The following is a 57671-nucleotide window of genomic DNA, read 5'->3' on the forward strand; positions in this document are numbered from 1 at the left end:
CTCTGGAACGGCAACGTCCTGTGGGGCGCCGACGGCCGTGCCCGGCTCATCGACCCGGCCGCGCACGGCGGTCACCGCGAGACCGACCTGGCGATGCTTGCGCTCTTCGGCTGCCCCCACCTGGGACACGTCCTGGACGGCTACCAGCGGGCGGCACCCCTCGCCGACGGCTGGCAGGACCGCGTCGGCCTCCACCAGCTCTTCCCCCTGCTGGTGCACACGGTGCTGTTCGGACGGGGCTACGCGGAACAGGCCCTGACGGTGGCGCGGGCGGCACTCGGGAAGTGAGTCACCGGTGGTCCGCCGCATCGTGCGGGCCGCACATACGCCACCGGGAGGCGCCGCACGGGCGCCTCCCGGTGGAAGCGGAGGGCGAGGAGAGCGAAGGAACTCGGTTTCATTTGGAGTGAATGAGAAGGAAGCCCCTTCATGGCCTCGCCACGGGCCACGCTAGCACTCAGCCCGGGATCAGGTCGCGCAGATTTTCGAGGGTGATGACCCGGGAGTCCGGGTGCAGCCCCTCGGGCCGTTCCAGACCGATGTACGTCACGGGCTCGTCCGGCGCCGACGAGCCGTCCCACAGGTCCATGACCGTGTCCTCACGGGTCATCAGGTCGATCAGGTACCCCACCGTCAGCTGCTCGCGCTCCACGACGGCACGCACCAGCGTCGACACCGACGCCTGGTTGTCCTCGACCCGGTTGGCGGACGAGATGCCCTTGAGATACAGGTGCAGCCACTTCGCGCGCCACCGGCCGTCCTCCCCGCGCCGGAACACCAGCGGCAGCGCCACCCGGCCGACCCCGCGCAGTTCCGACTTCATCCGCACCGTGCGCGGCTCGAACGGCCGGCCCTTCTGCTCGCGGTCGCGCACCATGAACCCGAAGAACGACTCCTCGACCTCCTCGAAGCCCTCGCCCGCGTAGATGTTGACCTGCGGGACGACGAACGTGCTGCGCACCCGGTCCAGGGCCAGCTCGATGAACTCCGAGGCCCCCTCGGGCGCCTCGGTGACATCGCCCGAGTGCCGGCCCCCGACGGAGGTGAGGGACGTGTACGACAGCCAGGAGTCGGTGCTGTAGTCGTCGTGCAGGAGCAGCGCCGACAGGTCGTAGTCGGTGCGGTGCTCGGCCTGCTTCCAGTACACGAAGAACCGCAGCCGCCCGCCGGTGACCGCAGAGACCGAACCGCGCGGCAGCACGCCGAGCCCGGCCGCCGTCGCCCGGCCGCTGAGCGGCAGCGCCACGTCCAGGACGTCGGGGTCGACCAGCAGCCGCCCGGGCACCGGGAGCCGACGCCGCAGTTCGGCGTCGAGCGCGGCGATCAGCCGGTCCCGGTCGGCGGCGGGAACGGGCGCCCGGTCGTCGGGGGAGACCCAGGCGCGGCCCCGGCGGTTGACGAAGACCCGGGGCGCGTCGCTCTCCCGCTCCCGGTTGTGGAGGTGCTCGCGGACCGACAGGACGACCCGGCCGGAGACCTCGGGCGCGACCTCCACAGCCGCGTCCAGGACCGCGTCGCGCTCCTCCTGGTCGGCGGCGACGCGCAGCAGGAGGTCCAGGGCGCGGAACAGCTTGCCAGGAGCGGACTTCAGCAGCGCCGCCGCCCCGGCGATGTCGAACTCGTCGAGCAGCTTCTCGACCCGGCTGTCGAAGGAGCGCGCCTCCTTCTCGCCCCGGGCGACGGCGAACACGTCGGCGGCGTGGGGCCAGCGGGGGTACTCGTGCGGGTGGAGGCGTTCGCCGAGCCGCTTGAACGGCTCCCGGTGCGTGTGCACATCGGCCAGCCTGGCCGGGTTCGCCGCGATCACGGCGTCGAGGCCAGCGAGCAGCGCCCGCCGCACCGGCCGCGAGAAGGACCGGAACCGGGTCGGCTCCTGGAGCGTCACGTCGCCGTCCGACAGCGCGCAGGCCAGCCGCAGCACATCGGTGACGGTGTCGAGCAGGAGGTCCGCGCCGACGGCGAGCCGTGCCTCGTTGACCACCGCCCGGTTCTCCCGCACCGGGATCCGCTCCGGCTGGGGGCCGAGCGCGCACCGCTCGGCGAGGAGTCCGAGGTCGCGCAGGTCGTCCTCGCCCAGCGGGGTCGTGCTGCCCGCCAGGGCCAGGTACAGGTCGGTGAGTTCGGCGTCCAGGTCCCGGCCGGGGTGCAGCACGGTGATCCGGTCACCGGCCGAGGCGATCAGCTCGTCCTGCGCCGCGAGCATCTCCGCGTAGGTGTGCTGGTACCGGCCGTACGTGGGGAGGCTGAGCAGGTCCAGCACCCCGTTGGCCAGCTGGGTCAGCACGCCCTCGCGCGCCTTCTCGTCGCCGAGGGCGTGCGCCACGCACCGCGTCCAGAACTCCTCGGTGCTCGGGACGTTCCTGGGGAAGTCGATGAAGTAGGAGTTGTGCCGGACGTGGTCGCCCACCATCTCGCGCACCGTGCGCAGGGTCTGCCGGGCGGTGTACAGGACCGCCGCCTCGGACAGCCCCGACAGCCTCTCCAGCAGCTCCGCCGAGAGCTTGAAGCCCACGTCCATCAACGCCGCGTCGAACTGCCGCGCGGCGGCGGTCCCGTCACCGGGGGACCCCTTGGGGGCGGGCAGGCGGTGGGTGTGCCGGACGACCAGCGATTCGAGACTCTGCGCCATTCCGGGATGATCGCAGAGGTGTACGAATCGGCGCACGGGAGTTTTCCCGGCGCGACCGCGCCCGGTACCCGTTCCGCCGCCTGTGTCTGCGCCGCGCCGGTACCTGTTCCACCGCCTGCGGGTGCGTCGTGCCCCGCGTCCGTCCCGCTACACCTGTGCGTGCGTCTCCAGCCTGCGCCGCGCGTGCGCGAGGAACCCGTCGAGGGCCAGCTCGAAGGCGGCGTCCGCGCGCCCCGCGCCCGCCGCGTCCAGCGCCCGGGCCAGGCGCGGGGTCGCCGACTCGTCGGTGATCTCCCACATGGCCAAGGGGGCGGCGAGGTCCATCGCCGAGCCGAGGACGACGTTCTCCAGGGCGACCAGCACCGGCATCACGTCCGGCAGCGGGAAGCCCGCGTCGAGCAGCAGGCCGACGGCCCGCTCGTACTGTTCGAGGGCGCGTGGGGCCCGCACCGGCGAGGTCATCAGCAGCGGGATCGCCCGCGGGTGCGCCGCGAAGGCGGCGCGGTAGGAGCGGGCCCACGCGGCGAGGGCCGTGTCCCACGGCCGCAGGTCGAGGGCGGAGACGTCGATGCCCTCCGCCACCCGCTCCCGCAGCAGCTCGACGATGCCGTCCCGGCCGTCCACATGGTGGTACACCGAGCCGGTCTGCACCCCGAGCCGCCGAGCGATCTGCGGAACGCTGAACTCGCCCTGCGCGTCGAGCAGTTCCAGCGCGGTGGTGGTGATGCGCTCCCTGTCGAGCAGGGGTGTGCGCGGCCGTCCCATGGTGTCCGTCCCCTCCGGGGTCTTCCCAGCAGTCCGAGGTGAAGGCTACATTGCGAAAACCGAAAGCCTTTAGGTTTATGGGTCAGGTCATCCCGCACGGCCCTGCTCTCCCCGTCCCGCCCGAAGTCAGAAGGGCTTTCCCCTCATGACCGTCACCCCCGACGCCACCGTCGCCGACCCGGCGGGCAACGCGGCCACCCCGGCCCCGTCCCTGCGCTCCGGCTCGCTCGGCACCACCGACATCGCCTTCTTCGTCGTCTCCGCCGCCGCCCCGCTCACCGTGATGGCCGGCGTCGCCCCGCTCGCCATCCTGATGGGCGGCATCGGCGCCCCCGTCGGCTATCTCCTCGCCGGACTCACGCTCGCCGTGTTCGCCGTCGGCTTCACCACCATGAGCCGCCACGTCCGCAGCGCCGGCGCCTTCTACGCGTACATCACCCGGGGCCTCGGCCGCCCCGTCGGCATCGGCGCCGCCCTGCTCGCACTGATCGGCTACAACGCCATGGAGATCGGCGTCTACGGCCTGCTCGGCTCCGCCACCCGGGACACCGCCCGTGCCCTGTTCGGCGCCGACATCCCCTGGCTGCCCGTCTCCCTCGTGGGCCTGCTGTTCATCGGCTGGGCGGGCTACCGCTCCATCGACTTCGGCGCCAAACTCCTGGGTGTCCTGCTGGTCGCCGAGACCGGCATCCTCGTCCTGCTCGCCGGGGGAGTCCTGGTCCAGGGCGGCGCCGACGGCCTCTCCCTGGCCTCCTTCGCCCCCGGCAACGTCATGGTCCCCGGCATGGTCGCCGTCCTGGCCTTCGCGTTCGCCGCGTTCACCGGATTCGAGTCGACCGTCATCTACCGCCGCGAGGCCCGCGACCCGGCGCGCACGGTGCCCCGCGCCACCTACCTCGCCATCTGCTTCCTCGGCCTGTTCTACGCGTTCATCGTATGGACCGTCATCCAGGCCTTCGGCGACGCCCGGGTCATCGCGACGGCCGGCGCCAACCCCGCCGACCTGTTCTTCACCGCCATCACCACCTACGTCGGCTCCTGGGCGGCCGACCTGATGCGGATCCTCATCGTCACCAGCGTCCTCGCCTCCCTCCTCGCCTTCCACAACGCCATCAACCGCTACGGCCTCGCCCTCGCCGAGGAGGGGATCCTGCCCAAGGCCCTGGCCCGCGTCCACCCGCGCCACCGCTCGCCGTACGTCGCGGGCATCGCCCAGACCGTCCTCGGCGCGATCGTCGTCCTCGCCTTCGCCGCGGCCGGCGCCGACCCGTACATGCAGCTCCTGCTGTGGGTGAACACCCCCGGAATGCTCGCCCTGATGCTGCTGCAACTGCTCGCCGCCCTCGCCGTGCCCTTCTACTTCCGGCGCGTCACCCACACCGAGGGAGCCCTGCGCACGGTCGTCGCCCCCATCGCGGCCGCGGCGCTCCTGACCGGCGCCATCGCCCTGGTCGTCACCCACCTCGACCAGTTCACGGGCGCCTCCAGCACCGTCAACACCGTCCTCGCGGTCCTCGTCCCGGCCGTCCTCGTCGTCGGTCTGGTCCTGGCCGGGTGGCTGCGCCGCGCCAGGCCGGAGGTCTACGCGCACTTCGCCGCCGAACCGCCGTCCGGCACCGGCGACTGACCACCGGCCCCGCATCCCACCGGCCCCGCACCGGCCGACCGCCGCCCCCACCCCACCACCGGAGGAGACCTCTCCATGCCCACAGCCGACCTCGTCGTCACCGGCGCCCGTGTCCGCACCCTCGACCCCGCCCGGCCCCGGGCCACGGCGGTCGCCGTACGCGACGGCCTGATCGCCGCCCTCGGTGAGGAAGCGGACGTACGGGACTGGCGCGGACCCGGCACGGACGTGGTGGACCTGGGCGGGGGCCGACTGGTGCCCGGCCTGGTGGACAGCCACAGCCACCCGGTGTGGGGCCTGGACATGGCCACCGGCATCGACCTGACGGCCGTGACGGACCTCGACGGCCTGCGGGGCGCGCTCGCCTCCGGCGAACGCGTCGACGGCTGGGTCATCGGCTACGGCCTCGACCACAACGTCTTCGCCGGCCGGACCGTCGACCGCGCCCTCGTCGAGGACGTCCTCGACGGCGCTCCCGCCTTCCTGCGCCTCTACGACGGCCACTCCGCGCTCGTCAGCGGGGCCACGCTCAAGGTCGCCGGCATCACCGGCCCGCGCGCTTTCGCACAGCGGTCGCACCTCGCCGTCGACGCCGACGGACGACTCACCGGACATCTCGTCGAGCACGCCGCGATGGCGCTGGTCGAGCCTTTCATGCCGAAGCCTTCCTACGCCGAACGCCGCGACCGGCTGCGCGAGTTGCTCCGTGCGATGGCGGCCACCGGTCTCACCGGCGCCCATGTCATGGACCTGGGCGACCTGGACCTGGTGGGTGCGCTCGCCGAGGAGTCGCCGCTGCCGCTGCGGCTGCGCTTCGCCCCCTGGTGCATGCCCGGCGCCGACACGGACGACCTCGCGGAACTCGTCGCCCTCCAGAACCGGGGCGGACGGCACTGGCGGGTCGGCGGGGTGAAGTTCTTCATGGACGGCACCGTCGAGGGCGGCACCGCATGGCTCGACCACCCCGACTGCCACGGCCAGGGCACCGACGCGTTCTGGCCCGACCCGGCGGCGTACAGCGCCGCCGTACGAGAGCTGCACCGCGCCGGGGTGCGTACGGCGACACACGCGATCGGGGACGCCGCCGTACGTCATGTCCTCGACACCGTCGCCTCGTTGGGCCCCGGCGGACGGCTCGCGCACCGGATCGAGCACATCGAGTCCGTGCCGGACGAGCTCGTCGGGCGGTTCGCCGAGGTGGGGGTCATCGCCTCGATGCAGCCGCCGCACACGGACTACACGCGGGCCGATCTGTCCGACGAGTGGTCGCTGCGGCTGGGGGAGGAGCGTGCCGCGCGGGCCTGGCGCCTGCGTGACCTGCGGGACGCGGGTGCGATCGTCGCGCTCGGGTCGGACTGGCCCATCGCCCACTACGACGCGCGGGCCGTGCTGGCGACGGCCAGGGCACCGAAGGGAGCGGCGTCGTCCGGGGCGGGGCTCACCGGGCTGCAGGCGCTGGAGGGGTGCACGCGTCACGCGGCGGTGGCCGCGGGCGAAGGCGATGTCGCCGGCCGGGTCGCCTCAGGGCTGCGGGCCGATCTGACGGCCTTGGGGGTCGACCCTGTGGAGGCACCCGCGGACGAGGTCGCCGACGCGCCCGTGCTCCTCACGGTGACCGGGGGGAATGTGGTGCACCGGGGGCTCTGAGGAAGCCGGCGGGGCGGGGCCTGCGGTCGTGTCCTGGCTGCGGGTCTTGCCCGACCGCTCGAATCGCGTCACACTGGTACCGAACGAATGGTCGGTTGGGAAGCTGGTATCGATGACGACGACAGACTCCGCGGGGGCGCCGTCCCGGGACGCCGAGGACGCCCTCCAGCAGCACTTCGACGCGACGATCGCGCGGGACCAGCGGATCGAGCCGCGTGACTGGATGCCGGAGGGGTATCGCCGGACCTTGGTGCGGCAGATCGCGCAGCACGCGCATTCGGAGATCATCGGCATGCAGCCGGAGGGGGAGTGGATCACGCGTGCGCCGTCGCTGCGCCGTAAGGCGATCCTCTTCGCCAAGGTGCAGGACGAGGCGGGGCACGGGCTGTATCTGTACTCGGCGGCGGAGACGCTGGGTGCGGACCGTGCGGATCTCACGCGGCGGCTGATCGAGGGGCGCCAGAAGTACTCGTCGATCTTCAATTACCCGACGGCGAGCTTCGCCGACGTGGGTGTGATCGGCTGGTTCGTGGACGGTGCGGCGATCTGTAATCAGGTGCCGTTGTGCCGGTCGTCGTACGGTCCGTATGCGCGGGCGATGGTGCGGATCTGCAAGGAGGAGTCGTTCCATCAGCGGCAGGGCTATGAGCTGTTGCTGACGATGATGCGCGGTACCGGCGAGCAGCGGGCGATGGTGCAGGACGCGGTGGACCGCTGGTGGTGGCCGTCGCTGATGATGTTCGGTCCGCCCGATGACGCCTCGCCGAACTCTGCGCAGTCGATGGCGTGGAAGATCAAGCGGCACTCCAACGACGAGTTGCGGCAGCGGTTCGTCGACATGACGGTCCCGCAGGCGGAGAAGCTCGGTGTCACCCTGCCCGACCCGGACCTGAAGTGGAACGAGGAGCGCGGCTGCCACGACTTCGGCACCCCCGACTGGGACGAGCTGATGCGGGTCATCAAGGGCGACGGCCCCTGCAACGACCGGCGGATGGAGCGGCGGCGGACCGCCCACGAGGAAGGCGCCTGGGTGCGTGAGGCGGCCACGGCCCACGCGGCCAAGCAGAGCGAGCGAGCCCGGAAGGGGACGGCGGCATGACCGGCACGAGCAAGGGTGACTGGCCGCTGTACGAGGTGTTCGTGCGGGGCAAGCGCGGTCTGAACCATGTCCATGTGGGCTCGTTGCACGCCGCCGACGACCAGATGGCGCTCACGCACGCCCGTGACCTGTACACCCGCCGTAACGAGGGTGTGTCGATCTGGGTCGTGCGCAGCGAGTACATCGCCGCCTCCACCCGGGACGAGAAGGACCCCTTCTTCGAGCCGAGCGCCGACAAGGTGTACCGCCATCCCACGTTCTACGACATCCCCGACGACGTCCCGCACATCTGAGGAGCAGGGTATGAGTGACGACCACGTCTATCTGACCCTGGCCGAGGGGCACGAGGACGACACCCGCTGGGCGTACGGCACCGGCTTCGAGGACCCCCTGCACGGTGTGGACACCGCGGTGCCCGACGGCGTCGACAGCGGCGAACTGGCCGCCGTCTGTGTCGCGTTGGCCGACGACGCCCTGGTCAGTGCCCAGCGGCTCGCCGAATGGACCACCCGCGCGCCCGAGCTGGAGGAGGAGGTGGCCCTGGCGAACATCGGGCTCGACCTGCTCGGCCAGGCCCGTCTGCTGTACTCCCGTGCCGGGCAGGTCGACGGCACCGGACGCGGCGAGGACGCCTACGCCTACTTCCGCGACCCCGACGACTTCCGCAACGTACGCCTCGCCGAACTCCCCTGCGGAGACTTCGCGTTCTCGATCGCCCGACTGCTGGTCCTGTCCACCTGGCGCCTCGCGCACTTCGAGCGGCTGGCCACGCACCCGGACCCGGTCCTCGCGGCGATCGCGGCCAAGGGCGTCAAGGAGCTGAGCTACCACCGGCAGTACGCCGCCGAATGGGCCGTACGGCTGGGCGACGGCACCGCCGAGTCGCACCGGCGGATCCGTAAGGCCATGGAGCAAGTGGCCCCGTACGTGGGTGAGTTGTTCACCGCGTGCGACGTACGGGACGAGGTCGTCGGCGTACTCCGCCAGGTCACGGAGGCGGCCGGACTGCCGATGCCGGTGTACCGGCCGCTGTCGGGCGCGGGCCGCGCCGGTGACCACACGGAACATCTGGCGCCGCTGCTCGCCGAGTTGCAGAGCGTGGCCCGTGCCCACCCGGGGGCGACATGGTGACCACCCTGACCGACGCCGCGCGGCGCGCCAGGCACATCGCCGAGCAGGTGCCGGACCCCGAGCTGCCGATGCTGACCCTGGCCGACCTGGGTGTCCTGCGCGAGGTGCGGCTGACGTCCGACGGCACGGTCGTCGCGAGCCTGACCCCGACGTACTCCGGCTGTCCGGCCATGGCCGAGATGCGCGCCGACGTGGCGGCGCGACTGCGCGCCGCCGGCTTCGAACGCGTCGAGATCCGCACGGTGTTGAACCCCCCGTGGACCACCGACTGGATCACCGACACCGGCCGCCGCAAGCTGACGGAACACGGCATCGCCCCGCCCGGCGCGGCACCCCGGGGCCCGGTCCACCTCCTGCTGTCCCCCACCCGGCGGTCCGTGGCCTGCCCCCGCTGCGGCTCGGCCGACACGGAGGAGACCTCCCGCTTCGCCGCCACGTCCTGCAAGTCCCTGTGGCGCTGCCACACCTGCCGCGAGCCGTTCGAGCACGTCAAGGAGATCTGATGAAAGGCCTCGAGAAGGAGCCGACGAGAGGCCTCCTGGACGCGCCGACCCTCCAGAACGGGGCGGGACGTCCCCGGGCCCGCCGACGGCCGGCCTTCCACGGTCTGCGGGTCGCCGCCGTGCAGCCGCTCTGCGAGGACGCCGTCGCCGTCGGGTTCGAGGTTCCGGCGGAGCTGGCGGAGGAGTTCGCGTTCGCGCCGGGACAGTCGCTGACGCTGCGGCGCGAGATCGACGGGCGCGACGAGCGGCGGTCGTACTCGATCTGTTCCCCGGCCGGGACGACACCGCGCATCGGGGTACGGGTCGTGCCGGGCGGACTGTTCTCGTCGTGGCTGGTCAACGACGTACGCCCCGGCGACACCGTCGAGGTCATGGCCCCCACCGGCTTCTTCACCCCGGACCTCACCACCCCCGGCCACCATGTGCTGATCGCGGCCGGCTCCGGCATCACCCCCATGGTCTCCATCGCCGAGTCCGTGCTCGCCGCCGACCCCCGCTCCACCGTAACCCTCTTCTACGGCAACCGCCGCACGGGCACGGTGATGTTCGCCGACGAACTGGCCGACCTCAAGGACCTGTACCCGGCGCGCTTCCAGCTCGCCCACGTCCTCTCCCGCGAACCGCGCGAGGCCGAGGTGCTCTCCGGCCGCCTGGACGCCGACCGGCTCTCGGCGCTGATCGACTCCCTGGTCGACGTCGACACGGCGGACCACTGGTGGCTGTGCGGACCGCACGGCATGGTCCGCGACGCCCAGCGGGTCCTGGACGGACTCGGCGTCCCCGCCGACCGCGTCCACCAGGAGCTGTTCTACGCCGACGACGAACCGGTCCGCGAGACGCGGCACGAGGAGGCCGCCGCCGAGGGGCCCGTCAGCGAGGTGACGGTCGTCCTCGACGGCCGCACGACGACGGCCGCGCTGCCCCGCGAACGCAGCGTGCTCGACGGCGCGCAACGCACCCGCCCCGACCTGCCGTTCGCCTGCAAGGGCGGGGTCTGCGGCACCTGCCGCGCGCTGGTCACGGACGGCCGGGCCGAGATGCGGCGCAACTTCGCTCTGGAACCGGCGGAGGTGGAGGCGGGGTATGTGCTGACCTGCCAGTCCTACGCGGTCACGGACAGATTGACGGTGGACTTCGACACGTGAGTGGGGGGACACGGGGGGCTGGTTGTCGGGTGCGGGTGCGTGGGGGCTTCTCGCGCAGTTCCCCGCGCCCCTTGAGGGCCTACGGCCCTTTCGGGCCGAAAAGCACGGGGCGCAGCCCCGCTTTTCAGGGGCGCGGGGAACTGCGCGACCAGCCCCCACGCACCCGCACCCGCCGACGCACCCGAACCCCCGAGCTCCCACGCGTCGCAGAGCCTCCTCACCCCTGATGCAACCGATCCACCAGCAGGTCGATCACCAACGGAGTACGCGGCCCGAAACCGAGCAGCACCCCGTCCTCCAGATCCACCACCCGGCGGTCCATCCCGGCCGGTGTCTCCCTGATCCCGGGAATGTCCACCAGTCCGTCGACCCCGCCGACCGACTCAAGTCCCTTGCTCATCATGAGGATCACGTCGGGCTGAGCCTTGACGAGGGCCTCGCTCGTGATCGGGGTGAACGGCTTGTCCAGTCCGGCCGCCACCCCCGCGTCCTCCGCCCCGGCCGCGTCGATGAGGGAGTCCGCTCCCGACCCCTTCCCGCCGATGAGATAGACGGCGGCCGACCCCCGCATGTACAGAAACGCGACCTTCGGCCGACTTCCCCCGGGCACGGTGGCCCGCGCGGCCTTCAACTCCTCGGCGAAGCGCTCGTTGAGGGCCTCGCCGGCGGCCGGGACCCCCAGCGCCTGCGCCACCCTGGTCGTCCGTGTGCTCACGTCGGAGAGGTCGTCGGCCGGGTCGAGGACCACCACGGGCACCCCGGCGTCACGGATCTGGTCGACGACCTCGCTCGGCCCGGTGTCGGTGTCGGCCAGGACCACGGTCGGCTTCAGCGAGAGTACGCTCTCCGCGCTCACGTCATGCGCCTTGGTGACCTGGGGGAGCCCCTTGGCCTCCTCGAAGGTCGCGGTGATGTCCCGGCCGACGACCTTGTCACCGAGGCCGAGCGTGAACACGATCTCCGCGATGCCTCCGTTGAGCGGCAGGATCCGTGACGCGTCCTCGACGGTGACCTTCCGGCCGTCCGACGAGTCGACGGTGACGGGCAACTTCGGTGTGGGCGCCCCGCCCTCCAGCGGGACGAGCGCGTTCGTCCTCAACTGCTTCTCGGCGGCCGCCGCTCGCTCGCTCGCGGACGACGCCGAGGGCTTCGCCCCCGTTGCTTCGCCTTCCCTGGCGCCGCCTGCGCATCCGGCCGCCAGCATCGCGAATGCAACGGCGAGTGCGGCAACTCCCCTTCGAATGCTGGTGAGTTGAGCTCCTCCGGACCTTCGCATCGAACCGCCTTCCATGTCTACCGTTCAATCCAGGTGTTCGCTACCTTAGGTTAGCCTTACCTGAGTTTCCTATGGTGGGAGTGCTGACACCGATGCACAGATGTGGCCTACGAGTCCTGCGCGCTGCCCCGGCGGCCGTCGCCGTCGCGAGCGCTCTGATCCTCTCCTCGGCTCCCTCGGCGATGGCCGCGGGCGGCTCCGCGACCGGTCCCGAGGGCCAGCAACTCACCGTCTCCAAATCCTCCGGGCTCGACCCGGACGGCGAGACGGTCACCGTGTCCGGCACCGGCTACAACACCGAGAAGGGCATCTACGTCGCCTTCTGCGTGGACAACGGAGCGGGCAGGACCCCCACGCCCTGCGTGGGCGGCGTCGACATGTCCGGCGACTCCGGCGCGTCGGTGTGGGTCTCCTCCAACCCGCCTTCGTACGGGGAGGGGTTGGCGAAGCCGTACTGGGGCAGCGGGCACAAGGGCACGTTCTCCGCGCAGCTCAAGGTGCGCGCCAAGGACGCCAACACCGACTGCGCCAAGTCCGGTGTGACCTGCGCCGTGATCACCCGCAACGACCACACCAGGGGCGGCGACCAGAGCCAGACGGTCCGTATCCCGGTGACCTTCGCCGCCGCGGCGGGCGACGCCGGCGACGCCCCGGGGAGCGGCAACTCCGCGACCCCGTCGGCCGGGACGGGTGCGACGGCCACCGGTGGCACGGGCGGCACGTCGAACCACACGGGCGCCTCGGACGACCCGCTGGCCGACACCGGCAGTGCCGCCGTGCCGCTCGGCATCACCGCCGCCGGACTGGTCGCGGCGGGCGGGACCGCCTGGCTCTGGGCACGCCGCCGCCGTACCGACGCCGGGCCCGAGGGCGCAAACTGACGACTTGTCACTCACTGACGACATGTCACTCACCGACGGCGTGTCGATGACGGCGTGTCGACGAGGGCCGTTCACAGATCGTTCGGCGCCCCCGGTGAGGGGCGTCCGGTCGGCCGCGCGGCCGACCTTCCAGGGAGGGCTTCGAGGTGATGAACAGACCTGGTGCCGCCGTGACGGCGGCGGGTGCGTTGCTCGCCCTGCTGTGTCAGGGCACGGCGGCGGCACGGGACGGGGCCGGGTCCCCGCGTGAGGTGTCCGGCGGCTACGCGAGCTGGGGCCCGGCGTTCGAGACGTCCGCCGGCGCCGACGCGATGGTGACGGCCGGGGCGCCCGCCGTGCGCGGCTCCGGGGGCCGGACCTGGTTCCCGGTCGACGGCGGCAGCGTGAACCCGGGCGCCGGGGACGCGGACGTCGCACTCGACGGCTCGATCCGGCTCGGCGGAGCCGGTACGGACACCCTGACCCTCGACGCACTGCGGCTGCGGCTCGACGACGGCACCGGCACGCTCCGGGTGCGGGCCCGACGGGCGGGGGAGGGCGGCGACCTGACGCTGGCCCGGGTCGGCCCGGGTGCCGGCGCGCCGAGCGTCCGCAGCGGCGGCGCGACCTGGTCCGGCCTGCGGGTGTCGCTGACCGCCGAGGGCGCCGCGCTGCTCACCCGGTGGAGCGGGCGGTCGTACACGGCGGGAGACGAACTCGCCCCGCTCGGCGTGACCGTGGGAACCGGAGCGTCCGGCGCCGCCGATCCGCAGGAAGGGGCGCCCGGCGCGTCCGACGGCCACGCCTCCCCGCCCCCGGAGGGCGGGAGCGGCTCATCGGCAGGCTCCGCCGGGACGGGGACGGAATCCGGGTCGGATGCCGACGCCGATGCCGAGCGGAAGGCGGGCGTGACCCCGTCCGCCGCCGTGAGCCTCGCGAACCCGGCGGCCGGGGACGGCCGTCGGGTCACCGGTGAGGGCTTCGTGCCCGGTGAGGTCGTACTGATCGCCATCGACGACGACACCCGCTACCAGGCCGTGGCCGACGAGTCGGGCCGGATCGCCCGTGACTTCCCGGTGTACGACACCGCGACCGAGGGCGCGCACACCGTACGGCTGTACTCCGTGACCGGTGGCCGCGAGGCCGTCGCGGAGTTCACCGTGCGCGCCGACGAAGCGACCTCCTGAGCCGCCCGGGCCCGTGTCAACACGGGGCGGACGCGGGCCCGTTGAGGGTTCTTTGCGTTCTGTTGACAAAGAGATCACAGGCAAGCTTAGGTAAGCCTTACCTAAGCTTGCCTCCTCGTTCCTGAGAAAGGTGCTCTCCGATGAGAGTCGTTCCCTCAGCTCGTGCCGCCGCCCGCGCCGGTCTCGCCGTCGCCGCCTCCGCCGCCCTGACCCTGGGCCTCGCCACCTCGGCCTCCGCCGCCACCGCGACCCGCACGATCGTCGACGGCGCCACCACCTACAACCTGTCCCTGACCGCGCCGAACACGGCCGCCGCGTCGGGCCAGGTCATCACCGTCTCCGGCTCCGGCTACAACACCGCCCAGGGCATCTACGTCGGCCTCTGCGTCGTCAACGGCGCGCAGGGCGCCGACAAGCCGACCCCCTGCCTCGGTGGCCAGGACGAGGCAGGCTCCACGGGCGCCTCGCACTGGATCAACAACACCTTCGGCGGCCTCTTCGCCAACAGCTCCAAGTTCGGCGCCGGCGGCACCTTCAGCGTGAACATCTACGTCCGGGCCACCCTCGAGGACGGCAGCGTCTGCGGTGAGGACGTCACCTGCGCCGTGGTCACCCGCGCCGACCACTTCGACACCAACGACCGCAAGTACGACGTCCACACCCCCCTCACCTTCCAGTAACCACCCACCAGGCCGGGCCCCTTCGCCACGGGGCCCGGCCCTCGGCGTCCCCCGGGTGCGGGGCGCACCCGACGAATGAGGTACCCATGAGAGACGACACGACGGGAAGGCGGCCGGGGCGCGCGGCCGGACCTCGCCTCGGGCGCCCCGCGGCGCTCCTCGGAGCGGTCGCCCTGGTGGCCGCCACGATCACCGCCGTCACGGTGGGCACCGCCGCCCAGGCCGCCGACACCCCGAAGACCGGCCTGGGCGCGAACGGCCAGAAACTGACCGTGTCCGCCTCGGCGAACCTCGATCCCGAGGGCGAGAAGCTGAGGGTCACCGGCTCCGGCTACGACACGGCCAAGGCCGTCTACGTCGCCCTGTGCAAGGACAACGGCGACGGCAGGATCCCCTCCCCGTGCATCGGGGGCGCCGACCAGACCGGCACCGGCAGCTCCTCCCACTGGATCGTCCCCGAGGGCGATCCGTACGAGGGCAGCCTCGCCATCGCCTGGGGCGAGGGCGGCACCTTCGACGTCGAGATCGACGTCGAGGCCGAGGACAACGGGGTCGACTGCACCGAGGTCGCCTGCTCCGTCGTCACCCGCGTCGACCACCGCAACTCCGGCGACCGCTCCCAGGACGTCCGTGTCCCCGTCCGGTTCGAGGGCCAGGACACCGGCGGCGGTGACGGCGGCGAGGGCGAGGACGTGCCCGCCGGCACGGTCGACTACGTCGAGTCCGCCGCGTTCCCGGCGGCCGGCAAGGTCAACGACCTCCTGCTGCACCCGGAGTCGGGGAAGCTGTACGCGGGATCGGACAACTTCGCCGCCTCCGGAGCGGTCGACGAGCGAGGACTGCACGCCCTCGACCCGGCGGACGGCAGGAGCCTCGGCCACACCCCCCAGTTCCCGGGCACCACCGGCACGCTCGGCCCGCGCGCCGTCGTACGGATCGCCGCCCCGCTCGCCGGCGACGGCGCCGTGTTCCAGTTCGCGCTGCGCGGCATCGGCACCGCCAAGGCCGGTGACCCGGCGGCCGCGGGCAAGTGGATCGCGGGCGCCAACATCACCGGGATCGGCCCCGGCACCAAGGACTCCACCGTCCTGGTCGCGCAGGGCGCCCAGCTCTCCGAGGTCGACATCGCCACCGCCGTCCCCCTGGAGAACCGCACCCTCACCCTGGAGGGCGGTTCCCTGCTCGGCGTCGACGAGGCCCGCGACACGGCCTGGTCCGTGGGCGCCGACGGCGGCACCCTGCGCCGGGTCGACACCCGCTCGTTCACCGTCACCGCCTCGGCCGAACTCAGCGCCACGAGCGTCGAGTTCGTCGAGACCGACCCGGCCACCGGCAACGTCTGGGTGGGCAGCGGCGACTCCGTCCTCGTCCACGACAAGGACGCCGAGCTCCTGAAGACGATCGAGGGCCCGGACGAGGCCGCCGACATCGCCTTCGACACCGCCACCGGCCGGGCCTTCGTCGTCTGGCAGGACGACGGCACCCTGAGCGGCGGCAGCGACGGCGTCAGCAGCCTGGCCGTGTACGACACCGCCACCTACGCGGAGACCGCCGTCCGCACGAAGCTGGACGGCAACGACTCCCAGAACGGCTCCGCATCCGTCGCCGTCGCCCCCGGCGGCACCACCGTCTACGTCGGCAGCCCCACCGAGGGCGAGATCACCAAGCTCGACCGCCGGATGTCCCCGAAGGTCACCCAGTCCCCGACCGACCGGACCGTGGCGCCGGGCGACGAGGTCTCGTTCGTCACGGCGGCCGACGGTACCCCCGCGCCCACCGTGACGTGGGAGGTCAGCACCGACGGCGCCCAGACCTGGTCCACCGTCGAGGGCGCGACGAAGAACACGTACACCTTCAAGGCGAAGGCGGCGCACGACGGTTACCAGTACCGCGCCGTGTTCAAGAACACCGTGGGCACCACCCGCACCGCCGCCTTCACCCTCACCGTCACGGAGGCCGACGACAGCACCGGCGGCGGAGACGGCGGCGGGAACGGCGGGGCCGCCGAGCCCTCCGGCACGAAGACGGTCACCGGCTCCGACGGCCAGCGGCTCACCGTCACCCCGGTCAACGACCTCGCCACCGAGAGCCAGACCCTGAAGGTCACCGGCTCCGGCTACGACGAGAAGAAGGGCATCTACGTCGCCCTCTGCGTCGACAACGGCGAAGGGGAACTGCCCTCCCCGTGCATCGGCGGCGTCGACATGACGGGCGAGTCGCACTCCTCCGCGTGGATCTCCTCCAACCCACCCGACTACGGCGAGGAGTTGGCCACCCCGTACGAGGAAGGCGGGGCGTTCGAGGTCGAGCTGACCGTCGACGCCGAGGACGAGTACACCGACTGCTTCAAGGTCCGGTGCGTCCTCGCCACCCGCGCCGACCACACCCTCTCCGGCGACCGCTCGCAGGACGTGAAGGTCCCGGTCGCCTTCGTCGGTCAGGACCCGGTGGACACCGACGACGGCGGTGACACCGACGGCGGCACCTCCACCACCGGTACCTCCGGCGGCGGTTCGGCCTCCGGAAGCACGGGCGCGACCGGCACGACCGGTGCCTCCGGCGGTACGGGAGGGACCACGACGACGGGCGGCGGCGGGAGCCTCGCCTCCACCGGCCTGACCGTCCTCGGCGCGGCCGCCTCGGCCGCCGCGCTCACCGTGACCGGCTGGATCCTGCACCGACGGGCCCGCAGGTCGGGCCACGGCACACCCGCCTGATCCGCACGGGACCGAGACCGGAGCCCGGGCCGCCGACACCCTCGGCGGCCCGGGCTCCGCCCGTTCGTCCAGCTGCCCGATCGCGCCGAATGCGCTGGCTGCCGGAACGCCTCGGATGTGGATTCGCCGCCGTGGTCCGGGTGAAAGACGGCCACTGCGGTGACCCGGCCGAAGATGATCCGCTCAGTCGCTTAGGCTGGTTTCCTTGTCGCCGATAAGGAGGCGCAGGCTGCGGCGGCGTGTGCTGGCCGTCCGTCCGAGGAAGGTGTGCGAGTGGCAGTCGCGGGGGGTCGGTCGAGGAAGCGGCTGCAACGGGGAACTCTTTCCCAGGGGCTGATCGCCGGGACCGCGCTGCGGATCCTCGACGAAGACGGGCCGGACGCGCTGACCTTCCAGCGACTCGGCAAGGAGCTGTCCGCCTCCGCAACCGCGGTGTACCGGCACTTCGCGAGTCGCGACCACATCATGATCGCCGTCGCGGAGGAGCTCGACAGGATCTCCCTGGAGGAGTACGAGCCGCAGGAGTCGTGGGCCGAGTCGCTGCGTGACCTGGCGATCCGTGCCTGGAACACCGCGCTGGACCACCCGGCGGCCGCCGCGCTCTGCATGGGGAGAGTCACCCGGGGCGTTCACGAGTTGCGCGCCGTGGACGCCGTCCTGGAAGCGTTCCACCGCGGCGGCTGGCGCGGCCGGGAGGCCGTCCTGCACTATCAGGCGTTCTCGAACTTCATCCTCGCCATGGCGAGCAACAACGCCTGGCGGCTCGTCAACCAGCGGTTCGGCGCCGAGGTGAACTGGGTGCAGGAATACCAGCCGGCGGATCCTGACGCGTACCCCTACGCCGAGGCGGCGAAGGAGCACCTGCGCAGCGTCGACATGACCGAAGTCTTCCACCGGCAGACGGACCTCCTGCTCGCGGCCCTTTCGGCGGAGGCTGCGACGCTCCCGCGCGACTGACACGCGTCACTCCTCGCGGTCACCGCCCAGCGCCGCCTCCGCGGCCGAAATCGGCGGCGGAGGCGGCGCGCGCAAAGATAGTTAACGCTATTGACTACGTCGTTCACTTGGCGGCATCCTCTCCACACCGAGTGCTCCACGGCTCGCTCCCGAGCGGCGTCCGCCGAGCTCCGCGCGCACCGCCTCCACCCCGAACTGCTCGCGCTCGTCCCGCCCGATCCCCCGTGACCTGCGCAGAGCGCGACATCCCTCTCCAGGAGCACCCATGCGCCAGACCCGTACCCGCGCGGTCCCTGTGACCGCAGCCGTCGCCATGACAGCCGTACTCGCCGGCTGTACCACCACGGGATCGACGTCCGGAGACTCGAGCGGCGGCGATGCCGCCACGGCGACGAGGATCCGGACGACGATCGACGTGCCCGCCGGCTTCGACCCGGCCAAGGCCCTGTCCCTGCCGGACTACCTGCTGGCCCGGAACAGTTACGACACCCTCGTGCGCAAGGACGACGGCGGGCTCGTCGGCGGGCTCGCCACCCAGTGGAAGAACACGCCGACCTCGGCCACGTTCACCCTGCGCACCGACGCGACCTGCGCCGACGGGACGCCGATCACACCGACGGTCGTCAAGGGCTCCCTCGACCGCTACATCGACCCGAAGACGGCGGCGCCCGATCTCCCCACGGTCTTCGGCCCCGGCAACACGGTGAAAGTGACCGCCGACGACGCGGCGAACACCGTGAAGATCACGCTCGCCAGGCCGTGGGGTGACATGGTCACCGGCCTGTCGGTGGCGAGCACGGGCATCGTCTGCCCGGCGGGACTCAAGGACCTCAAGGCCCTTGCCGCCGGTAAGGCCGAGGGCTCCCAGTCCGGCCCGTACCTCCTTGAGAAGTCCAAGTCCGGCGTCTCGTACTCCTACAAGCTTCGCCCGGAGTACAAGGCATGGCCGGACTGGCGTACGAAGATCCCCGGCAAGGTCGCCGCGACGATGGAGTACCTGGTCTCGCCCGACCCGACGGCGACCGGCAACCTCGTGACCAGCGGCCAGCTCGACATCGGCAAGATCGACGCCTCCGGCATCCCGCGCTTCGACGGTGTGGCCGGCCACAGCGTGAGCATCAGCCGGTTCTCCGACTTCTACCTGCTCTTCAACGAACGACCCGGCACGGTCTTCGCGGACGTCGCCACCCGCCGGGCGGTCGCCCAGGCCGTCGACCGCGCCGCCTTCACCAAGGTCGTCTCGAAGGAGACGGGTGAGCCGTCGACGATGTTCGTGCAGAAGGGCATCCCCTGCAACGACCCCGGCTCCTCCTTCCTCGTACCGAAGGACAAAACTGCGGCGGCCGCTTCGCTCAAGGGCAAGAAGATCCGCCTCGTGGGCCCCCAGGTCGTCGGTCCCGCCGGCGCCGGAAACCAGTACGTCCAGGAGGCGCTGCGGGCCGCGGGCGCGGACGTCACCCTCGCCAACGTCGACGTCGGGACCTGGGTCGGGACCGTGTTCGGCAAGCCCGACGCCTGGGACGTCACGGTCTTCGCCGACCTCAACTTCCTCGGCAGCCTCGCCAGCCCGCTCGCCAAGTTCGTGGGCCCGACCGTCCCCGAAGGCGGCGGCAACCTCGGCGCGGTGAAGAACCCCGTGGTGGACAAGGCCTTCGCCCAGGGCGCCGAGGCGACGACCGAAGAGGCCCGCTGCGCCGCCTACCAGAAGGCCGCCAAGGCCCTGATCTCACAGGTGGACGCGGTGCCGCTGGTCAACGACCCGTTCATCTACGCGCTGCGCAAGGGATTCAGCGCACAGATGCTCGGCGGCTCGCTCGACGACCCCATCCTGCGCGTCACCGGCTGACGGACAGGCCGCCCGCACGCGGCGGAGACCCACGCGTCCGGACCCGACCGTCCGGCACGGAGAATCCCCGCGCTGATCCGGCGCCCCGCACCGAGACCCTTGCATCTTCCGACAGGAGCTTCCTGGTGATCGACCCATTCAGCACCGCCCAGCAGATCGCCGACCTCGTGCGCACGAAAGAGGTCAGCCCGGTGGAGGTGGCCGAGACCTACCTCGACCGCATCGAACGGATCAACCCCGCCGTCAACGCCGTCGTCTGGCTCGACGCCGATGCCGTGCGCACGGCGGCCGTCCGGGCCGAGCGGGCGGTGCTGCGTGGCGATCCGCTCGGCCCGCTGCACGGCGTCCCAGTCCCCATCAAGGACCTCAGCTCCGTCGCGGGACAACCCAACACGATGTCCTCGCTGGCGATCCGCGACACCCCGCAGACGCTCACGGACCCCGACGTCCAACTCCTCCTCGACGCCGGGGCGATACCCCTCGGCCGGACGAACTCGCCGGAGTTCGGCGCTCTGACCGTCTCCGAGAACGCCCGGCACGGCAAGACGCGCAACCCCTGGAACCTGGCCCACACCTCCGGCGGGTCGAGCGGCGGCGCATCGGCGGCCGTAGCGGCCGGGCTCGCCCCGGTGGCACACGCCGGCGACGGCGGCGGATCGATCCGGGTCCCGGCGTCCGTCACCGGCCTCGTCGGCCTCAAGCCGAGCCGGGGACGCGTGCCCTCGTTCGTCCGGGCCTGGGAACACTCGACGACCGAAGGCGCGATCACCCGCACGGTGCGCGACACGGCCCTCATGCTCGACGTCATGGGCCGCGCCGACCGGCTCTCCTGGTACAGCGCGCCCGAACCGGCCCGCCCGTACATCGAGGAGGTCGGTGCCGATCCCGGGCGGCTGCGGATCGGCCTGCTCCTCGACGCGCCGACCGGGCTGCCGGTCGACGAGGAGTGCCGCAAGGCGGCGCTGACGGCCGCGCAGGCACTGCGCGACCTCGGGCACGACGTCGTCGAGGCCCGTCCGAAGATGTTCTCGTACGAAGCGATCATGGGCTTCACCTGGACGATCATCAGTGCTTCCACCTACGCCATCGACGTCGACGACCCCGACGCGGTGGACCCCTACATCCGGCGCCGCCGGGAAACCGCCCTGGAGGTCACCGCCGGCGACTACGCCCGTACGGCGGCACGCCTGCAGGCCGAGTCACGCGACGTGGTCGCCCAGTGGGGCAGGGACTTCGACGTCCTCCTCACGCCGACCACGGCGGTCGTGGCGCCACCGGTCGGCCCCGTGTACGACGAGGCGAACTCCGACCCGGACGGTCCGCGGGCCACCGAGACCCGGATGGTCTCGTTCACCGCGTTCGTCAACATCGCCGGGCTGCCCGCCATCTCGCTGCCCGTCCACACGACCGCGGACGGGCTGCCGGTCGGTGCCCAGCTCATCGGCGCACCCTACGACGAGGCGACACTGCTGCGCCTGTCGGCCCAGCTCGAACCGATGTTCCGCTGGCACGAGCGGCACCCGGACGACGCGGCACTCGCGGGGGCGCTGTGAGTGCCGAAACCGCGGTCCCGACCGGGCCGCTGCCCGCCGCTCCCGTCCGGCGCGTTCCCCGGCTGCGGCTGGGCGGTGGCTGGGCCGGGTTCGCCGTCCGCCGGGCGGGCGGCCTGCTGATGTCCATGCTGCTGCTCGTCCTCGTGACGTTCCTCATCGTGCCCCTGCTGCCAGGGGACCCGGCCCGCGCGATCGCCGGCACCAACTCCTCCCCGGCCACGCTCGCGGCGATACGCGAACGACTGGGCCTCGACGAGCCGATGGCGACGAGGTTCGTCCACTACCTCGGCGACATCGCGTCCGGACGGCTCGGCACCTCGTTCCGGTTCGACACCCCGGTCGCGGACATCGTCGCGACCCGGTTGCCGTACACCGTCCAGCTCGTCATCCCGGCCGTCCTGCTCTCCCTGGTCATCGCCGTCCCGCTGGGCATGGCCGTCGGTGTCCTCACCCGTGACGGACGCCGCCGCCGGCTCGGCGTCGGCTTCGGCACGGCCGCCGGGCTCCTCGCGTCGGCGCCGGTCTACGTCGTCGCGACCCTCCTCATCGTCCTGTTCTCGATCAGCCTCGGGCTGCTGCCGTCCGGCGGCGCCGAGACGCCGACCGCGCTCGTCCTGCCGATCGCCGCGCTCTGCATCGGCCCGGCCTTCGCCATCGCCCGGGTCGTCCGGCAGGAGACGGCCTCGGTACTCGCCCAGGACTACATGAGGACCGCGCGCGGCCACCGCCTGGGATCCGTGCGTCTCCACCTCCGCCACGCGCTGCCCAACCTCGTGACGAGTGTCCTCACCCTGAGCGGCCTCGTCCTCACGTCCCTGCTCGGCGGGACGATCATCCTCGAGAACGTCTTCACCTACCCGGGGCTCGGCACCGAGGTCGTCCAGGCGATCATCAACAAGGACTACCCGGTGATCCAGGGCATCATCCTCGTCGTCGGCATGCTCGCCCTCCTCGTCAACCTCCTCGTGGACGTCGTCCTCGGGATCGTCGACCCGCGCACGCTCGAGGGAGGTCGTCGTGGCCACTGACACGACCGTGCGCCGTCGGCGCCGCAACCCGTCGCTGCTGTCCGGCGCCGTGATCCTCGGAGTGCTTCTCGTCGTGGCCCTCCTGGCCCCGCCGCTGCTGAGCGGTTCCGCCGAGACCCTCACGGACGACACCCGGCTCGGGCCCGGTGCCGAGCATCTCCTCGGCACCGACGCCTTCGGCCGTGACGTCCTCGCCCGGGCGCTCGTCGCGACCCGGCTCACCCTGCTCATGGCCGCCGCCGCCACCGCCGCCTCGTTCGTCGTCGGCGTCGCGATCGGCGCGCTGGTCCACCTGGCGCCCGGGTGGCTGCGCGAGACCTGTCTGCGGCTCATCGACTCGGCGGTGGCCTTCCCCTCGCTCGTGCTCGCCCTCGTCATAGCGGCGGTGCTCGGTCCGGGCACGGTGTCCGCGATCGTCGCGATCGCCGTCGCCGGCGTCCCCGGCTTCGCACGGCTCACGGCGAATCTCGCCGCGACCGTCGCGGACAAGGACTACGTGCTCACCGCGCGCCTGCTCGGCGTCCCCGGCCTGCGCATCCTGGGCCGGCATGTCCTGCCGAACATCAGCGGGCCGCTGCTGGTGCTCCTCAGTTCGAGCTTCACCCTGTCCCTGCTCGACATCAGCAGTCTGTCGTTCGTCGGCCTCGGTGTGCAGAGCCCGCAGTACGACTGGGGACGGCTGCTCAACGAGGCGCTGCCGTCGATCTTCGCCCAGCCGTCGCTCGTCCTCGCTCCGTCGATCATGCTCATCGTCACCGGTGTCGGTGCCATGCTCCTCGGAGACGGCGTGGCCTCACTCGTCGACCCGCGAACCCGCGGCACGGCCCCCGCGCCGGCGAGGACGGCGGACGTGGCGGGACCGGCCGCCCCGGCACAGGACGGCCCGACGCGGGCGATCCGGGCATCGGGCGGTGCGGGGGCAGCGGCCGACACGGAGCCGGACGGCCTGCTGACCGTCGCCGGGCTGACCGTGCGGGCCGGAGACCGGACACTCGTCGACGACGTGTCGTTCACCATCGGGGCCGGCCAGATCGTCGGCCTCGTCGGGGAGTCGGGCTCGGGCAAGTCCACCATCGCCATGGCGGTCGCGGGCCTGCTCCCCGAGGGCGTACGGGCGAACGCGTCGCGCCTTGTCCTCGGCGACCTCGACCTGCTCGGAACACCACCGGAGCGCCGCCTCGCGACCGAGATCGGCATCGTCTACCAGGACCCGATCGGCACGTTCAACCCCGCGCTGAGGCTCGGCACCCAGCTCACCGAGGTGGCCAGGGTGCATCTGGGGACGCCCCGGCGTCAGGCCGCGCGGGACATGGTCCGCGCCCTGGCCGACATCCACGTCACCGAGCCGGACCGGCGGCTGCGCCAGCACCCGCACGAGCTGAGCGGCGGCATGCTCCAGCGCGCCTCGATCGCCTCCGCGATGACGACGAACCCGCGGCTGCTCATCGCCGACGAACCGACGACGGCCCTCGACGTCACCGTCCAGGCGGAGGTACTGCGCCAGTTCCGGCGCATCAACCGCGAGCACGGTACGGCGATGCTGTTCATCTCGCACGACATCGGCGTGGTCGGTGTGCTCTGTGACACCGTCCTGGTGCTCCACGGCGGCCGGGTCGTCGACCGGACGACGGGCGACGATCTGCGCCGGGGGACGGTCACCCACCCGTACACCCGCGCGTTGCTCGCGGCGACGCCCGCCGCGGTCGAGGCCGGCACAACCCTCAGCGCGGTCCGGTGGACGGCCGACGCGCACGCGGCGCAGCCGAGCGGGGCGCCGTCGGACGACCTTTTCGACAAAGCCGCGGACCGCCCTCCGGCCGCGGAAGGGAGCCGTTGATGTCCGCCACCGCCACCGCACCGGACCCGCAAACGGCCGATCCGCTGCTGCGCGTCGAGGATCTCACCGTCGAGCTCGGCCACGGCGTCGCGGCCCGCAGGGTGCTCAAGGGAATCTCGTTCGACATCCCCCGGGGCAGCACGCTCGCGCTCGTCGGTGAGTCAGGCTCGGGCAAGACGACGCTCGCGCGGACCCTCGTCGGCGTCCACAGGCCGTCGAGCGGCCGGATCCTCGTGGACGACGCCCCGCTGCGCACCTCGCGCGGACGGGCGGGAGCCGCGACGGTCCAGATGATCCCGCAGGACCCGTATTCCTCGTTCGACCCGCGACGCACCGTCGCGCAGTCGCTCGCCGAGGCACTCGATCCGATCCGGGCCCGGGTCAAACCGGTCCGGACCCGGATCGCCGAGCTGCTCAGCCAGGTGAGCCTCGACCCGGACACCATGGACCGCTACCCGCACGAGTTCTCCGGCGGCCAACGGCAGCGGCTGGCGATCGCGCGAGCCCTCGCACCGCGTCCCCGGTTCGTCATCGCCGACGAGATCACCTCGGCCCTCGACCTGACGACCCAGGCCGAGATCCTCAACCTGCTCGCGGATCTGCGCCGTCGCCTGTCGCTGACGATGCTCTTCATCTCACACGACCTGGCCGTCGTCCGGCACGTCAGCGACACGGTCGCGGTCCTGCTGCACGGGGACCTCGTCGAACTCGGCCCGACCGCAGCCACCTTCGCCAGGCCGAACCACCCGTACACCGCTCAACTCCTCGCGTCCGTCCCGGGCGACCCGAGGTTCCGCCTCGACGACGAGCCCGCCATGACGTGAACCGACCGGACGCGTATGCGGGCTCCACTGATCGGCCCGCCTGCGGCGTCCGAGGATTGGTGTGGCGTTCAAGTCAGGAGATCGCTGTTCCGATAGGTCTCTTCAGCTGTGGGAATCCCTCGTTTAGAGTGACGCTCTAACTTGAGCGAAAGTGAGGAGGTCCCGCGGCATGAGGCTGACTCCCACGGAGCGTGACCGGCTGCTGCTCTTCGGAGCCGCCGAGCTGGCCCGCGCCCGCCGTGCCCGCGGTCTGCGGCTCAACGTGCCGGAGGCGACCGCGCTGATAGCGGACACCGTGTGCGAGGCCGCCCGCGACGGTGCCCGGCTCGCGGAGGCCGTCGAGCGCGCCAGATCCGTGCTCGGCCCGGACGACGTACTGCCGGGTGTCGCGGACGTCGTGACCGAGGTGCAGGTCGAGGCGGTCTTCGACGACGGTTCGCGGCTCGCTGTCGTGAGGGACCCGATCGGCGGGAGTCCCGGCGGGCCGGCTCCGGGCGCGCTGCTGCCGGGTCCCGAGCACACCGAGCCCGAGGCGACCGTCGGGCTGACGGTCACCAACACCGCCGCCGTGCCGGTCTCCGTCACCTCCCACTTCCACTTCTTCGAGGCCAACCCCCGGCTCGACTTCGCACGGGAGAGGGCCTACGGGATGCGGCTCGCCGTACCCGCCGGGTCGTCCGTGCGGTTCGGGCCGGGGGAGAGCCTCCAGGTCGGACTGGTGCCCATCGGCGGCGACCGGATCGCCATCGGCTTCGCCGGTCTCGTCGACGGGGCACTGGACGCGCCGGGCGCCCGCGAGGAGGCACTGCGCCGCGCCGCCGCCTGCGGCTATCTCGGCGTACCGCGGACACCTGGACAGGAGGTCGAGCGATGAGCCGCCCAGGAGGCCACCCCGCCGAGGCCCGCCGCCTCAGCCCGTACGAGTACGCCGCCACCCACGGCCCGCGCGCGGGCGACCGGATCCGGCTGGGCGACTCCGGCCTGACGATCCGCGTCGAGTCCGACTCGCAGCGCTACGGTGACGAGTTCCTCGCCGGGTTCGGCAAGACCGCCCGGGACGGACTGCACCTCAAGGCGGCGGCCGTCCGGGACACCTGTGACGTGGTCATCAGCAACGTCGTCGTGATCGACGCGGTGCTGGGCATCCGCAAGGTCTCCATCGGCATCAGGGAAGGCCGCATCTGCTCGGTCGGGCGGGCCGGGAACCCCGACACCCTCGACGGGGTCGACGTCGTCGTGGGCACCGGGACCTCGATCGTGTCCGGCGAGGGGCTCATCGCGACCGCCGGAGCCGTCGACACCCACGTCCACCTGCTGTCGCCACGGATCATGGAAGCCTCGCTCGCCTCCGGTGTCACCACGATCATCGGGCAGGAGTTCGGCCCCGTGTGGGGCGTCGGGGTCAACTCGCCGTGGGCGCTGCGGCACGCGTTCAACGCATTCGACGCCTGGCCGGTCAACATCGGCTTCCTCGGGCGCGGTTCGTCGTCCTCGTCGGCACCCCTGGTGGAGGCGCTCGCCGAGGGCGGCGCGTCCGGCTTCAAGGTGCACGAGGACATGGGCGCCCACTCGCGAGCCCTGGACACCGCCTTGCGTGTCGCCGAGGAACACGACGTGCAAGTGGCCCTGCACAGCGACGGGTTGAACGAATGCCTGTCGGTCGAGGACACCCTGCGCGTGCTGGAGGGCCGGACCGTCCACGCCTTCCACATCGAGGGCTGCGGCGGCGGACACGTCCCGAACGTGCTGAAGATGGCCGGCGTCCCGAACGTCATCGGCTCCTCCACCAACCCCACCCTCCCCTTCGGCAGGGACGCCGTCGCCGAGCACTACGACATGATCGTCTCCGCCCACGGTCTCAAGACCGACCTGCCCGGCGACGCCGCCATGGCCCGCGACCGCATCCGTGCCGGGACCATGGGCGCCGAGGACGTGCTGCACGACCTGGGCGTGATCGGCATCACCTCGTCGGACGCGCAGGGGATGGGGCGGGCCGGTGAGACCGTCCGCCGGACGTTCGCGATGGCCGGGAAGATGAAGGCCGAGTTCGGGGCGCCCGACGACCACGACAACGCGCGCGTCCTGCGCTACCTGGCCAAGCTGACCATCAACCCGGCCGTCGCGCACGGCCTCGCCCACGAGATCGGGTCGATCGAGACCGGCAAGCTCGCCGACATCGTGCTCTGGCGGCCGCAGTACTTCGGCGCCAAGCCGCAGCTCGTGCTCAAGGCCGGCTTCCCGGCGTACGGCGTGGTCGGCGACCCGGGCGCGGCCACCGACGCCTGCGAACCCCTCGTCCTCGGCCCGCAGTTCGGGGCCCACGGCGCCACGCCCGCCGACATCTCGGTCGCCTTCGTCGCCCAGGCGGCCCTCGACCAGGGAGGCGACTCGATGCCGACCCGGCGCCGCAGGGTCGCCGTACGGGGCACGCGCGGCATCGGGCCGGCCGACCTGCGCCTCAACTCCCGTACCGGAGCGGTCGACGTGGACCAGCGCTCGGGGCTGGTCACGCTCGACGGAGAGCCGCTGCGCTCCGAACCGGCCGAGTCCATCTCCCTCAACCGCCTGTATTTCCTCTGAATGTCACCGTATGAATGTCACAGCCTGTGAGGATCACCATGTCTGCTGCCGCCGACGGCTTCCGCATGCCCGCCGAGTGGGCACCGCACGAGCGCACCTGGATGGCCTGGCCGGTCCCGAACCCGACGTTCGACGATCCCGAGGACCTCGCCGCCGCGCGCATCGCCTGGGCCTCGGTCGCCCGCGCGGTGCGCCGCTTCGAGCCGGTGACGGTGGTGTGCGGCCCCGGACAGTCGGCCGAGGCGCGAGCCCTGCTCGGGCCTGGCGTCGACACGGTCGAGCGGGACCTCGACGACGCCTGGATGCGCGACATCGGGCCCACGTTCCTCACCAACGATGCCGGTGAACTGGCCGCCGTCGACTGGACGTTCAACGGCTGGGGCGCCCAGGACTGGGCGCGCTGGGAGCACGACGCGAAGATCGCCGGGTACGTCTCCGACCTCGCGGGCTCGGCGAAGACGTACACCTCGGAGCTCGTCAACGAAGGCGGTGCCCTCCACGTGGACGGCGAGGGCACGGTCCTGCTGACGGAGACGGTCCAGCTCGGGCCGGAACGCAACCCGCACTGGACCCGCGAGCAGGTGGAGGCCGAGATCCACGCCCACCTCGGCACCCGCAAGGCGATCTGGCTGCCGCGCGGCCTCACCGGCGACTACCCCCCGCACGGCTTCGGCACCCTGGGCCATGTGGACATCGTCGCCGCGTTCGCGCGTCCCGGTGTGGTCGTGGCCCATGTCCAGTCGGATCCGGCCCACCCCGACCACGAGGTGACGCAGGAGGTCGTCGGCCTGCTGAGGGCGCAGACCGACGCGCGGGGCCGCCGCCTGGAGGTCGTCGAGGTGCCCGCTCCGACCGTCCTGGAGGCCGACGGCCGCTGGGCCGACTACTCCTACATCAACCACTATCTCTGCAACGGCGGCGTCGTCCTGTGCGGCTTCGACGACCCCCGGGACGAGACCGCGGCCGGTATCTTCCGCCGGCTGTTCCCGCAGCGGACGGTGACATTGGTGGACGCGCGGCCGGTCTTCGCGGGCGGCGGCGGCATCCACTGCATCACGCAGCAGCAGCCGAGGGCGACGGTCAGGTAGAACGTAGGGGTGAACGTAAAGCTGGTCTGCACGGCCTGCGGCCATCCCCTGACCGAACCGCTGCGCCGGCTGCCCGAGCTGCCGGAGCGCCCCGAGTACGACGGGCTGCCGGGCCCGGACGGCTCCCGGCACGCCCCGCCGACGGTGCCGCGCGGCACGTACGCGGTGGATCCGGAGCCGTCCGGGGCGCCTTTCGTACCGCATCCGGATCCTCAGTGGGCGGGGGCGGCGATCCCGGGGCTGTGCATGTCGGACCCCGACGGCGACGGGTGCCTGATGTCCGCCGGGCCGCGCGACACCCTGGTGACACACCCTCAGGACACCGCCGGGCGGCTGTCCCGCAACCCCGGGTCGTCGGAGGCCGGCTGCTGCGGGGCACCCGGCCAGGAGGGACCCAACCAGGTGTGCGGCAGCTGCGGCGCGTTGGTCGCGACCCTGTTCAGCGACTGCTATGTCCCGTACGAGATCCACTTCCTGCCTCACGCCGTACGGGTGAGCCCGGTATGACCACCCCGGGCACCCGCCGCCGCACCCCCGCCCCGCCTCGCGAGGACGTCCTCGCCGCCGCCATGGCGATGATCGCCGAGCGCGGTCTGGACAAGCTCACCATGGCGGCGCTCGGTCAGGAGGTCGGGATGAGCAGCGGCCATCTCCTCTACTACTTCCGCTCCAAGGACGAACTGTTGCTCCAGACCCTGGAATGGAGCGAGGGCCGGCTCGGCGCGGAGCGCGGCCGGCTGCTGACCCGCACCACCTCCGCACGTGAGCGGCTTGACGCGTACGTCGACCTGTACGTGCCCGACGGCCACCGGGACCCGCACTGGACGCTGTGGCTGGAGGTCTGGAACCGCTCGCAGAACGCCGACGACGCGGCCCGCGACCGCCAGGTCGCGATCGAGGGCGCCTGGCACCGCGACCTGGTGGCACTGCTGGCGGAGGGGGTGTCGAGGAGCGAGTTCCGGCGGGTCGACCCGGACCGGTTCGCCGCCCGGCTGCGGGCGCTGCTCGACGGGTTCTCCCTCCAGGTGGTGATCGGGCTGCGGGGCACGGACCGGGCGCAAGTCATCCGCCACGTAAGGGAGTTCCTGGACGACAGCCTGCTCGCGTCCTCCTGAGCCAACGTCCAGGTCGTACGCGCAGGTCGTACGCGGCACCGCGGATCCACCCTGTAGCGCTCACGGGACCCGCCTCCACGATTCGCTCGATTCCATTGTCCCCACACTTGAATCGAGCGCATCAATCGGCCATTGTGCTTGAAGCAAGCGCGATTCCTGCCGTTCACGCAGGAGCGGGAGGTGCTCCATGGACGACATCGACCGGGCCATCCTGCGGGAGTTGCAGGTCGACGGCCGGATCCCCTACGCCGATCTGGGGCCCAAGGTGGGACTGTCACCCTCGGCCGCGAGGCTCCGGCTGCAGCGGCTGATCGACAGCAAGGCGGTCCAGGTCGTCGGGGTGACCGACCCGATGACCATGGGCCGGCAGGCGATGGCACTCCTGGGCCTGTGCATCGACGGCGATCCCCGGGCGGTCGCCGACGAACTGTCCCAGCACGACGAAGTCGTGTACACGGTCCTGACATCTGGCGGCTTCGACCTGTTCGCCGAGGTGGTGTGCCCTGAGCCCCGGGATCTCCTGGACTTCATCAACGACGTCGTGCGGCCCGTCGAGGGTGTCGCATCCGTGGAGAACTTCCCCTACTTCGCGATTCACACGCACCGCTTCCTGTGGCACGTCGACTGAGGCATCCGAGAGTCCGAGCCCTGTTCGCCCGCAGTTCGCCCGCACCAGCCGAGGAACCCCGCATGCTGCCCGACGAGTACCGCACGATCGACTTCTTCGCCGAGGACGCCCTTCCCGCGCCCCGCACGACGCCGGCCGAGGCCGAACTCATCGCCGCCGAACACCTCGGCATCACCGCTCGCGCGCAGACGCTGGGCAGCCAGCAGGACGCCAACTTCCTGCTGCACGCCGACGACGGGACGCCCGCGGCGATCCTGAAGATCGCCAACCCCGCCTTCTCCACGGTGGAGATCGACGCCCAGGACGCGGCAGCCGACCTGATCGCCTCGGCCCGCCCGGAACTGCGCGTCGCCACGGTCCTGCGCCGCCCGGACGGCTCCCCGCTGCGCACCACGGTGGACACCGAGAACGGCCCGGCCGTCGCACGCCTGCTGCGCCACCTGCCCGGCGGCACGCTCTCGGGACCACGGCACCTCTCACCCGGCACCGTGGCGGGCATGGGCACGATCGTCGGAAAGGTCAGCACCGCCCTGCGCGACTTCCGGCACCCGGGCCTCGACCGGGTGCTCCAGTGGGATCCGCAGCACGCCGATCGCGTCGTCGCCAAGCTCGCCCGGCACATCGGCGAACCCGACCGGCGCGCCGCCGTGCAGACCGCGACCGCCGAGGCCTGGGCACACGTCCAGAAGCTCGCCGCCGCGCTGCCGTCGCAGGCCGTGCACCTGGACCTCACCGACGACAATCTGGTCCGCCGTCCCGACAGCCGTCCGACCGTGCCGGACGGGGTCATCGACTTCGGTGACGTGACCACGAGCTGGGCGGTCGGCGAACTCGCCATATCACTGTCCTCGATGCTCCACCACGACGGCATCGAGCCTCACCATGTGCTGCCGGCCGTCCGCGCCTTCCACGCCGTCCGGCCGCTCTCCGCCGAGGAAGCCGAAGCGGTGTGGCCGCTCGTGGTCCTGCGCGCCGCCGTCCTGGTGGTCAGCGGGCGGCACCAGGCCACCGTCGACGAGGACAACTCCTACGCCAAGGACGCGCTCGACCACGAATGGCGCATATTCGAGCAGGCCACCCGGCTTCCCCTGCCGGTGATGATCCACCTCGTCCGGGACGCGACAGGCATGGCCGACGTGCCTGCCCGGCCCGCGCAGGCCCACGTCCCGGCGCACCCACTCCTGCGGGACGTCGCCGCCGACGGCATCACCCTCCTCGACCTGTCCACCGACGCGGATTCCATGGACCACGGAGCCTGGACGGACGCCGGCACCGAGGCCCGGCTGGTGACCTCCGCGCTCGCGGACGGAGCGGACGCCGTCGCCACCCGGTACGCCCACACGCGACTCACCGGAACACCGGCGCTGTCGGCGGTGTCCCCCGCCACGGTGCCCACCGGGATCGACCTCTGGCTCGGCCGGGACGCCGTGGTCCAGGCGCCCGTCGCAGGGAAGGTCCTCGCCGCGGCGCCGGGCCACGTGGAACTCACCTCCGGCGCGCAGGTGCTGTCGCTGTCCTTCCCCCGCGCGGTCCAGCCCGTGGTCGCCACCGGTGCGACGGTGCGGGCGGGCGAGGACATCGCCCACCTCCGCTCCGGTGCCGCCGTCCACGTCGCGCTGCGCGACGCCGACGGCCCCGCCGCACCGCGCCTGGTCCGTCCCGAGTACGCCGCTGGCTGGCTCGCGCTCACCGCCGACCCCGCCCCGCTCCTCGGTCTCCCCGCCGAATCCGACCGTACGAGCGAGAGGGACCTGCTGGACCGGCGTGCCGCCGCGTTCGCCACCGTCCAGGGGCACTACTACGCCAACCCCCCGCGTATCGAACGGGGTTGGCGCCACCATCTGCTGTCCGCCGACGGCCGGTCCTACCTCGACATCGTCAACAACGTCACCCCGCTCGGCCACGCCCACCCCCGCGTCGAGCGGGCGGTCTCCCGGCAGTTGCGGCGGCTCAACACCAACTCGCGCTTCCACTACGCCTCCGTGGTGGAGTTCAGCGAGCGCCTCGCCTCGCTTCTCCCCGATCCTCTGGACACGGTGTTCCTCGTCAACTCCGGTTCGGAGGCGGTGGATCTGGGCCTTCGCCTGGCCATCGGGGCCTCCGGAAGGCCCGACGTCGTCGCGCTGCGCGAGGCGTACCACGGCTGGACGTACGCCTCCGACGCGGTCTCCACCTCGCTCCAGGACAACCCGAACGCCCTGGCCACCCGCCCGAGTTGGGTGCACACCGTGGACTCGCCCAACTCCTACCGCGGCCGCCACCGCGGACCGGACGCCGTGCGCTACGCACCCGAGGCCGTCGCGGTGATCGACGAACTGGCCGCCGCCGGCCGCCCGGCGGGAGCGTTCATCGGCGAGACCTTCTACGGCAACGCCGGAGGAGTCGCCCTGCCCGACGGCTATCTCGCCCAGGTGTACGCGGCGGTACGGCGTCACGGCGGGCTGGCCGTCGCCGACGAGGTCCAGGTCGGATACGGCCGCCTGGGACACTGGTTCTGGGGCTTCGAGCAGCAGCGGGTCGTCCCCGACATCGTCTGTGTCGCCAAGGCCATGGGTAACGGACACCCCCTCGGCGCCGTCATCACCTCCAGGGCGGTCGCGGACCGCTATCGCGACCAGGGTTACTTCTTCTCCTCCACGGGCGGCAGTCCCGTCTCCAGCATCGTGGGCCTCACCGTTCTGGACACCCTGCGCGACGAAGACCTCCAAGGAAACGCGGCGCGCGTCGGCGGCCATCTGAAGAGCCGTCTAGAGGCACTGGCCGACCGCCACGGCATCATCGGTGCCGTCCACGGCTCGGGCCTCTACCTCGGCCTCGAACTCGTCCGGGACCGCGTCGGCCTGGAACCGGCCACGGAGGAGACCGCCGAACTCTGCGACCGCATGCTCGACCTCGGCGTGATCGTCCAGCCCACCGGGGACCACCTCAACATCCTCAAGATCAAGCCACCGCTGTGCATCGACACCACCGCGGCCGACTACTTCGTCGACATGCTCGACCTGGCCCTCACCCGACTCTGACGAGGACCGTCCGGCGCTGGGGGACGCGGTTACCCAGTCCGTGGCGAGGGGAGCGCATTCTGCCCCGCCGCACCCCCTAATAAACGTTCATGCGAACGTTTGCGGGCGGTAGGCTGGCAGGTGAGGGGGCCCGACGGGCCCGTCCAACGGGGAGGCGAGCGTGCCACGAGGCAGATTCGCGGCGGAACAGGGCGACGCCAAGAAAGTCAGGCGTGCCGCGTCCGGGACCGAGGACCGACGGGACCAGATCCTGCGCGCCGCCGCCGACGTCATCTGCGAACGGGGCTTCGCCGACACCCGCATCGCGCAGATCGCCGACCGGGCGGGTGTCAGCGGCGCCACGATCATCTACCACTTCCGCACGCTCGACCACCTCCTGGTGGAGGCTCTCCAGCACGCTGAGGAACAGTTCTACGCCTCCGCAGAGCAGGTGGTCGCCGACGGCACCACCCCCGAGGAACGCCTGCGGCGCCTGGTCGAGTGGGTCTTCTCCGCCGAGCACGACAACCGTCGGCTCTGGGCTCTGTGGCTCGACACCTGGTCGCAGGCGACGCGCCATGAAGAGGTCGCGGCAACCCGTGCGGCACAGGACGAACGGTGGCGGGCCATGATCGCCGACATCGTCCGTGAGCTTCCGCTCGAACCGGGAGACGTCCAGCGCTTTTCCGTGGGGTTCGGCGCCTTCGTCGACGGGCTCACCATCCAAGTCGCCCTCGGCGACCCGAGCATGACACCCGGGTTCGCGTGCGAGCTGGCTCTGTCCTATGCGAAGGCCGCACTCGGACGGTGAGTCACGCGCGGCGCTCCCGCGCCCGTCAGGACGCGCCCGTACCGGGCCCGGGGGCACCGAGGAGGGCGACGACGTTGCCGAAGACATCCTCGCCACGCCCCATCGCCGCATGCGCCTCAGGGAGTTCGGTGAAGGCGATGGTACGTCCGAGGCAGGGATCGATCTTCCCATCGCGGACGAGGTCGTTGTAGGCGATGGCCTGGGCGTCGTTGGTGCCGTGTGAGCCCTGCAGGCGCTTCTGCCTGGTCCAGTGGTAGCGCAGGTCGACGACGGCGTCGTATCCGGTGGTTCCCGCGCAGATGACGACCATGCCGCCCGGCCGGCAGACGAGGACGCTGGTGGGGATGGTGGCCGCGCCCGGGTGTTCGAAGACGATCGCGGGATCCTTCCGCTCACCGACGATGTCCCAGAGCCGCTTGCCGAAACGCCGTGCCTCGGCGGTCCACTCCTTCTGCCCGGCCGTGTCGTCGACGAGGGGCGGGATGCCCCAGTGGGTGAATTCCGTGCGGTCGATCCAGCCGGCGGCGCCGTGGCGTTCGCTGTACTTGCCGCGTTCCTCGTCCGAGACGACGGCCACCGGCGTGGCCCCGGCGAGCCGGGCGAGCTGGGACGCCTGGGTTCCCAGACCGCCCGAGCCGCCCCACACGAGCACGACGTCGCCCTCCTGGACGGTGTTGCCGGCCCAGCCGTGCAGCATGCGGTAGGCGGTGGTGCCGACGAGTGTGGGTGCGGCGGCCTGTTCCCAGGTCAGATGGTCGGCCTTCGGGAGCACCTGGTGGGCCTGGACGCGGGCGAACTGGCCGAACGACCCGTAGTTCGTGTCGTAGCCCCAGATCCGGGCGCTGGGCGCGATCATCTGGTCGCCGCCCTCGGTGATCCAGGGGTCGTCCGCGTCCCACCATCCCGGGTGGATGACCACGTGGTCGCCGACGGTGATGCCGGTGACCTGGTCGCCGACCGCGTAGACGATGCCGGAGGCGTCGGAACCTCCGATGTGGAAGTCCTCGCTCTCGCCGCGCTTCTGGCGGGTGCCGATCTGGTCGACGGGGTAACCGCGGGCGGCCCAGACGTTGTTGTAGTTGACGCCGGCGGCCATGACGGCGACGAGTACCTCGTCCGGTCCGATGGCCGGGGTGGGCACGAGTTCGGGCCGGAACGCCCGGGCCGGGTCACCGTAGCGGTCGGGTCGTACGACCTGCGCGTGCATGTGCGTCGGGACCTGGCCCAAGGGGGGAAGGCTGCCGATGTCGACAGACGACAGGGCGGGAGTGCATACCGAACGCCGGTCGGCGTCTGTGCTGCTCATGTGTTGCCTCTCCGAGGGAAATGCCGGGGCGGTTTCAGGGGAGTTGGATGGCCTTGGTCTCGAGGAACTCCTCCAGGCCGTAGCGACCGAGTTCACGGCCGTTCCCGGACTGCTTGTAGCCGCCGAAGGGCGCCGCGATGTTGAACTCGGCGCCGTTGACGTCCACTTGTCCCGTGCGAAGCCGCCGAGCGATCGCCAGGCCGCGTTCCGTGGTCGCGGCCCAGACGCCGCCGTGCAGCCCGTAGGGGCTGTCGTTGGCGAGCGTGATCGCCTCGTCGAGGGTGTCGTAGGAGAGGACCACCAGCACCGGACCGAAGATCTCTTCCCGGGCGATGGTCATCTCCGGAGTCACGTCACCGAAGACGGTCACCTTGGCGTAGTTGCCGTTGGGCCGGTCGTCGGGATGCCCGAGTCCGCCGGTGATCAGTGTCGCTCCGGCTGCGAGCCCGGCCGCGATGTGGGACTGCACGCGGTCGTACTGGTCCCGCGACACCAGCGGGCCCAACTCGGGCTCGATCTCGGCGGCGACGCGGGCGGCGATCCGGGCGACGTCGTCCCTCGCGGACCGCGGGACGATGAGGCGGGTCCAGGCGTTGCAGCACTGCCCGGAGTTGGTCATGCAGTACCGCACGGTCGCGGTGACCGCCTGCTCCAGGTCCGCGTCGGGTGTGACCAGGCCGGCCGACTTGCCTCCGAGTTCGAGCGCGACCCGTTTGACGGTCGCGGCGGCGGCCTGGCCGACCAGGGCGCCCGCGCGGGTCGATCCGGTGAAGGAGACCATGTCGACGTCGGGATGACGGCTCATCGCGTCCCCCACGACGGGACCGGTGCCGAAGACCAGGTTGAACACGCCCGCGGGGAAGCCCGCTTCGTCGAGGAGTTCGGTGAAGCGGAAGGTCGCCAGGGGCGTCAGCTCGGCCGGCTTGGCCACGACCGTGCATCCCGCGGCCAGGGCCGGGACGATCTTGGCGACGAGCTGGTAGAGCGGGTAGTTCCAGGGCAGGATCGCGGCGACCACGCCGATCGGCTCCCGGATGATGAGCGAGTTCCCGATGCGTTCCTCGGCGGGTTCGTCGGCGAGCCCGGCCACGTAGTCGTCGATGATGGCGATGGGCGTGCCCACATGCTCGCTCAGCGCGAACGCCTGCGGTGCGCCCATCTCCGTCTCGACGAGCCGGGCCAGCTCCCCGGCATGTGAGCGGAGGAACTCGCCCAGCGCGCCGAGCAGCCGGGCCCGTTCGGCCCGTGGTGTGGTCGCCCAGCCGGGGAAGGCCGAACGGGCGGCGGCGACGGCCGCGTCGACGTCGGCGGCACCGCCGGCGGGCGCCGATCCCACGACGAGGTGGGTGGCCGGGTCGATGACGGGTGTCCGGTCCGTGGTCGTCGGCGGGCACCAACGGCCGTTGATGTAGTGGCACTTGATGTCGGTCATGGTGAGTCCTCGTCGGGGGAAGCGTCGGCCGTGAGCACGATCAGTGCGTCGACCGCTCGGGCCGCGCCGTCCGGAGCGCAGACGACGGGGTTGATGTCGATCTCGCCGATGCGTGGCGCGTCGCGCGCCAGGGCGTCCATGGCCAGCAGCGCTCCGGCCAACGGCGACTGCCATGTCTCGAGCCCGGCCCGGCTGATCATGAGCCGCACCAGCTCGGGGGTGAGAGGGCCGACGAAGGTGACCGGTGTGGTGCTCTCGACCTCGGTGCCGCCACGGCCCAGGGCGTAGACCGGCCCCCAGACCGGATCGCGCACCATGCCGCAGAACACCTCGAGGCCCGGGGCGACCTGTTCGGCCACGAGCACGCGGCCGGCCAGTCGCGTCGCGGCGTCGGACACCGCCTCGGGGCCGTTGAGGTCGAGCATGACGCCACCCGCGCGTGCCTTGTGGGCCGGGCCGTCCGTCTTGACGACCACCGGGAACCCGAGCGTCCTCGCCGCCTCGACGGCGTCGTCGGGCGACTCGGCGAGCAGGCGCCGGGCGAAGGCGACGCCGGTGCGTTCCAGCAGCGCCGAGGAGTCGAACTCGGAGAGCGGACCCGCGGGCAGCCCGGCCAGTGCGCCGGCGATGCCGGCCGTGCGCGGGGGCGGTACCGCCGCGTTCGGCAGGCCCGCTCCCGCGGACCAGGCGGCGGCTCGGGCGATGGCCGTCAGGCCTGATCCGATGCCCTTGAGCAGGCAGACGTCATGCTCGGCGGCATAGCGTGCGAGGGCTTCGGGAGGGTCGGTGTGATGCACCGTCGTCACCGCGGTGAAGGTGTGCGTACGACGGCCCGCGTCGGCCAGGGCGCGCACGACCGCGCCGCACCACGTCTGCTCGGTCTCGCCCCGGTGGCGCGACAGGTCGACCTGCCCGATCAGGAGGTCGTACGCACCGGCGTCGGCCAGCGCTTCGATCGCGGCCGAGAACGCGGCCACCGGTTCGGCGACCGCCCACGGGTCGAGCGGGTTGTCCGTCGGCAGCAGCGGGTGGTCGGCGCGCAGTCGCCGCCGGATCGACTCCGGGAGAGCGGGGAAGGTCAGCCCGTTGCGATCGGCGTGGTCACCCAGCAGAGCCGCTTCGGCTCCGGACTCGGTGACCGCGCCGACCCTTCCTCCGGTGGGCCGGCGTGCGGTGGAGAACACGCCGAGGAGTTCGATCATCTCCGGCAGGTCGTCCACCTTGAGGACACCGTGGGAGCGCAGCACGGCGGAGAAGGCCGCGTGCGAACCGACGATCGCGTCGGTGTGCGCGAGCGCGGCGCGGCGAGCCTGTTCGCTGCGCCCGATCTTCAGGCACACCACGGGCTTGCCCGCCTCGGCCGCGACGCGCAGGGCTCGGCGGAAGGCGTGGGGCCGCCGCACCGTCTCCAGGAACAGCCCGATCACCCTGGTCGCCGGATCGGCCGCGAAGTGGGCGACCCAGTCCGCGGCGTCACGGTTGAGTTCCGCGCCGCAGGAGACGACGCCGCTGAAGCCGTAGCGCGGGCCGAGCGCGAGGAACGCGTCGGCTATGGAGCCCGACTGGCTCACGATCGCGACCGACCCCGGCAGGAAGGACGCGGGGATGGTCCCGAGCCACGCCGAGGGCGCATCCGGGCTGGCGGCGCCCATGCAGTTGGGGCCGAGGACCGCGGCTGCGGAGTCCTCGGCGATCCGGTGCAACTCCCGTACGGCGGCCGGGCCGTCGGCTCCGGATTCGACACCGAGACCGGGGACCACGAACGACCGCACGCCGAGTGCGAGAGCGTCCCGCATGCTCGCCGCGATGGTCGCCGGGCCCACGGCGAGCACCGCGAGTTCGGGTGGTGCCGGCAACGCCGACAGGGACGGGACACACGGCAGTCCGGCCACTTCGGAGGTGCTCGGATGGATCCCCACGGCCTCGGCCGTGCCCCGTCGGACGTTGGCGACGAGTTCGAGGTTGCGTCGTGACGCGCCGACCAGCGCGACCGACCGCGGCGCGAGGATGGCGCGCAGGCCGCTGGTACGCAGCGCGTCGCGGGGTGCGTCGGTCGGTGGCTGGGTGCGGGGCGGCGTGGCGGGCCCTGCGGTGGACTGCGCACTGCTCATGGTTCTCCCGTCCGTTCCTCGTCGGGAAGTGGGTGACCGAAGGACACAGCGGGTCGGGCGGGGTCGGCTGGGATGCGACAGCGCCCTGAAGGGGCGCACCGAACCGCGCAGCGCAGCGCTCAGCGCGACACGGCCGCCACGAAGGTGCGGAAGTTCCGCGCGAACAGATCGATGTCCGCCTGGTCGTGCTGCGCCGACAGCAGCCACTGCTCGACCTTGCCCCACGGCGGCAGGAACGCCCCTCCGTTGTGCTGCACCAGCCAGTGCGCGTGGCTGTAGCGGTCGTCGACGCCGAGGAAGTCACGGAAGTCACGGACCCGCTCCGGCTTGAAGATGACGCACCCCTTCGCGCCGACACTGACGACGTTCCACCGCACACCCGCGTCCGCGATGGTCTGCTCCATCTGCTGTTGCAGAGAGGCGGAGAGGCGGTCGAGGCGGGCGTACGTCTCGTCGGTCAGCACCTCGGCGAGGGTGGCGCGGGCGGCGGCCATGGCCAGGGGGTTGCCGTTGAAGGTGCCGACCTGCTCGTAACGGCCGTCCACGATCGCGCCCATGACCTCGGCGGTCCCTCCGATCGCGGCGACCGAGATGCCGCCGCCCAGCGCCTTGGCCAGGCACACGATGTCCGGTACGACGCCGTAGCGGGCCGTCGCCCCACCGGGTCCGGTGGTGAATCCGGTCTTGACCTCGTCGAAGGTCAGCAGTGCGCCGTGCTGGTGGAGCAGGGTGCGCAGGCCGTCCAGGTAGCCCGGGTCGGGAGGGATGATGCCCGCGTTCATCATGACCGGCTCAAGGATCATGCCGGCGATCCGGCCGCGGTGCTCGACGAGTGCCCGCTCGATCGCGGCCAGGTCGTTGAAGGGGACGATCACGGCCAGATCGGTGATCGCCCGCGGGATGCCGCCGTTGGCGGTCACGCGGTTCGGGCGCTCACGGCTGCCGATCTGTTCGGCGGCGGGCATCACCGAGACCTGCACCGAGTCGTGGTGGCCGTGGTACCCGCCCTCAAGCTTCAGGTACAGGTCCCGGCCGGTCACGGCGCGCATCAGGTGGATCGCGTCCATGGTGGACTCGGTGCCGGAGTTGCCGAAGCGCCACAGCGGGAGGCCGAAGCGGCGCGACAGTTCCCGGCCGACCCAGATGGCGTCCTCGGTCGGCTGGGCGAAGTGGGTGCCTCGGCGGACCCGGTCGGAGACCGCCGCGACGATGGCCGGGTGCGCGTGGCCGGCGATCGACGCGCCGTAGCCGCCGTGCATGTCGACGTACTCGTTGCCGTCGACGTCGTACACCTTCGACCCGGCGCCGTGGCTCATCCAGACCGCCTGCGGCTTGGCGATCTGCCAGCTCGACGTCGCGCCTCCGGCGAGGTACCGGCTGGCTTCCTCGACCAGCTCCGCGCTGCGCGGCTGGCGCTTCAGAAAGATTTCCTGCTGCTCGGCGATCACCTCGTCGACGGTGTCGACGCAGGGTGAGTCCTGGGCTTGGGACATGGCTGTACCTGACCTTCCCGCGTATCTACTAAACGTTCATTTAGAAGTGTGGGAGCGGGTGAACGCGCATGTCAAGGACCAGTACGGACCCGCAGGCCAGGGCGGCGTCGCCGGGGCGCGGGTCGGCCGCACCATGGGCGCGGTCAGGCGATCCGGGCCGCCTCCACCCGGCCCGGCTTGGTGGCCGGCAGCCGACGGTGGCCCCGTTCGGCCCGAGGGCGCACCACCGCGTTGCTGCCGGTGACCACCTCCACGCGCGGCTCGGCGGCAGCGCGGGCGTCCGGCTGCGCTGGTCGGCAAGGGGATGAGGATCAGACGGCCGTCGGTGGCGCCCCGCCGGTCGGGAGCCGGACGACCGGTGACGGGTCGAGGGCGGGCCCGTCCGGGGCGTGCCACCCCGGCGGGATCACGTCGGGGCGGGGCGTGAGGGACCAGGATCCGGCGGCCGTCGCGGACGATCACCACGGCCTTGCTGCGGTGCTCGGCGAGCCGGTCCAGCGCTTCCCGGTAGGCCACGGGTAGTGCTCATGAACGGCAGGACGTCATCGATCAGTTCCGGGCCGACCGGCCCGCCGCCGAGCCGATCGACTCCACCAACGGCGACAGCCGGTACGGCACTCGCTCCCGCAACGCCACCTCCGTACGGGTGCGCACCACACCCGGCAGACTGATCAGCGCCTGGATGACGTCCTCCAGATGCGCGTTGTCCCGCGCCACCACCCGGGTCAGGAGATCACCGCCGCCCGTGATCGAGAACGCCTCGATGATCTCCGGTACGGCCGCCAGCGCGTCACCCACGTCGTCCAGGTGCCCCTGGGTGACCTCGATGTGCACGAAGGCCAGCACCGGGTGGCCGAGCGCGGCGGGGGAGAGCGAGGGGCCCGTGCCGGTGATCACGCCGTCCCGTTCCAGCCGGTCGAGGCGGGCCTGGAGCGTCCCCCGGGCGATGCCGAGGACACGGGCGTACTCCCGCACGCTGGTGCGCGGCTGCTCCAGCAGCAGCCGCAGGATGCGGGTGTCGAGTTCGTCCACGGCCATGGTCCACCGGCCTCCCTGTGCCATGCGTCATGCGGTGACCACGAGAACTGTACCGATGGCCCAGTGAACCGCACCTCGCCCCAGCCACCGCACCCGCAGGTCCACGGCTCGACGCGAGTGATCCGATGGCCCACCGACTGCAGACCGCAATCCTCCCGGGCTGTACCAATGGCTCAGCCCCGAGAGGCTCAGTTGAGCCATGGGGGCCAGGGGTGCTACCTCTGCCGTATCCACGTAACTCAGGGCGCCGTGCGGTGCCGGAGCGGCGACGAAGCCGGATCCGGAGCGCGGCGCCTTCGCCGTGCCCGCCGTCCGCCGGAGACCCCGGCCCTGCCGGGGGTGGGGCGAGCACCACGGCAAGGGGGCGGCACACGGTCATGAAGAGGATGTTCACGGCTCCCGATCCGGGGCTCCTTCGTCTGCGGAACGCGCTGCGCGCCGTCATCGGTGTCGGCGCCGCCGTCGCCGCGTCCGAACTGTGCGGTCTCCCGCTCCCCGCGTCGATCACCGGGGGCCTCGCGGCCCTGCTCGCCCTGTTCACCGTCACCGACGCGAGCGTCCCCGCCCAGCGGATCACCACCGCGCTCCTGCCGGCGGCCGGTTATCCCGTCCTCGCCCTGGCCGCCGTCCTGCACGACGTCACGGCCGCCCGGGACGCGGCGTTCGTGGCCACCGTCCTCTGCGGCGTCTACGCCCGCCGCTGGGGGCCGCGCGGCCAGGCGCTCGGGATCTTCGCGTTCATGAGCTACTTCGTGGCGCAGTTCCTGCACACCGTCCCCGCGGACCTGCCCGGACTGTACGCCGCCATGACTCTCGCGCTGCTCGTCGCGGGCGCGGTGCGCTTCGTGCTGTGGCCGGTCGAGCGTGCCCTCCCGCCCGTAGCGCTCCCCGCCGGGCCGCCCGGGACGGGGCTGGCGCGCCCGACCACCCGGCAGGCGTGCCAGGCCGCGGTCGCCTGCGGCATCGCCCTGCTCGTCGGACAGGCCCTCTCCGAGGACCGCTGGTACTGGGCCGTCGGTACCGCCTGGTGGATCTTCGTCAACACCGCCTCCCGCGGCGAGACCCTGGTCCGAGGCTTCCGCCGCGTCCTCGGCACCGTGATCGGCGTCGCCGTCGGTCTGCTCGTCGCCGTCCCGCTCGACGGGGCGCCCGTGCCGTCGGCCGTGCTCGTCGCGCTCTGCGTCTTCGGGATCTTCTACACGGCGGCGGTCTCGTACTCCTGGATGATGCTGGCCGTCACCGTCATGGTCAGCCTCCTCTACGGCCTGCTCGGTGTGCTGGACGCCGGTCTGCTCGCGCTGCGTCTCGTCGAGACGGGGGTGGGCGCGGTCTGCGCCATGTTGGCCGTGGTCCTCGTCCTGCCGGTCACCACGCACGCGACCAACGACGCCTGGATCCAGCGGGCCCTGCACTGTGTGCACGCCGCCGCGGTCGCCACCGCCGCACGGCTGGAGGGCGTCCCCGGGGCCGACCCGGCTCCCCACGCCGCCGAACTGGAGCTGCTGTTCGGTCGGGCGCGGATGGCGCTCGCTCCGTTGGTCCATCCCCTGAACCCCTTCCGCGCCCGCAAGGCTCGTGCCCGCGCGGCCCTCCGGCTCCTCGACGACTGTGTGGGCGAGGTGCGCGCCCTGGTCTCCGCCACCGCCGACCCGGCCGGTTCGCGCGAGGCCGACCTGATCGCCGCCTGCTGGCGGGTGAAGGCCGCCGTGGAGGCCCTCACCGCCCCCGGTGGACACCCGTCCGCCGACGGGGCGAAGGCGGCGGCCTCCCCCGCGGAGGCCGGGACGGCCCTGGTGCACCTGCACAACCTGGAGAGGGCACTGTCGGACCTGGCGATGCCGCTCGGAGCGCCCGCGACCTCACGCCCGGCCGCCTCCTGACCGATCGCCCTTCACTGACAACCCCCGCCGCCCCTGCAAAGGGGCGCGGGGAACTGCGCGAGAAGCCCGACCGGCACACGGACGAACTCGAAGCGAGCGGCGCCGAAGGGGCGCAGCCCCGAGGCCGTCACGGGCAGCGCACCCCCTGCGCGTCGTGGGCGTCGCGCGCAGCGGAGCCCTGGACGACTCCAGGGCGCACGTGGCTGTGCTCGCGCCACCCCGAGAGCTTTGGTCTAGACCTACTGCTAGGGTCGCCCCGCACACCGGACGAGCGGGAGGGGACGGCAGTGACGACGGAAGTGGGCACGGACGGGGGCTCGATGGACGCGGGCCCGGCGGACGGGTCGCGACGGCGGGCTTACATCGGGTCGTTCACATCGGCGGGCGGCCCCGGCGTCCTCGTGGCCGAGGTCGACGACAGCGGCGCGCTCACCGTCGTGGGCGGCGCGGACGACGTCCCGGACCCGAGCTATCTGGCCCTCGCACCGGACGGGCGCACGCTCTACGCGGTCAGCGAGCGCCGCGAGGGAGCGGTGGCCGCCTATCGAGTGACGGGCGACAAGCCCGAGTTGACCGGGCCCCCGGTGGCGGTCGGGGACGGCCCCACCCACCTCTCCCTGTTCGCCGGTCACGTCCTGACCGCCGACTACGGCTCCGGCAGTGTCACCGCCGTCCCGCTGCGCCCCGACGCCACCCTCGCGTCCCCCGCCTCCGGGACCCTCCGGCCCACCGGGGCCGGCACGGGCCCCCGCGGCCGACGGAAGCCGCGCGCCCACCAGGTGGTGCCCGAGCCGTCCGGCCGCCGGTTCCTCGCCGTCGACCTCGGCACGGACTCGGTACGGGTGTGCGCGCTGCGGGACGGCGTCCCCGTCGCGCACCACGAGACGGCGCTGCGGCCGGACTCGGGGCCGCGCCACCTCGCCCTCCACCCGGGCGGACCGGACGGATCGTACGTCTATGTGCTGAACGAACTGTCGCCCACGCTCACCGTGTGCCGCTGGAACGCCCCTGACGGCCCGCTGGAGCCGCTGGGGGAGACCCCGGTGCTCTCGCAGGCTCCGGAGGGCGACGCGTACCCCTCGGGCCTCGCCGTGTCCCCCGACGGCCGCTTCGTGTGGACAGCCACCCGCGGCACGGACGTGCTGTCCGTGCTCGCCGTCGAGGGCGACGGACTGCGCCTGGTCACGACCGTGGACTGCGGCGGCCACTGGCCCCGTGCCCTCACCTATGCGGCAGGCACGCTCTACGTCGCCAACGAGCGCTCCGGCGACGTCACCTGGTTCGCGGTCGACCCGCACACCGGCCTGCCGGTGCGGGCCGGCTCGATCGAGGTGCCCGCGGCCTCCTGCGTCGTCCTGGGCACCCTCTAGCCCGGCGAGATCACGCGGCCCACCGAGGCCGCACGCCGGGGACGTCGCACGCGATACGCGTACGGCCGAGGGCCCGCTCCTGCGAGAGGAGCGGGCCCTCGGCCGTACGGGTCGCGGTCCGGGCGTGCCGGACTCAGCGGACCGGCATGCCCTGCGGCTGCTGCGGCGCGATGCCGAGCGCGGTCGTGTACTTGCCGAGCGCCAGCTTGCCGATCGCCGGGTAGGGGCCGAGCGCCTCGGCGGCGGCGCACCCCGCCTCCTTCGCGGCCGCCTCGATCAGACCGGCGTCGATCTCCGGCCCTATCAGGTACGGGGCGAGCGCCAGCTGCTGCGAGCCCGAGGAACGCAGCTGCTCGGCCACGGAGGTGATGGAGCCCTCCTGGTCGAGCGCGGCGGCCATCACCGGCACGGCGAGCCGCGCGGCCAGCAGCATGCCCGTGATCCCGGCGGCCTGCACGGCCTCCTCGCCGCCCACGGTGGCGAGCACGATCCCGTCCGCGGCGGTGGCGACGGTGAACAGCCGGGCCCGGTCGGCACGTGCCAGTCCCGCCTCGGACAGGCGCACGTGCAGCGCCTCGGCGAGCAGCGGGTGCGGGCCGAGGACGTCGGTCAGCTCGGCCGCGATACGGCTCTCCATGACCGCCTGGCGGACCTGGCGGAGCGTGGCGCTGTCCGGGCCGGCCAGCAGGGGCACGACGACGGCGACGGGGCCGTCCGGCTCCTTGACGTCCAGGCCGGCGGCGCGGGCCTGCTCGTAGCGGGCGGTGCGCTCCTCGGCGGCGTGCGTGAGCACCGACTGCAGCGTGGGGAACTCGTCGGCGCCACCGTCGACGTAACCGATGCGGGCGTCGAGGCCGGGCAGCTCGGAGCGGGCGATGCTCACGACCTCCTCGGCGAGGCTGCGCGTGGCGGCGCTGGGCGTGCCCGGCACCGCGAGGACGAGCGCGGGCGCGCCCTCGGGAGCCGCCAGCGGCTCGGGACGGCGGTGCCGCCCGGGCTGGCGGGGTCGCGGCATTCGTACAGGCAGGCCGGACGCGGGCCCAGTGGGGGAGCTCATGGCGCCGCATGTTACTGGCTTCTTGGGCTCCCCTGTTCGGGGAGGGTGCAGGTGAGCGGAATCCGTCCTGATTTGTCTGATGAGTTACGTGCCGATCAGGACCGATCGATACCGCATTTGTCTGCTGAACGGTGCACTTGGGTGACCCCGACCATGCTGGTCCGACAGGCTGGATTGCTCCCTGTTTCAGATACTATTCCTCGGCCACCACGTACAACATCCGCTCGTCGTACGGCAACCCGGGCCCGCCGACCGCCAACGCCGACGCGATACGCACGGCACCGAGGAGCGGATCCCCCTCCGCCGGCACCAGCGGCGCGTGCGGCAGCCGCGCGGCCAACTCCGCCTCCAGCGGGACCAGGAGCGGGGCGCCCAGCTTGAACAGACCTCCGGTCAGGGCCACTCGGGGCCCGCCGGAGGCCGGGCAGACGGCCGCTGCGGCGTCGGCCATGTGCCGGGCCGCCTCGCTCAGGACGGCGGCGGCGACCGGGTCGTCCCCGGCGCAGGCGGCCACCTCGGGCGCGAACGACGCGAGGACCGCCGGACGGTCGGCCCTCGGGTAGATCCGGCCGGGAATACCGGCCGCCGGGCCGAACACCTCCTCCGCGCGCGCCAGCAGCCGGGCCGAACCGCCGTCCCGTCCGTCGTGCGCCCGCATCGCCGCCTCCAGCCCGGCCCGCCCGATCCACGCGCCGCCGCCGCAGTCCCCGAGGAGGTGGCCCCAGCCGTCCGCCCGACGCCACGCGGTCAGATCCGTACCGATCGCGATCAGTCCCGTACCGGCGGCGATCACCGCGCCCGGCCGTGCCCCGAGGGCGCCGGTGTAGGCGGTGACCGCGTCGGCCACCAGCGCGACCCGGCGCACCCCCCACTCGCGCCTCAGCGCGGACGGCAGCTCGGCGCGCAGCCGCTCGCCGAGCGACGCGAATCCGGTGGCTCCGACGGCCACCGCCGCCGGCCGCGCGCACCCGGCGTCGGCGAGCAACCGCTCCGCCATCGGCAGCAGCAGCTCCAGCAGATGACCGGCGTCGACACCACCCGCGCCGATCCGCACCGCCTCCCCGCGCACCGCCGGCTCCCCGAGCACCTCGGTGCCCCGGGCCAGCACCGCCCGCAGCCCGGAGCCGCCGGAGTCCACCGCGAGCACGACCGGTGCCTGGTCCTCCGGGGGCCGGGAGGGCGCGGGGCTGCCGGTCACGGCAGACGCCGGTCCACGGGAGCGCCGCCCCGGCGGACCAGGTGGTCGTTGGCGCGACTGAAGGGCCGGGAGCCGAAGAAGCCCGTGTATCCGTGAGGAGAGGTCGGCGAGGCGTCATGACCGTGACGGAGTGGGTTGAGCGCTGGTTGCAACGGGCTCCCCTCCTTCCCGGTGACCGGCTACGAGAGTCGCTGGACCGGCTCGACGACCTTGCTGAGGGGGAAGAGTAGCGGTGTACGCGGTGTCCGTGCGCGGTGGCCGCCGTGTGTGCGAGGCGTCGGTGTGTGCCACTAGGGTGACGCACTGTGGCACGACGACCGTTGCATGAACTGGTGGAAGCGGGCTGGGCCAAGGCTCTGGACCCCGTGGCTGAACGAATCGCTGTGATGGGGGACTTCCTGCGGGCCGAGATAGCGGCCGGCCGGACATACCTTCCGTCCGGGGCGAATGTCCTACGGGCGTTCCAGCAGCCCTTCGATGACGTGCGCGTCTTGATCGTGGGTCAGGATCCCTACCCCACGCCGGGGATGGCGATCGGCTTGAGTTTCGCTGTTTCGCCCGAGGTGCGGTCGCTGCCGGGCAGCCTGGAGAACATCTTCCGGGAGCTGCACTCCGACCTCGGGCTGCCCAGGCCGTCGAACGGCGATCTGACTCCGTGGACGCAGCAGGGGGTGCTGCTGCTCAACAGGGCGCTGACCACGGCCCCGCGCAAGCCGGCCGCGCATCGCGGCAAGGGCTGGGAGGAGGTCACCGAGCAGGCGATCCGAGCACTGGCCGCGCGTGGCAAGCCGCTGGTGTCGATTCTCTGGGGTCGTGACGCCCGCAATCTGCGGCCCTTGCTGGGCGACCTCCCGGCGATCGAGTCCGCGCACCCGTCGCCGATGTCGGCGGACCGGGGCTTCTTCGGCTCGCGTCCGTTCAGCCGGGCCAACGATCTGCTGCTGCGGCAGGGCGCGGAGCCGGTGGACTGGCGCCTCCCGTAGGGTCGGCTCGCTATAGGTGGGGTACCGGCAGTCACCGTTCTGTAGACGGATATTGGTGCCGAGGCCTTCGCTCCACAGCCTTCGCTCCACACGGTCACGGTGAGCCAGTCTCAGCCGACGATGCGCGGGACACACCGACCGTGTCTTTGGAGAGCGCTAGAACGGCAACGATCTGTGGTTCAGTGAGAAGCAGAAGGTACTTCGGCGGCAACGTGTAGTTCGTGTCAGCCCGCACGGCACCCCACCGTGGGTCTCCGAGGTTGAACCCGGATCGACGGCCGACATCACCGCGGCCCGGGATCCACGCCCTGCCTGCCCTCTACAGAGCGGCCGCCAGGGCCTGCCGATGTTGGCCGACAAGGGCTACATCAGGGCGGGCATCGGTATACGCATACCCGTCCGCCGCCCGAAGGGCCGCTGCCGAACAGGGCCGCCCGCAGGGCGACTTGACGGACGGCGGGGCCACTCGTGGCCGCCGCCGACGCCCCTTCCCGGCCGCTCAGCCGACGACCGCCGCGCGCACGCACAGCACGTCCGGCAGATGTGACGCCAACTGCCGCCAGCTGTCGCCGTCGTCGGCCGACGCGTACACCTCGCCGTTGCGGTTGCCGAAGTACACGCCCGCCGGGTCGGCGTCGTCCGTGCACATCGCGTCGCGCAGCACCGTGCCGTAGTGGTCCGCCGTCGGAAGTCCCGCCGCCAGCGGCTCCCAGCTCTTGCCCGCGTCCGCCGTGCGGAAGACCCGGCAGCGGTGGTCGGCCGGGACCCGGTCCGCGTCGGCGTTGATCGGGAAGACGTAGGCGGTGTCCCCACGGCGCGGATGGGCCACCGCGGCGAAACCGAAGGTGGAGGGCAGACCCGCGCCGATGTCCTCCCAGTGCCCTCCCGCGTCGTCACTGCGGTACACGCCCCAGTGGTTCTGGAGGTACAGCCGGTCGGGGGTCACCGCGTCCCGGGTCACCTTGTGCACGCACTGGCCGAACTCCGGGTCCGGGTCCGGCAGGAACACCGCCGAGACACCGGAGTTGGAGGGGGACCAGCTGGCCCCGCCGTCCTCGGTGCGGAACACCCCGGCGGCGGAGACGGCCACGGTCAGCGCGCGCGGATCGCGCCGGTCGGTGAGGATCGTGTGCAGTCCCTCGCCCCCGCCGCCCGGGGCCCACCTGTCGCGCGTCGGGTGCTCCCACAGCGGCCGTACCAGCTCGAAGGTCTCGCCCCGGTCCTCCGAGCGGTACAACGCGGCCGGTTCCGTGCCCGCGTACACCACGTCCGGTTCGGCGGCCGAGGGGTGCAGCTGCCAGACCCGCTCCAGCGAGGCGCCGGTGTCCTTGGGGAACTTGACCGCGGGCCGGGCGGGCTCGGTCCAGGTGCGGCCGAGATCGTCGGAGTGGAAGACGGAGGGTCCCCAGTGGGCGCTGTCGCCGCCGACCAGCAGCCGCGGGGTCTTTGAGCGGGTGTCGATGGCGACCGCGTAGATCGCCTGCGCGTTGAAGTACGGCGTCTCGTCGAACTCCCAGGCGGCCCCCCGCCGCCGTCCGATGAACAACCCCTTGCGTGTGCCCACGGTGAGCAGTACCTCGGCCATCCCGGCCACCTCCCGGACATCGTCGTCCCCAGTCACCGGCCAGTCTGCACCCCGCCACTGACAGTCACCCCTCGAAGCGGCTCCGCCGCAGGTCAGCGGGCGTGGGAGGCCCCGGACGGGCGGCCGGCGCCGACCGGGGTCGACGGGGGTGACCCACATCGCATGAGCGGGCCGGGAGCCGCCGCCGTATGGGAGAGCGGTCCGGCAGTCCTGCGTGTGCGAGGGAGGGTGCCCCCGATGGTGGCATTCCGTGGTCCGAAGGTGTGGCTGTGGCGATGGCGGCGCAACCCGCTCAGACGGCGCAGCGACCGGCTGGAGTCCTGGGTCGTGCTGATCGCCTGGGCACTGACACTGTTCGGCGGGATGGTCGCGGGCCTCCTGGCCGCCGACTCCGTGGAGTCCGGCCTCGCCCGGCAGCGCGCCGAGTGGCGCCCGGTCGGCGCGGTCCTCACGGAGGACGCGCCCGAGCCGTCCGGCCAGAGCGGTACGGCCCCGGAGAAGGTGTGGGCGAAGGTCCGCTGGACCGCGCCGGACGGTTCCGAGCACGAGGGCCAGGCCCGGGTCGACCCCGCAGGCCTGACGGGAGAGTCGGTCACCGTCTGGACGGACGCCGAGGGGCTGCTGGTCACCAAGCCCGCCAGCGAGTCCCAGGCCCGGATCCGTGCCGCGCTCGTGGGCGGTTTCGCGGGTCTGTTCGTGGCGGCCGTGCCCTACGTGGGCGGCCGGCTGGTGCGCGGCCGGATGGAACGGCGGCGGATGGACCAGTGGGACGTGGAGTGGGAGCGGATCGGTCCGCTCTGGGAGCGCAAGATCTGGTGAGCGCACGACCTGGTGAGCATGAGCATGAGCATGAGCGCGGGCGGGCGTGGACGTGACGGCGATCGTCCCGCGCGAGGCCGGCGGCCGGACGAGGCCCGTGGGGGGTGCTCCGTCCGGCCGCCGGGGGACTCACCGGTGGGTGACGAGCGCTGTCACCGGTAGGTGATGTCCGAGGTGGAGTACTTGCAGTTGGTGCTGTCGGGGCCGGTGCCGACAGCGGAGTTGTTGTTGTACTTCTGGCACGGGATGACCTTGCGGCCGCTGTCGTTGAGGATCGTGATGCCCCGCAGGGTCGCCACGTCGCCCCGGTTGACGTTGATGCCGACCAGCCGCGCCGTGGAGCCCGTCCCGGTCACCTCGATGTTGCTGAGGTTCACCTTGCGGGTGTACTGCGTCGAGCAGTCGCCGCAGGAGCGGTACAGCGTCTTGAACTCGCTGACCGCGAAGTTGGAGATGTTCAGGGTGCCGGGCCCGTTGTGCTGGAAGACCTTGTCGGCCGCCTTCTTGGCGCCGCCGCCGGTCACCGTGTAGGTGGAGCCGCCGCGGAAGGTCGCCGCGTCCTCGCCGACGTCCTCCCACCAGACGTTCTGCAGGGTGCAGTTGCCCTCGCAGTGGATGCCGTCGGCGCCGGGCGCGCCGATGATGACGTTCTTCAGCGTCGCGCCGGCCGCGAGCTTGAAGATCGGGTCCTGGCCCTCCTCCTGTCCGTCGCCGGCCAGTGCGCCGCTGCCGTAGTAGCGGACCATGCCGCCGTCGCGGGTACCCGACACCGAGATGGTGGAGGAGACCGGCTGACTGCCGTTGGCGGACGGCCAGGTGGCGGCGTTCGCCGGAGTGGCGCCGCTGGTCATGATCATGCCAAACGAGAGGCTGAACGCGGCGAACGTGCCGGTCAGCGCGCGTGTGCGGGCACGCGGACGTGCTGCAGAAGTCATGTCCCGATTCCTTCTGTGGTCCGAGCGGATGGGGGGTTGGCGGGTTCTCAGAGTTTCCCGGCGCCCGCACCCGAGGTCACCGAGGCGACGACGGAGGAGGCGGGCTCGGCGCTGTAGCCGTAGGGCGGGGTGGTGAAGCTCCCCACCCGGGAGATCTCGGTGGCGGCCCCACCGAGGTCGTTGCCGCGCAGATTCGCGTAGCCGTCCACGTCACTGCTGCGGTTCGTGGTGACCGCGACTCCCGTGTCGCGGAAGACGTTGTTCTCCACGAGCATCTGCGCGCCCATGCGCGAGTGGCAGGCGGTCTCGGCGCCGTTCACGTAGTTGTTGTAGAAGTGCCCGGTGCCGAAGCGCAGACTCGGGATGCGCGAGTACACGTTGCTGAAGTGGTTGTGGTGGTACGTCACCTTCAGGCGGCCGGTGTCCTCGGAGGCGTTGTTGTCGCTGTGCCCGACGAGCGAGCCCTTGAAGTGCTCCTTGAAGGTGTTCCACGACACCGTCACGTTGTCCGAGCCGTGGTTGATGTCCAGCAGGCCGTCGTAGTGGTCCTTGTCGTGACTGCGGTCCGCCGAGAAGGAGTTGTGGTCGATCCACACCTTCGTGGACTCCTGCACGGTGATCCCGTCGGCGGGCGCGACCGGCTTGCTGATGTTCAGGTTGCGGACGACGACATTGGTCCGCTCCTTGATCCGCAGGCCGCCACCGGTGAACCCGGACGACGAACCCACGCCCAGCACCGTCGTGTTGGAGCCGACGTCGACCTGACCGCTGAGCGAGATCAGGCCGTTCACGCGGACGACCTTGGCCGTGTTCCCGGTGACGGCGGTCCGGAAGGCGGCGAGCGTGGAGACCGTGACCGCGGAGGCGCTGCCGCCGCCGGTGGTCCCGGCGCCGTACCCGATCGGCGAGGTCTCCGCCGCGCCCGCCGAGTGCGGCACGGCGAGGGTGGCGCCTGTCAGCAGGGCGGCGGCGGCCACCACCAGGGCTGATCTTTGCGTCTGTGTACGTGGGGGGACGGTACGCATGCGGGTGCGTCCCTTCAGGGCGAGGGCTGGAGGGCCATGTACATGAATGATGTCCACTGTTCTGATCGTCGAGAGCGAGCATGGGGGCTTGCTGCTGACGATTGGTTCACATCGTTGAACGGAACGTAGGGGGCAAGCGCTTTCTAGTCAACGCTTTGCGCAAAAGACATTGGGTCGGGCCTGGTGAGGGCTGTCGTTCGTGCGGGACGAGCCGGTCCGGTGGCTTCGACGGGTCGGCGCGGGCGAATTCTTTCGACATGTGGGAGCGCTTCCATGCCTTCCATGTCCATGTCACGATGCCCTTCCCGCCGTCCTGACCCGGCGTCCTCTCCCGTCGCACCCGCCCCCGTCACAGGAAGGCACAACGACGTGACTTTCACCCCCCACGACCGCCCGCGCGGACCACGGCGTCCGGTGCTCGTCGCGCTGCTGGGAGCGCTCGTGGCGTTGCTCGCGGCCACGCTCCTCACCGCGCCCACGGCCGCCGCGGCGAACACCGGGGCCGAGGCCGCTCCCCGGGCGGCACTCACCGAGATCACCGGATTCGGCCCGAACCCGAGCAACCTGCGGATGTACGTGTACGTCCCGGACAGCGTCACCACGAAGCCGGCGATCGTGGTCGCCGTGCACTACTGCACCGGCTCGGGGCCGGCGATGTACAGCGGCACCGAGTACGCCTCGCTGGCCGACCGCTACGGGTTCATCGTCGTGTACCCGTCCGTCACCCGGAGCAGCAAGTGCTTCGACGTGGCCTCCCCGCAGGCGCTGACCCGGGGCGGCGGCAGTGACCCCGTGGGCATCAAGTCCATGGTCGACTGGACCGTCCGCACCTACGGCGCCGACACCGACCGGATCTTCGCCACCGGTATCTCCTCCGGCGCGATGATGACCAACGTCCTTCTCGGCGACTACCCCGATGTGTTCGCCGCCGGCGCCGCCTTCGCGGGCGTGCCCTTCGCCTGCTTCGCCACCACCAACGGCTCCGAGTGGAACAGCGACTGCGCGAACGGCACCGTCATCCGTACCCCGCAGGCGTGGGGCGATCTCGTCCGCCGTGCCTACCCCGGCTACACCGGGCCCCGGCCGCGTATGCAGGTCTGGCACGGCACCACCGACGACGTGCTGCGCTACCCCAACTTCGGCGAGGAGATCAAGCAGTGGACCAATGTGCACGGTGTCGGCCAGACACCGGCCGCCACCGACTCGCCGCAGTCCAACTGGACCCGCACCCGCTACGGCGGCACCGGTGACCGCGCCCCCGTCGAGGCCATCAGCCTCCAGGGCACCGGCCACAACGTCTACGCCTGGGGCATGGGCGAGCGCGTCCTCACCTTCTTCGGCCTGGGCGGCTCCGGCCCCACGCCCCAGCCTCCGGCCGGCCCCTGCAAGGTGACCGTCACCACCGACGCGTGGAGCACCGGGCTGACCGCCTCGGTGACCGTCACCAACACCGGTACGACGGCGGTCAACGGCTGGAAGCTGGGGTTCACCCTGCCCTCCGGACAGACCGTCACCAACGGCTGGGGCGCGACGTACAGCCCGGCGAGCGGGGCCGTGACGGCGACGAACGCCACGTACAACGCCGCGATCGCACCCGGAGCGAGCGTCAGCATCGGCTACCAGGCCACCCACACCGGCAACAGCGCGGCCCCCTCGGCGTACACGCTCAACGGGACGGCGTGCACGACGGGTTGACGCCCGACCGGGGCGGAGAGTTCGCCCCGGTCCCCGCCCGCTTCCGCCCCCTTCCGCAGAGAGGCACCGTCCTTGCACCCGATCGACAGCCCTCAGCCCGTCCGGCCGTCCGGCAGGGCGCCGTTCGCCGCCGTGCTCGGTGTCTGTGTCCTCGCCCTGGCCCTCGTGGTGGCCTCGTCCGCCGTGGTCGCCCTGGTCAGGAGCCCGCACCGGGCGGACCGGACCGGCGCCGGGGACACGGCGACGGCCGCCCGGCACTGGGTGAACACCTGGTCCGCGATGCCGCAGCTCACCGAGCCGCACAACATGCCGCCGGCGCCGTTCACCGGGGACCGGGCCGTGCTGGTCGACACCACCCTGCGGCAGACCGTGCGCGTCACCACCGGCGGCGACCGCCTCCGGCTGCGCTTCTCCAACGCCTTCGGGGGCAGCGCGCTGCCCCTGACCGCCGTACGGGTGGCCCTGCCGCTGGACGGGCGGGCGGGCGTCGGCGCCATCGAACCCGGCACCTCCCGGCCGGTGACATTCAGCGGGCGAAGGTCCACGACCGTGCCGGTCGGCGCCCAAGTGGTCTCGGACCCGCTGGGCTTCGCGCTGAGGCCCGGCACCAACCTCACCGTGACGGCGTACCTCGCCGAGGGGCAGGCATCCCTCGCCCTCACCTCGCACCCCGGCTCCCGCACCACCTCGTACCTGCTGCACGGCGACCACACCGAGGACGCGGACCTGCCCGGCGCGACCCCGACCAACCACTGGTACCTGCTCAGTGATGTCGAGGTGCTGTCCCGGCCCGCCACGACCGCCGTCGCCGTCCTCGGTGACTCGCTCACCGACGGCCGGGGCTCCACCACCAACGGCAACAACCGCTGGCCGGACCAGCTCTTCGACCGGCTGCAGCGGCAGCCCGGCACCCGGCACATCGCCGTGGTGAACCAGGCGGCGGGCGGCAACCGCGTGCTCGACGACGGGCTCGGGCCGGGCGCCCTCGCCCGCCTGGACCGCGACGTCCTGGCCCACAGCGCGGTCGGACAGCTCATCGTCTTCGAGGGCGTCAACGACCTGGGCACCGCCGACGCCACCCCCGCCGCCCAGCAGCGCGTCGCCGCCGACCTCATCGCCGGCTACGAGCAGATCATCGTCCGCGCCCACGCACAGGGCATCCGGGTGTACGGCGCCACCCTGCTGCCCTTCGGCGGCAACACCCTCTACGACGACGCCGCCGGGCACCGTGAGGCCGCGCGGCAGACCGTCAACGCCTGGATCCGCGGCAGCGGCCGCTTCGACGCCGTCCTCGACTTCGACCGCGCGGTCCGCGACCCCGCAGACCCGAGCCGTCTCCTGCCCGGCCTGCACGACGGCGACTGGCTGCACCTCGACCCGGAGGGCTACCGGATCCTGGCCGAGGCGGTCCCGCCCCGGCTGCTCCGGCGGGGCTGACCGGCACGCGAGACGCCCGTACCGGTGGCCCGGGCGCGCCCCCGTGCCGGTGCCCCGGGCCGGCCTAGACCGAGCGGTGGTACTGCTCGGGGACACGCACCTCGCCCCCGAGTTCACGGGCCGCCTGCCGGGCCCAGGAGGGGCTGCGGAGCAGTTCCCGGCCGAGCAGGACCGCGTCGGCCTCGCCGTTGGCGAGGATCTTCTCGGCCTGCTCGGCCTCCGTGATCAGGCCGACGGCGGCGACGGGCAGCGCGCTCTCGTTCCTGACCCGGGCGGCGAAGGGCACCTGGTAGCCGGGGCCGACGGGGATGTGGACCCCGGGGGCGTTGCCGCCCGAGGAGACGTCCAACAGATCCACGCCGTGCGCCTTCAGCTCGGCGGCCAGCCGGACCGTGTCGTCGGCGGTCCAGCCGCCCTCCTCCAGCCACTCGGTGGCGGAGACCCGGAAGAACAGCGGCTTCTCCGCCGGCCACACCTCCCGTACCGCGTCGACGACTTCGAGCGCGAGACGGATCCGGTTCTCCCACGAGCCGCCGTAGGAGTCGGTGCGCCGGTTGGAGTGCGGGGAGAGGAACTCGTTGATCAGATAGCCGTGTGCGCCGTGGATCTCGACCACCTCGAACCCGGCGGCCAAAGCCCTGCGGGCCGCCTCCGCGAACTGCCCGACGACGTCACTGATCTGATGAACCGTCAACTCATCCGGCACCGGATGCAGTTCGTCGAAGGCCAGCGCGCTGGGCGCGACCGGCTGCCAGCCGTGCGCGTCCGCGCCGACCGGAGCCCCGCCCCGCCACGGCTGATCGGTCGAGGCCTTGCGCCCCGCGTGCGCGAGCTGCACGGCCGGCACCGTCCCCTGCCCCTTCAGGAACCCGGTGATCCGGCGGAACGCCTCGACCTGGGTGTCGTTCCACAGGCCGAGGTCGTACGGCGAGATGCGGCCCTCGGGGGACACGGCGGTCGCCTCGACGATGATCAGACCCGTACCGCCGGTGGCGCGCGCCGCGTAGTGCGCGAAGTGCCAGTCGTTCGGGGCGCCCGCCGTGGGGCCCTCCGGTGCGGCCGAGTACTGGCACATCGGGGGCATCCACACCCGGTTCGGGATGGTCAGTTCACGCAGGCGGTAGGGCTCGAAGAGCGCGCTCACGGCGACTCCAATCGTCACAGGGCTGCCGTCACGGAGCGGACGGTGTACGACTCGTACGATAGTCATCGTAGTACGGCGGATGTCAAACTACGATAGGTCTCGTACAATGGGTTCTCCCTGAAGACCCGACGCAGTGGAGCCACCGTGACCTCGCCCGCCGTCAGCAGCCGCGACCTCCCGCACCCGACACGGGAGGAGATCCGGCTGGAGGCCGTGCTGCACGCGCTCTCCGACCCCATGCGGCTGCGCATCGTGCGCGAACTCGCCGCAGACAGCGACGAGCTCTCGTGCTCGTACTTCGACCTGCCCGTCACCAAGTCGACGACCACCCACCACTTCCGGGTGCTGCGCGAGAGCGGGGTGATCCGGCAGGTCTACCGGGGCACGGCCAAGATGAACGGTCTGCGCCGGGACGACCTCGACGGCCTCTTCCCGGGGCTCCTCGACACCCTCGTCGACGCCGCCGCCCGGGAGGCCGCCCGCCTCGCGGCCGACTGAACCCACGACGGACACAGACGGATCCCGACCCTACGGACCCCGACCGTGCCCGCCCCCGCCCCTCAGGGCACGACGCCACCGCGCGCGGCCGTCATCAGGGACTCCCAGTCGGGGATCTTCACCACGCCTCTGC

Annotated in this window: 48 protein-coding genes and 1 pseudogene (2 of these 49 only partly in view); 33 read left to right on the forward strand and 16 right to left on the reverse strand. The window is 72.1% G+C overall.

The annotated features are described in order from the left end of the window. Window positions 1–288 carry the final stretch of a fructosamine kinase family protein gene (locus ACZ9QC_RS38880; RefSeq protein ID WP_472917399.1) on the forward strand. It extends 576 nt beyond the left edge of the window, so only the last 288 of its 864 coding nucleotides appear in the window; its start codon lies beyond the left edge, outside the window; its stop codon occupies window positions 286–288. A gap of 169 nt (window positions 289–457) precedes the next feature. On the opposite strand, the gene ACZ9QC_RS38885 is transcribed toward ACZ9QC_RS38880, so the two are convergent. Continuing rightward, window positions 458–2629, reverse strand: a complete 2172-nt coding sequence (locus ACZ9QC_RS38885) for a TerD family protein (RefSeq protein ID WP_472917400.1) — start codon at window positions 2627–2629, stop codon at window positions 458–460. A gap of 147 nt (window positions 2630–2776) precedes the next feature. After that, entirely contained in the window at window positions 2777–3394 is a 618-nt protein-coding gene (locus tag ACZ9QC_RS38890) for a TetR/AcrR family transcriptional regulator (protein ID WP_472917401.1), read from the reverse strand. Window positions 3395–3539: 145 nt separating this feature from the next. Here ACZ9QC_RS38890 and ACZ9QC_RS38895 point away from each other — a divergent pair, with 145 nt between their 5' ends. From ACZ9QC_RS38895 to paaE, 7 genes are all read left to right on the forward strand, one after another. Next, window positions 3540–5021 carry an APC family permease gene (locus tag ACZ9QC_RS38895; protein WP_472917402.1) on the forward strand — a complete coding sequence of 494 codons (1482 nt, stop codon included), beginning with the start codon at window positions 3540–3542 and terminating at the stop codon, window positions 5019–5021. A gap of 75 nt (window positions 5022–5096) precedes the next feature. Further along, window positions 5097–6668, forward strand: coding sequence for an amidohydrolase (locus ACZ9QC_RS38900; RefSeq protein WP_472917403.1), 1572 nt, complete (start codon window positions 5097–5099; stop codon window positions 6666–6668). Between the two features lie 112 nt (window positions 6669–6780). Next, window positions 6781–7767 carry a 1,2-phenylacetyl-CoA epoxidase subunit PaaA gene (gene paaA / locus ACZ9QC_RS38905; RefSeq protein ID WP_472917404.1) on the forward strand — a complete coding sequence of 329 codons (987 nt, stop codon included), beginning with the start codon at window positions 6781–6783 and terminating at the stop codon, window positions 7765–7767. Next, window positions 7764–8060 (forward strand): 1,2-phenylacetyl-CoA epoxidase subunit PaaB, encoded by a 297-nt coding sequence (gene paaB, locus ACZ9QC_RS38910; RefSeq protein WP_472917405.1) that lies wholly within the window; start codon window positions 7764–7766, stop codon window positions 8058–8060. Before paaA ends, paaB begins: the two co-directional genes overlap by 4 nt. A gap of 10 nt (window positions 8061–8070) precedes the next feature. Next, window positions 8071–8898 (forward strand): 1,2-phenylacetyl-CoA epoxidase subunit PaaC, encoded by an 828-nt coding sequence (gene paaC, locus ACZ9QC_RS38915; RefSeq protein ID WP_472917406.1) that lies wholly within the window; start codon window positions 8071–8073, stop codon window positions 8896–8898. Next, complete coding sequence (paaD, locus tag ACZ9QC_RS38920; RefSeq protein WP_472917407.1) at window positions 8892–9401, forward strand: 1,2-phenylacetyl-CoA epoxidase subunit PaaD; 510 nt, start codon at window positions 8892–8894, stop codon at window positions 9399–9401. Before paaC ends, paaD begins: the two co-directional genes overlap by 7 nt. Then, entirely contained in the window at window positions 9401–10546 is a 1146-nt protein-coding gene (paaE, locus tag ACZ9QC_RS38925; protein ID WP_472917408.1) for a 1,2-phenylacetyl-CoA epoxidase subunit PaaE, read from the forward strand. Before paaD ends, paaE begins: the two co-directional genes overlap by 1 nt. A gap of 217 nt (window positions 10547–10763) precedes the next feature. On the opposite strand, the gene ACZ9QC_RS38930 is transcribed toward paaE, so the two are convergent. Further along, window positions 10764–11750 (reverse strand): heme/hemin ABC transporter substrate-binding protein, encoded by a 987-nt coding sequence (locus ACZ9QC_RS38930; RefSeq protein ID WP_472917409.1) that lies wholly within the window; start codon window positions 11748–11750, stop codon window positions 10764–10766. 164 nt (window positions 11751–11914) lie between these two features. On the opposite strand from ACZ9QC_RS38930, the gene ACZ9QC_RS38935 reads away from it, so the two are divergent. The 18 genes from ACZ9QC_RS38935 to ACZ9QC_RS39020 all read left to right on the forward strand — a co-directional run bounded on the left by ACZ9QC_RS38935 (window position 11915) and on the right by ACZ9QC_RS39020 (window position 34532). Further along, on the forward strand, window positions 11915–12703 hold the full coding sequence (locus ACZ9QC_RS38935) for a hypothetical protein (protein ID WP_472917410.1): 789 nt from the start codon (window positions 11915–11917) through the stop codon (window positions 12701–12703). A 149-nt stretch (window positions 12704–12852) separates the two neighbouring features. Further along, entirely contained in the window at window positions 12853–13869 is a 1017-nt protein-coding gene (locus tag ACZ9QC_RS38940; RefSeq protein ID WP_472917411.1) for an HtaA domain-containing protein, read from the forward strand. A gap of 140 nt (window positions 13870–14009) precedes the next feature. Continuing rightward, window positions 14010–14549, forward strand: coding sequence for a hypothetical protein (locus tag ACZ9QC_RS38945; protein ID WP_472917412.1), 540 nt, complete (start codon window positions 14010–14012; stop codon window positions 14547–14549). Window positions 14550–14635: 86 nt separating this feature from the next. Then, window positions 14636–17266, forward strand: a complete 2631-nt coding sequence (locus ACZ9QC_RS38950; RefSeq protein ID WP_472917413.1) for an immunoglobulin I-set domain protein — start codon at window positions 14636–14638, stop codon at window positions 17264–17266. Window positions 17267–17539: 273 nt separating this feature from the next. Then, window positions 17540–18223 (forward strand): TetR/AcrR family transcriptional regulator, encoded by a 684-nt coding sequence (locus ACZ9QC_RS38955; protein ID WP_472917414.1) that lies wholly within the window; start codon window positions 17540–17542, stop codon window positions 18221–18223. A gap of 265 nt (window positions 18224–18488) precedes the next feature. Further along, entirely contained in the window at window positions 18489–20069 is a 1581-nt protein-coding gene (locus ACZ9QC_RS38960) for an ABC transporter substrate-binding protein (protein WP_472917415.1), read from the forward strand. Window positions 20070–20194: 125 nt separating this feature from the next. After that, on the forward strand, window positions 20195–21622 hold the full coding sequence (locus ACZ9QC_RS38965; RefSeq protein WP_472917416.1) for an amidase: 1428 nt from the start codon (window positions 20195–20197) through the stop codon (window positions 21620–21622). Then, on the forward strand, window positions 21619–22650 hold the full coding sequence (locus ACZ9QC_RS38970) for an ABC transporter permease (RefSeq protein ID WP_472917417.1): 1032 nt from the start codon (window positions 21619–21621) through the stop codon (window positions 22648–22650). Before ACZ9QC_RS38965 ends, ACZ9QC_RS38970 begins: the two co-directional genes overlap by 4 nt. Beyond that, window positions 22640–24487, forward strand: a complete 1848-nt coding sequence (locus tag ACZ9QC_RS38975; protein ID WP_472917418.1) for a dipeptide/oligopeptide/nickel ABC transporter permease/ATP-binding protein — start codon at window positions 22640–22642, stop codon at window positions 24485–24487. Before ACZ9QC_RS38970 ends, ACZ9QC_RS38975 begins: the two co-directional genes overlap by 11 nt. Beyond that, window positions 24487–25311, forward strand: a complete 825-nt coding sequence (locus ACZ9QC_RS38980; RefSeq protein ID WP_472917419.1) for an ABC transporter ATP-binding protein — start codon at window positions 24487–24489, stop codon at window positions 25309–25311. The genes ACZ9QC_RS38975 and ACZ9QC_RS38980 overlap by 1 nt, the downstream gene beginning before the upstream one ends. 169 nt (window positions 25312–25480) lie before the next feature. Next, window positions 25481–26185, forward strand: coding sequence for an urease subunit gamma (gene ureA, locus ACZ9QC_RS38985; RefSeq protein WP_472917420.1), 705 nt, complete (start codon window positions 25481–25483; stop codon window positions 26183–26185). After that, window positions 26182–27891 (forward strand): urease subunit alpha, encoded by a 1710-nt coding sequence (locus tag ACZ9QC_RS38990; protein ID WP_472917421.1) that lies wholly within the window; start codon window positions 26182–26184, stop codon window positions 27889–27891. Before ureA ends, ACZ9QC_RS38990 begins: the two co-directional genes overlap by 4 nt. A gap of 38 nt (window positions 27892–27929) precedes the next feature. Next, window positions 27930–28979, forward strand: coding sequence for an agmatine deiminase family protein (locus tag ACZ9QC_RS38995; RefSeq protein WP_472917422.1), 1050 nt, complete (start codon window positions 27930–27932; stop codon window positions 28977–28979). A 9-nt stretch (window positions 28980–28988) separates the two neighbouring features. Further along, window positions 28989–29486 carry a hypothetical protein gene (locus ACZ9QC_RS39000; protein WP_472917423.1) on the forward strand — a complete coding sequence of 166 codons (498 nt, stop codon included), beginning with the start codon at window positions 28989–28991 and terminating at the stop codon, window positions 29484–29486. After that, complete coding sequence (locus tag ACZ9QC_RS39005; RefSeq protein WP_472917424.1) at window positions 29483–30094, forward strand: TetR/AcrR family transcriptional regulator; 612 nt, start codon at window positions 29483–29485, stop codon at window positions 30092–30094. Before ACZ9QC_RS39000 ends, ACZ9QC_RS39005 begins: the two co-directional genes overlap by 4 nt. A gap of 187 nt (window positions 30095–30281) precedes the next feature. Further along, complete coding sequence (locus ACZ9QC_RS39010; protein WP_472917425.1) at window positions 30282–30722, forward strand: Lrp/AsnC family transcriptional regulator; 441 nt, start codon at window positions 30282–30284, stop codon at window positions 30720–30722. 62 nt (window positions 30723–30784) lie between these two features. After that, window positions 30785–33742: an aminotransferase gene (locus tag ACZ9QC_RS39015; RefSeq protein WP_472917426.1), complete on the forward strand. Its 2958-nt coding sequence runs from the start codon at window positions 30785–30787 to the stop codon at window positions 33740–33742. 160 nt (window positions 33743–33902) lie between these two features. Next, window positions 33903–34532, forward strand: a complete 630-nt coding sequence (locus ACZ9QC_RS39020; protein ID WP_472917427.1) for a TetR/AcrR family transcriptional regulator — start codon at window positions 33903–33905, stop codon at window positions 34530–34532. 25 nt (window positions 34533–34557) lie between these two features. On the opposite strand, the gene ccrA is transcribed toward ACZ9QC_RS39020, so the two are convergent. The 5 genes from ccrA to ACZ9QC_RS39045 all read right to left on the reverse strand — a co-directional run bounded on the left by ccrA (window position 34558) and on the right by ACZ9QC_RS39045 (window position 41912). After that, on the reverse strand, window positions 34558–35838 hold the full coding sequence (ccrA, locus tag ACZ9QC_RS39025) for a crotonyl-CoA carboxylase/reductase (RefSeq protein ID WP_472917428.1): 1281 nt from the start codon (window positions 35836–35838) through the stop codon (window positions 34558–34560). Window positions 35839–35872: 34 nt separating this feature from the next. Then, the gene (locus tag ACZ9QC_RS39030; protein WP_472921931.1) at window positions 35873–37261 is read right to left on the reverse strand and encodes an aldehyde dehydrogenase family protein; all 1389 of its coding nucleotides are present in this window, start codon (window positions 37259–37261) and stop codon (window positions 35873–35875) included. Window positions 37262–37266: 5 nt separating this feature from the next. Next, window positions 37267–39381, reverse strand: a complete 2115-nt coding sequence (locus ACZ9QC_RS39035; RefSeq protein ID WP_472917429.1) for an acetate--CoA ligase family protein — start codon at window positions 39379–39381, stop codon at window positions 37267–37269. Window positions 39382–39500: 119 nt separating this feature from the next. Beyond that, complete coding sequence (locus tag ACZ9QC_RS39040) at window positions 39501–40874, reverse strand: aspartate aminotransferase family protein (RefSeq protein WP_472917430.1); 1374 nt, start codon at window positions 40872–40874, stop codon at window positions 39501–39503. A 549-nt stretch (window positions 40875–41423) separates the two neighbouring features. Beyond that, window positions 41424–41912 (reverse strand): Lrp/AsnC family transcriptional regulator, encoded by a 489-nt coding sequence (locus tag ACZ9QC_RS39045; protein WP_472921932.1) that lies wholly within the window; start codon window positions 41910–41912, stop codon window positions 41424–41426. A gap of 386 nt (window positions 41913–42298) precedes the next feature. On the opposite strand from ACZ9QC_RS39045, the gene ACZ9QC_RS39050 reads away from it, so the two are divergent. Both ACZ9QC_RS39050 and ACZ9QC_RS39055 read left to right on the forward strand, forming a co-directional pair. After that, complete coding sequence (locus ACZ9QC_RS39050; protein ID WP_472921933.1) at window positions 42299–43792, forward strand: FUSC family protein; 1494 nt, start codon at window positions 42299–42301, stop codon at window positions 43790–43792. 320 nt (window positions 43793–44112) lie between these two features. Continuing rightward, window positions 44113–45162, forward strand: a complete 1050-nt coding sequence (locus ACZ9QC_RS39055; protein ID WP_472921934.1) for a lactonase family protein — start codon at window positions 44113–44115, stop codon at window positions 45160–45162. A 133-nt stretch (window positions 45163–45295) separates the two neighbouring features. Here ACZ9QC_RS39055 and ACZ9QC_RS39060 read toward each other — a convergent pair whose 3' ends face one another. The 3 genes and pseudogenes from ACZ9QC_RS39060 to ACZ9QC_RS39070 form a co-directional block, all read right to left on the reverse strand. After that, window positions 45296–46219, reverse strand: coding sequence for a sirohydrochlorin chelatase (locus ACZ9QC_RS39060; RefSeq protein ID WP_472917431.1), 924 nt, complete (start codon window positions 46217–46219; stop codon window positions 45296–45298). A gap of 193 nt (window positions 46220–46412) precedes the next feature. After that, entirely contained in the window at window positions 46413–47417 is a 1005-nt protein-coding gene (locus tag ACZ9QC_RS39065; RefSeq protein ID WP_472917432.1) for an N-acetylglucosamine kinase, read from the reverse strand. Continuing rightward, window positions 47414–47503 (reverse strand): annotated as a pseudogene (locus tag ACZ9QC_RS39070) (uracil-DNA glycosylase); the annotation flags it as partial. The gene ACZ9QC_RS39065 and the pseudogene ACZ9QC_RS39070, both read right to left, overlap by 4 nt. A gap of 219 nt (window positions 47504–47722) precedes the next feature. On the opposite strand from ACZ9QC_RS39070, the gene ACZ9QC_RS39075 reads away from it, so the two are divergent. After that, window positions 47723–48400 (forward strand): uracil-DNA glycosylase, encoded by a 678-nt coding sequence (locus ACZ9QC_RS39075; RefSeq protein ID WP_472917433.1) that lies wholly within the window; start codon window positions 47723–47725, stop codon window positions 48398–48400. 499 nt (window positions 48401–48899) lie between these two features. On the opposite strand, the gene ACZ9QC_RS39080 is transcribed toward ACZ9QC_RS39075, so the two are convergent. Further along, complete coding sequence (locus ACZ9QC_RS39080) at window positions 48900–49985, reverse strand: WD40/YVTN/BNR-like repeat-containing protein (RefSeq protein WP_472917434.1); 1086 nt, start codon at window positions 49983–49985, stop codon at window positions 48900–48902. 237 nt (window positions 49986–50222) lie between these two features. On the opposite strand from ACZ9QC_RS39080, the gene ACZ9QC_RS39085 reads away from it, so the two are divergent. Beyond that, the gene (locus ACZ9QC_RS39085) at window positions 50223–50804 is read left to right on the forward strand and encodes an Rv1733c family protein (protein ID WP_472917435.1); all 582 of its coding nucleotides are present in this window, start codon (window positions 50223–50225) and stop codon (window positions 50802–50804) included. 152 nt (window positions 50805–50956) lie between these two features. On the opposite strand, the gene ACZ9QC_RS39090 is transcribed toward ACZ9QC_RS39085, so the two are convergent. Beyond that, on the reverse strand, window positions 50957–51739 hold the full coding sequence (locus ACZ9QC_RS39090; protein WP_472917436.1) for a pectate lyase: 783 nt from the start codon (window positions 51737–51739) through the stop codon (window positions 50957–50959). Window positions 51740–51786: 47 nt separating this feature from the next. Next, window positions 51787–52764 carry a pectate lyase family protein gene (locus ACZ9QC_RS39095; RefSeq protein WP_472917437.1) on the reverse strand — a complete coding sequence of 326 codons (978 nt, stop codon included), beginning with the start codon at window positions 52762–52764 and terminating at the stop codon, window positions 51787–51789. 369 nt (window positions 52765–53133) lie between these two features. Here ACZ9QC_RS39095 and ACZ9QC_RS39100 point away from each other — a divergent pair, with 369 nt between their 5' ends. Together ACZ9QC_RS39100 and ACZ9QC_RS39105 are read left to right on the forward strand one after the other, a co-directional pair. Further along, entirely contained in the window at window positions 53134–54459 is a 1326-nt protein-coding gene (locus ACZ9QC_RS39100; RefSeq protein ID WP_472917438.1) for an extracellular catalytic domain type 1 short-chain-length polyhydroxyalkanoate depolymerase, read from the forward strand. Window positions 54460–54591: 132 nt separating this feature from the next. Continuing rightward, window positions 54592–55896, forward strand: coding sequence for an SGNH/GDSL hydrolase family protein (locus ACZ9QC_RS39105; RefSeq protein WP_472921935.1), 1305 nt, complete (start codon window positions 54592–54594; stop codon window positions 55894–55896). A 64-nt stretch (window positions 55897–55960) separates the two neighbouring features. Here the strand turns inward: ACZ9QC_RS39105 and ACZ9QC_RS39110 are convergent, their stop codons facing one another. Then, window positions 55961–57040 carry an NADH:flavin oxidoreductase/NADH oxidase gene (locus tag ACZ9QC_RS39110; protein WP_472917439.1) on the reverse strand — a complete coding sequence of 360 codons (1080 nt, stop codon included), beginning with the start codon at window positions 57038–57040 and terminating at the stop codon, window positions 55961–55963. 144 nt (window positions 57041–57184) lie between these two features. Between ACZ9QC_RS39110 and ACZ9QC_RS39115 the strand changes: the two genes are divergently transcribed. After that, window positions 57185–57538 carry an ArsR/SmtB family transcription factor gene (locus tag ACZ9QC_RS39115; RefSeq protein ID WP_472917440.1) on the forward strand — a complete coding sequence of 118 codons (354 nt, stop codon included), beginning with the start codon at window positions 57185–57187 and terminating at the stop codon, window positions 57536–57538. 62 nt (window positions 57539–57600) lie between these two features. Here ACZ9QC_RS39115 and ACZ9QC_RS39120 read toward each other — a convergent pair whose 3' ends face one another. Then, a protein-coding gene (locus ACZ9QC_RS39120) for an FAD-dependent oxidoreductase (RefSeq protein ID WP_472917441.1) crosses the window boundary here: on the reverse strand, window positions 57601–57671 show its final stretch. Its footprint extends 1276 nt past the window's final position; 71 of the gene's 1347 nt are visible here — the last part of the coding sequence; its start codon lies beyond the right edge, outside the window; the stop codon is at window positions 57601–57603.

The sequence above is a fragment of the Streptomyces sp. HUAS MS02 genome (genome assembly GCF_055702265.1).

Excerpts from the sequence above, each read along its gene's own strand:
- ACZ9QC_RS38885 (WP_472917400.1), bottom strand. The coding sequence starts at position 2,629 with ATGGCGCAGAGTCTCGAATCGCTGGTCGTCCGGCACACCCACCGCCTG.
- ACZ9QC_RS38890 (WP_472917401.1), bottom strand. The coding sequence starts at position 3,394 with ATGGGACGGCCGCGCACACCCCTGCTCGACAGGGAGCGCATCACCACC.
- ACZ9QC_RS38895 (WP_472917402.1), top strand. The coding sequence starts at position 3,540 with ATGACCGTCACCCCCGACGCCACCGTCGCCGACCCGGCGGGCAACGCG.
- ACZ9QC_RS38900 (WP_472917403.1), top strand. The coding sequence starts at position 5,097 with ATGCCCACAGCCGACCTCGTCGTCACCGGCGCCCGTGTCCGCACCCTC.
- paaA (WP_472917404.1), top strand. The coding sequence starts at position 6,781 with ATGACGACGACAGACTCCGCGGGGGCGCCGTCCCGGGACGCCGAGGAC.
- paaB (WP_472917405.1), top strand. The coding sequence starts at position 7,764 with ATGACCGGCACGAGCAAGGGTGACTGGCCGCTGTACGAGGTGTTCGTG.
- paaC (WP_472917406.1), top strand. The coding sequence starts at position 8,071 with ATGAGTGACGACCACGTCTATCTGACCCTGGCCGAGGGGCACGAGGAC.
- paaD (WP_472917407.1), top strand. The coding sequence starts at position 8,892 with ATGGTGACCACCCTGACCGACGCCGCGCGGCGCGCCAGGCACATCGCC.
- paaE (WP_472917408.1), top strand. The coding sequence starts at position 9,401 with ATGAAAGGCCTCGAGAAGGAGCCGACGAGAGGCCTCCTGGACGCGCCG.
- ACZ9QC_RS38930 (WP_472917409.1), bottom strand. The coding sequence starts at position 11,750 with ATGCTGGCGGCCGGATGCGCAGGCGGCGCCAGGGAAGGCGAAGCAACG.
- ACZ9QC_RS38935 (WP_472917410.1), top strand. The coding sequence starts at position 11,915 with ATGCACAGATGTGGCCTACGAGTCCTGCGCGCTGCCCCGGCGGCCGTC.
- ACZ9QC_RS38940 (WP_472917411.1), top strand. The coding sequence starts at position 12,853 with ATGAACAGACCTGGTGCCGCCGTGACGGCGGCGGGTGCGTTGCTCGCC.
- ACZ9QC_RS38945 (WP_472917412.1), top strand. The coding sequence starts at position 14,010 with ATGAGAGTCGTTCCCTCAGCTCGTGCCGCCGCCCGCGCCGGTCTCGCC.
- ACZ9QC_RS38950 (WP_472917413.1), top strand. The coding sequence starts at position 14,636 with ATGAGAGACGACACGACGGGAAGGCGGCCGGGGCGCGCGGCCGGACCT.
- ACZ9QC_RS38960 (WP_472917415.1), top strand. The coding sequence starts at position 18,489 with ATGCGCCAGACCCGTACCCGCGCGGTCCCTGTGACCGCAGCCGTCGCC.
- ACZ9QC_RS38980 (WP_472917419.1), top strand. The coding sequence starts at position 24,487 with ATGTCCGCCACCGCCACCGCACCGGACCCGCAAACGGCCGATCCGCTG.
- ureA (WP_472917420.1), top strand. The coding sequence starts at position 25,481 with ATGAGGCTGACTCCCACGGAGCGTGACCGGCTGCTGCTCTTCGGAGCC.
- ACZ9QC_RS38990 (WP_472917421.1), top strand. The coding sequence starts at position 26,182 with ATGAGCCGCCCAGGAGGCCACCCCGCCGAGGCCCGCCGCCTCAGCCCG.
- ACZ9QC_RS38995 (WP_472917422.1), top strand. The coding sequence starts at position 27,930 with ATGTCTGCTGCCGCCGACGGCTTCCGCATGCCCGCCGAGTGGGCACCG.
- ACZ9QC_RS39005 (WP_472917424.1), top strand. The coding sequence starts at position 29,483 with ATGACCACCCCGGGCACCCGCCGCCGCACCCCCGCCCCGCCTCGCGAG.
- ACZ9QC_RS39010 (WP_472917425.1), top strand. The coding sequence starts at position 30,282 with ATGGACGACATCGACCGGGCCATCCTGCGGGAGTTGCAGGTCGACGGC.
- ACZ9QC_RS39015 (WP_472917426.1), top strand. The coding sequence starts at position 30,785 with ATGCTGCCCGACGAGTACCGCACGATCGACTTCTTCGCCGAGGACGCC.
- ccrA (WP_472917428.1), bottom strand. The coding sequence starts at position 35,838 with ATGAGCAGCACAGACGCCGACCGGCGTTCGGTATGCACTCCCGCCCTG.
- ACZ9QC_RS39035 (WP_472917429.1), bottom strand. The coding sequence starts at position 39,381 with ATGAGCAGTGCGCAGTCCACCGCAGGGCCCGCCACGCCGCCCCGCACC.
- ACZ9QC_RS39040 (WP_472917430.1), bottom strand. The coding sequence starts at position 40,874 with ATGTCCCAAGCCCAGGACTCACCCTGCGTCGACACCGTCGACGAGGTG.
- ACZ9QC_RS39045 (WP_472921932.1), bottom strand. The coding sequence starts at position 41,912 with ATGGCCGTGGACGAACTCGACACCCGCATCCTGCGGCTGCTGCTGGAG.
- ACZ9QC_RS39050 (WP_472921933.1), top strand. The coding sequence starts at position 42,299 with ATGTTCACGGCTCCCGATCCGGGGCTCCTTCGTCTGCGGAACGCGCTG.
- ACZ9QC_RS39055 (WP_472921934.1), top strand. The coding sequence starts at position 44,113 with ATGGACGCGGGCCCGGCGGACGGGTCGCGACGGCGGGCTTACATCGGG.
- ACZ9QC_RS39060 (WP_472917431.1), bottom strand. The coding sequence starts at position 46,219 with ATGAGCTCCCCCACTGGGCCCGCGTCCGGCCTGCCTGTACGAATGCCG.
- ACZ9QC_RS39080 (WP_472917434.1), bottom strand. The coding sequence starts at position 49,985 with ATGGCCGAGGTACTGCTCACCGTGGGCACACGCAAGGGGTTGTTCATC.
- ACZ9QC_RS39085 (WP_472917435.1), top strand. The coding sequence starts at position 50,223 with ATGGTGGCATTCCGTGGTCCGAAGGTGTGGCTGTGGCGATGGCGGCGC.
- ACZ9QC_RS39090 (WP_472917436.1), bottom strand. The coding sequence starts at position 51,739 with ATGACTTCTGCAGCACGTCCGCGTGCCCGCACACGCGCGCTGACCGGC.
- ACZ9QC_RS39095 (WP_472917437.1), bottom strand. The coding sequence starts at position 52,764 with ATGCGTACCGTCCCCCCACGTACACAGACGCAAAGATCAGCCCTGGTG.